The 56,304-nt window shown below is 72.0% G+C and carries 50 protein-coding genes, 1 pseudogene and 1 riboswitch (2 of these 52 running past the window's edge); of the genes and pseudogenes, 33 read left to right on the plus strand and 18 right to left on the minus strand.

Translation table 11 applies throughout. From position 1 onward, the window contains the following. The 3 genes from ACWDYJ_RS02670 to ACWDYJ_RS02680 all read left to right on the plus strand — a co-directional run. A protein-coding gene (locus tag ACWDYJ_RS02670) for a DNA gyrase/topoisomerase IV subunit B (protein WP_451563626.1) crosses the window boundary here: on the plus strand, positions 1-620 show its end. Its footprint begins 1,501 nt before the window's first position; only the last 620 of its 2,121 coding nucleotides appear in the window; its start codon lies beyond the left edge, outside the window; its stop codon occupies positions 618-620. Between the two features lie 197 nt (positions 621-817). Next, on the plus strand, positions 818-1,303 hold the full coding sequence (locus ACWDYJ_RS02675) for a DUF485 domain-containing protein (protein WP_451563627.1): 486 nt from the start codon (positions 818-820) through the stop codon (positions 1,301-1,303). After that, on the plus strand, positions 1,300-2,892 hold the full coding sequence (locus tag ACWDYJ_RS02680) for a solute symporter family protein (protein ID WP_451563628.1): 1,593 nt from the start codon (positions 1,300-1,302) through the stop codon (positions 2,890-2,892). The genes ACWDYJ_RS02675 and ACWDYJ_RS02680 overlap by 4 nt, the downstream gene beginning before the upstream one ends. Before the next feature lie 6 nt (positions 2,893-2,898). On the opposite strand, the gene ACWDYJ_RS02685 is transcribed toward ACWDYJ_RS02680, so the two are convergent. Both ACWDYJ_RS02685 and ACWDYJ_RS02690 read right to left on the minus strand, forming a co-directional pair. After that, complete coding sequence (locus ACWDYJ_RS02685; RefSeq protein ID WP_451563629.1) at positions 2,899-3,627, minus strand: DUF7342 family protein; 729 nt, start codon at positions 3,625-3,627, stop codon at positions 2,899-2,901. Further along, positions 3,624-5,240 carry an ATP-binding protein gene (locus ACWDYJ_RS02690; RefSeq protein ID WP_451563630.1) on the minus strand — a complete coding sequence of 539 codons (1,617 nt, stop codon included), beginning with the start codon at positions 5,238-5,240 and terminating at the stop codon, positions 3,624-3,626. The genes ACWDYJ_RS02685 and ACWDYJ_RS02690 overlap by 4 nt, the downstream gene beginning before the upstream one ends. A 419-nt stretch (positions 5,241-5,659) precedes the next feature. On the opposite strand from ACWDYJ_RS02690, the gene ACWDYJ_RS02695 reads away from it, so the two are divergent. After that, positions 5,660-5,836, plus strand: coding sequence for a hypothetical protein (locus ACWDYJ_RS02695; protein ID WP_451563631.1), 177 nt, complete (start codon positions 5,660-5,662; stop codon positions 5,834-5,836). Between the two features lie 55 nt (positions 5,837-5,891). Here the strand turns inward: ACWDYJ_RS02695 and ACWDYJ_RS02700 are convergent, their stop codons facing one another. After that, a complete protein-coding gene (locus tag ACWDYJ_RS02700) occupies positions 5,892-7,130 on the minus strand; it encodes a citrate synthase (RefSeq protein WP_451563632.1) in 1,239 nt (412 codons plus the stop codon). Between the two features lie 70 nt (positions 7,131-7,200). On the opposite strand from ACWDYJ_RS02700, the gene ACWDYJ_RS02705 reads away from it, so the two are divergent. Together ACWDYJ_RS02705 and ACWDYJ_RS02710 are read left to right on the plus strand one after the other, a co-directional pair. After that, complete coding sequence (locus tag ACWDYJ_RS02705; protein ID WP_451563633.1) at positions 7,201-8,358, plus strand: citrate synthase/methylcitrate synthase; 1,158 nt, start codon at positions 7,201-7,203, stop codon at positions 8,356-8,358. A gap of 73 nt (positions 8,359-8,431) precedes the next feature. Then, the gene (locus ACWDYJ_RS02710; RefSeq protein ID WP_451563634.1) at positions 8,432-9,532 is read left to right on the plus strand and encodes a CobW family GTP-binding protein; all 1,101 of its coding nucleotides are present in this window, start codon (positions 8,432-8,434) and stop codon (positions 9,530-9,532) included. On the opposite strand, the gene ACWDYJ_RS02715 is transcribed toward ACWDYJ_RS02710, so the two are convergent. Both ACWDYJ_RS02715 and ACWDYJ_RS02720 read right to left on the minus strand, forming a co-directional pair. Next, positions 9,529-11,625 carry a restriction endonuclease gene (locus ACWDYJ_RS02715; RefSeq protein ID WP_451563635.1) on the minus strand — a complete coding sequence of 699 codons (2,097 nt, stop codon included), beginning with the start codon at positions 11,623-11,625 and terminating at the stop codon, positions 9,529-9,531. The two genes, ACWDYJ_RS02710 and ACWDYJ_RS02715, sit on opposite strands and share 4 nt — an antisense overlap. Positions 11,626-11,740: 115 nt before the next feature. Then, a complete protein-coding gene (locus ACWDYJ_RS02720; RefSeq protein WP_451563636.1) occupies positions 11,741-14,194 on the minus strand; it encodes a DNA gyrase/topoisomerase IV subunit A in 2,454 nt (817 codons plus the stop codon). 212 nt (positions 14,195-14,406) lie between these two features. Here ACWDYJ_RS02720 and ACWDYJ_RS02725 point away from each other — a divergent pair, with 212 nt between their 5' ends. The 4 genes from ACWDYJ_RS02725 to ACWDYJ_RS02740 all read left to right on the plus strand — a co-directional run bounded on the left by ACWDYJ_RS02725 (position 14,407) and on the right by ACWDYJ_RS02740 (position 19,218). Continuing rightward, positions 14,407-15,759 (plus strand): M16 family metallopeptidase, encoded by a 1,353-nt coding sequence (locus ACWDYJ_RS02725; RefSeq protein ID WP_451563637.1) that lies wholly within the window; start codon positions 14,407-14,409, stop codon positions 15,757-15,759. 20 nt (positions 15,760-15,779) lie between these two features. Further along, on the plus strand, positions 15,780-17,147 hold the full coding sequence (locus tag ACWDYJ_RS02730) for a M16 family metallopeptidase (RefSeq protein ID WP_451563745.1): 1,368 nt from the start codon (positions 15,780-15,782) through the stop codon (positions 17,145-17,147). 215 nt (positions 17,148-17,362) lie between these two features. Continuing rightward, positions 17,363-17,522: riboswitch (cyclic di-AMP (ydaO/yuaA leader) on the plus strand. 12 nt (positions 17,523-17,534) lie between these two features. Continuing rightward, entirely contained in the window at positions 17,535-18,353 is an 819-nt protein-coding gene (locus ACWDYJ_RS02735; protein ID WP_451563638.1) for a M23 family metallopeptidase, read from the plus strand. 199 nt (positions 18,354-18,552) lie between these two features. Continuing rightward, positions 18,553-19,218 carry a GntR family transcriptional regulator gene (locus tag ACWDYJ_RS02740; protein WP_451563639.1) on the plus strand — a complete coding sequence of 222 codons (666 nt, stop codon included), beginning with the start codon at positions 18,553-18,555 and terminating at the stop codon, positions 19,216-19,218. Positions 19,219-19,460: 242 nt separating this feature from the next. Here ACWDYJ_RS02740 and ACWDYJ_RS02745 read toward each other — a convergent pair whose 3' ends face one another. Next, on the minus strand, positions 19,461-19,742 hold the full coding sequence (locus tag ACWDYJ_RS02745; RefSeq protein WP_451563640.1) for an HPr family phosphocarrier protein: 282 nt from the start codon (positions 19,740-19,742) through the stop codon (positions 19,461-19,463). A gap of 210 nt (positions 19,743-19,952) precedes the next feature. Here ACWDYJ_RS02745 and ACWDYJ_RS02750 point away from each other — a divergent pair, with 210 nt between their 5' ends. From ACWDYJ_RS02750 to ACWDYJ_RS02770, 5 genes are all read left to right on the plus strand, one after another. Continuing rightward, complete coding sequence (locus tag ACWDYJ_RS02750; protein ID WP_451563641.1) at positions 19,953-22,799, plus strand: bifunctional acetate--CoA ligase family protein/GNAT family N-acetyltransferase; 2,847 nt, start codon at positions 19,953-19,955, stop codon at positions 22,797-22,799. A gap of 47 nt (positions 22,800-22,846) precedes the next feature. After that, on the plus strand, positions 22,847-23,443 hold the full coding sequence (locus ACWDYJ_RS02755; RefSeq protein ID WP_451563642.1) for a DUF5998 family protein: 597 nt from the start codon (positions 22,847-22,849) through the stop codon (positions 23,441-23,443). Beyond that, positions 23,443-24,648: an alkaline phosphatase family protein gene (locus ACWDYJ_RS02760; protein WP_451563643.1), complete on the plus strand. Its 1,206-nt coding sequence runs from the start codon at positions 23,443-23,445 to the stop codon at positions 24,646-24,648. Before ACWDYJ_RS02755 ends, ACWDYJ_RS02760 begins: the two co-directional genes overlap by 1 nt. Before the next feature lie 52 nt (positions 24,649-24,700). Next, positions 24,701-25,351 (plus strand): thymidine kinase, encoded by a 651-nt coding sequence (locus tag ACWDYJ_RS02765; RefSeq protein WP_451563644.1) that lies wholly within the window; start codon positions 24,701-24,703, stop codon positions 25,349-25,351. Positions 25,352-25,760: 409 nt separating this feature from the next. Beyond that, complete coding sequence (locus ACWDYJ_RS02770; RefSeq protein ID WP_451563746.1) at positions 25,761-27,722, plus strand: flavin monoamine oxidase family protein; 1,962 nt, start codon at positions 25,761-25,763, stop codon at positions 27,720-27,722. Positions 27,723-27,742: 20 nt separating this feature from the next. On the opposite strand, the gene ACWDYJ_RS02775 is transcribed toward ACWDYJ_RS02770, so the two are convergent. Next, complete coding sequence (locus tag ACWDYJ_RS02775; protein WP_451563645.1) at positions 27,743-29,734, minus strand: CASTOR/POLLUX-related putative ion channel; 1,992 nt, start codon at positions 29,732-29,734, stop codon at positions 27,743-27,745. 152 nt (positions 29,735-29,886) lie between these two features. Then, positions 29,887-29,988 (minus strand): annotated as a pseudogene (locus tag ACWDYJ_RS02780) (phosphotyrosine protein phosphatase); the annotation flags it as partial. A 26-nt stretch (positions 29,989-30,014) separates the two neighbouring features. Between ACWDYJ_RS02780 and ACWDYJ_RS02785 the strand changes: the two are divergent. From ACWDYJ_RS02785 to ACWDYJ_RS02795, 3 genes are all read left to right on the plus strand, one after another. Further along, a complete protein-coding gene (locus ACWDYJ_RS02785) occupies positions 30,015-30,326 on the plus strand; it encodes a hypothetical protein (RefSeq protein WP_451563646.1) in 312 nt (103 codons plus the stop codon). A 91-nt stretch (positions 30,327-30,417) separates the two neighbouring features. After that, positions 30,418-30,735, plus strand: coding sequence for a hypothetical protein (locus tag ACWDYJ_RS02790; RefSeq protein ID WP_451563647.1), 318 nt, complete (start codon positions 30,418-30,420; stop codon positions 30,733-30,735). A gap of 104 nt (positions 30,736-30,839) precedes the next feature. Then, complete coding sequence (locus ACWDYJ_RS02795; protein ID WP_451563648.1) at positions 30,840-31,349, plus strand: hypothetical protein; 510 nt, start codon at positions 30,840-30,842, stop codon at positions 31,347-31,349. A 41-nt stretch (positions 31,350-31,390) separates the two neighbouring features. On the opposite strand, the gene ACWDYJ_RS02800 is transcribed toward ACWDYJ_RS02795, so the two are convergent. Together ACWDYJ_RS02800 and ACWDYJ_RS02805 are read right to left on the minus strand one after the other, a co-directional pair. Continuing rightward, positions 31,391-32,401 (minus strand): MBL fold metallo-hydrolase, encoded by a 1,011-nt coding sequence (locus ACWDYJ_RS02800; protein ID WP_451563649.1) that lies wholly within the window; start codon positions 32,399-32,401, stop codon positions 31,391-31,393. An 83-nt stretch (positions 32,402-32,484) separates the two neighbouring features. After that, on the minus strand, positions 32,485-33,390 hold the full coding sequence (locus ACWDYJ_RS02805) for a serine hydrolase (protein WP_451563747.1): 906 nt from the start codon (positions 33,388-33,390) through the stop codon (positions 32,485-32,487). 38 nt (positions 33,391-33,428) lie between these two features. Between ACWDYJ_RS02805 and ACWDYJ_RS02810 the strand changes: the two genes are divergently transcribed. Continuing rightward, entirely contained in the window at positions 33,429-34,391 is a 963-nt protein-coding gene (locus ACWDYJ_RS02810) for a LysR family transcriptional regulator (RefSeq protein ID WP_451563748.1), read from the plus strand. 15 nt (positions 34,392-34,406) lie between these two features. Here ACWDYJ_RS02810 and ACWDYJ_RS02815 read toward each other — a convergent pair whose 3' ends face one another. Further along, a complete protein-coding gene (locus tag ACWDYJ_RS02815; protein WP_451563650.1) occupies positions 34,407-35,045 on the minus strand; it encodes an HAD family hydrolase in 639 nt (212 codons plus the stop codon). Positions 35,046-35,049: 4 nt separating this feature from the next. Then, positions 35,050-35,808, minus strand: coding sequence for a DeoR/GlpR family DNA-binding transcription regulator (locus ACWDYJ_RS02820; protein ID WP_451563651.1), 759 nt, complete (start codon positions 35,806-35,808; stop codon positions 35,050-35,052). Between the two features lie 74 nt (positions 35,809-35,882). On the opposite strand from ACWDYJ_RS02820, the gene ACWDYJ_RS02825 reads away from it, so the two are divergent. Both ACWDYJ_RS02825 and bla read left to right on the plus strand, forming a co-directional pair. Next, on the plus strand, positions 35,883-37,070 hold the full coding sequence (locus ACWDYJ_RS02825) for an MFS transporter (RefSeq protein ID WP_451563652.1): 1,188 nt from the start codon (positions 35,883-35,885) through the stop codon (positions 37,068-37,070). A 66-nt stretch (positions 37,071-37,136) separates the two neighbouring features. Next, positions 37,137-38,120 (plus strand): class A beta-lactamase, encoded by a 984-nt coding sequence (gene bla, locus ACWDYJ_RS02830; protein WP_451563653.1) that lies wholly within the window; start codon positions 37,137-37,139, stop codon positions 38,118-38,120. 56 nt (positions 38,121-38,176) lie between these two features. On the opposite strand, the gene ACWDYJ_RS02835 is transcribed toward bla, so the two are convergent. Further along, on the minus strand, positions 38,177-38,965 hold the full coding sequence (locus ACWDYJ_RS02835; protein ID WP_451563654.1) for a VOC family protein: 789 nt from the start codon (positions 38,963-38,965) through the stop codon (positions 38,177-38,179). A gap of 177 nt (positions 38,966-39,142) precedes the next feature. Here ACWDYJ_RS02835 and ACWDYJ_RS02840 point away from each other — a divergent pair, with 177 nt between their 5' ends. Next, complete coding sequence (locus ACWDYJ_RS02840; RefSeq protein WP_451563655.1) at positions 39,143-39,979, plus strand: sulfurtransferase; 837 nt, start codon at positions 39,143-39,145, stop codon at positions 39,977-39,979. 69 nt (positions 39,980-40,048) lie between these two features. Here ACWDYJ_RS02840 and sepH read toward each other — a convergent pair whose 3' ends face one another. From sepH to ACWDYJ_RS02855, 3 genes are all read right to left on the minus strand, one after another. After that, entirely contained in the window at positions 40,049-41,107 is a 1,059-nt protein-coding gene (gene sepH / locus ACWDYJ_RS02845) for a septation protein SepH (protein ID WP_451563656.1), read from the minus strand. Between the two features lie 795 nt (positions 41,108-41,902). Beyond that, positions 41,903-43,234, minus strand: coding sequence for a D-arabinono-1,4-lactone oxidase (locus tag ACWDYJ_RS02850; RefSeq protein ID WP_451563657.1), 1,332 nt, complete (start codon positions 43,232-43,234; stop codon positions 41,903-41,905). Next, on the minus strand, positions 43,182-44,441 hold the full coding sequence (locus ACWDYJ_RS02855) for an MFS transporter (protein ID WP_451563658.1): 1,260 nt from the start codon (positions 44,439-44,441) through the stop codon (positions 43,182-43,184). The genes ACWDYJ_RS02850 and ACWDYJ_RS02855 overlap by 53 nt, the downstream gene beginning before the upstream one ends. A 169-nt stretch (positions 44,442-44,610) precedes the next feature. Between ACWDYJ_RS02855 and ACWDYJ_RS02860 the strand changes: the two genes are divergently transcribed. Continuing rightward, positions 44,611-45,759 (plus strand): ferrochelatase, encoded by a 1,149-nt coding sequence (locus ACWDYJ_RS02860; RefSeq protein WP_451563659.1) that lies wholly within the window; start codon positions 44,611-44,613, stop codon positions 45,757-45,759. A gap of 11 nt (positions 45,760-45,770) precedes the next feature. Continuing rightward, the gene (locus ACWDYJ_RS02865) at positions 45,771-46,589 is read left to right on the plus strand and encodes an inositol monophosphatase family protein (RefSeq protein ID WP_451563660.1); all 819 of its coding nucleotides are present in this window, start codon (positions 45,771-45,773) and stop codon (positions 46,587-46,589) included. 177 nt (positions 46,590-46,766) lie between these two features. On the opposite strand, the gene ACWDYJ_RS02870 is transcribed toward ACWDYJ_RS02865, so the two are convergent. After that, positions 46,767-46,934: a hypothetical protein gene (locus ACWDYJ_RS02870; RefSeq protein ID WP_451563661.1), complete on the minus strand. Its 168-nt coding sequence runs from the start codon at positions 46,932-46,934 to the stop codon at positions 46,767-46,769. A gap of 271 nt (positions 46,935-47,205) precedes the next feature. Between ACWDYJ_RS02870 and ACWDYJ_RS02875 the strand changes: the two genes are divergently transcribed. The 4 genes from ACWDYJ_RS02875 (at position 47,206) to ACWDYJ_RS02890 (ending at position 50,753) form a co-directional block, all read left to right on the plus strand. Beyond that, positions 47,206-47,859, plus strand: coding sequence for a response regulator transcription factor (locus ACWDYJ_RS02875; RefSeq protein ID WP_243631034.1), 654 nt, complete (start codon positions 47,206-47,208; stop codon positions 47,857-47,859). A gap of 5 nt (positions 47,860-47,864) precedes the next feature. Continuing rightward, positions 47,865-49,112 carry a sensor histidine kinase gene (locus ACWDYJ_RS02880; RefSeq protein ID WP_451563662.1) on the plus strand — a complete coding sequence of 416 codons (1,248 nt, stop codon included), beginning with the start codon at positions 47,865-47,867 and terminating at the stop codon, positions 49,110-49,112. Positions 49,113-49,495: 383 nt separating this feature from the next. Next, positions 49,496-49,792 carry a DUF4193 domain-containing protein gene (locus tag ACWDYJ_RS02885; RefSeq protein ID WP_249768165.1) on the plus strand — a complete coding sequence of 99 codons (297 nt, stop codon included), beginning with the start codon at positions 49,496-49,498 and terminating at the stop codon, positions 49,790-49,792. Between the two features lie 10 nt (positions 49,793-49,802). Continuing rightward, on the plus strand, positions 49,803-50,753 hold the full coding sequence (locus tag ACWDYJ_RS02890; RefSeq protein ID WP_451563663.1) for a hypothetical protein: 951 nt from the start codon (positions 49,803-49,805) through the stop codon (positions 50,751-50,753). Here ACWDYJ_RS02890 and ACWDYJ_RS02895 read toward each other — a convergent pair. Further along, positions 50,744-51,214, minus strand: a complete 471-nt coding sequence (locus tag ACWDYJ_RS02895; protein ID WP_451563664.1) for a DUF3093 domain-containing protein — start codon at positions 51,212-51,214, stop codon at positions 50,744-50,746. The two genes, ACWDYJ_RS02890 and ACWDYJ_RS02895, sit on opposite strands and share 10 nt — an antisense overlap. A 58-nt stretch (positions 51,215-51,272) precedes the next feature. Between ACWDYJ_RS02895 and ACWDYJ_RS02900 the strand changes: the two genes are divergently transcribed. The 5 genes from ACWDYJ_RS02900 to ACWDYJ_RS02920 all read left to right on the plus strand — a co-directional run. Further along, on the plus strand, positions 51,273-51,857 hold the full coding sequence (locus ACWDYJ_RS02900; RefSeq protein WP_451563665.1) for a PaaI family thioesterase: 585 nt from the start codon (positions 51,273-51,275) through the stop codon (positions 51,855-51,857). Then, positions 51,857-52,390, plus strand: a complete 534-nt coding sequence (gene dut / locus ACWDYJ_RS02905) for a dUTP diphosphatase (protein WP_451563666.1) — start codon at positions 51,857-51,859, stop codon at positions 52,388-52,390. Before ACWDYJ_RS02900 ends, dut begins: the two co-directional genes overlap by 1 nt. Before the next feature lies 1 nt (position 52,391). Continuing rightward, positions 52,392-53,174 carry a DUF3710 domain-containing protein gene (locus tag ACWDYJ_RS02910; protein WP_451563667.1) on the plus strand — a complete coding sequence of 261 codons (783 nt, stop codon included), beginning with the start codon at positions 52,392-52,394 and terminating at the stop codon, positions 53,172-53,174. 190 nt (positions 53,175-53,364) lie between these two features. Continuing rightward, positions 53,365-55,968 carry a DUF4118 domain-containing protein gene (locus tag ACWDYJ_RS02915; protein WP_451563668.1) on the plus strand — a complete coding sequence of 868 codons (2,604 nt, stop codon included), beginning with the start codon at positions 53,365-53,367 and terminating at the stop codon, positions 55,966-55,968. Further along, a protein-coding gene (locus ACWDYJ_RS02920; RefSeq protein WP_451563669.1) for a response regulator crosses the window boundary here: on the plus strand, positions 55,965-56,304 show its 5' portion. 347 nt of this gene lie beyond the right edge of the window; the window shows 340 of its 687 coding nt (coding positions 1-340); its start codon is at positions 55,965-55,967; its stop codon lies off the right edge, out of view. Before ACWDYJ_RS02915 ends, ACWDYJ_RS02920 begins: the two co-directional genes overlap by 4 nt.

Raw genomic sequence — 56,304 nt, forward strand, 5'->3', positions numbered from 1 at the left:
TCCAGGCGCTCCTGCCGATCCGCGGCAAGATCCTCAACGTCCAGAAGTCGTCGGTCTCGGACATGCTCAAGAACGCCGAGTGCGGGGCGATCATCCAGGTCATAGGAGCCGGATCGGGTCGTACCTTCGACCTCGACGCGGCCCGCTACGGGAAGATCGTCCTGCTCGTCGACGCCGATGTGGACGGCGCGCACATCCGCTGCCTGCTGCTGACGCTCTTCCAGCGGTACATGCGGCCGATGGTCGCGGCGGGCCGCGTCTTCGCCGCCGTGCCGCCGCTGCACCGGATCGAGCTCGTCCAGCCGAAGAAGGGCCAGGACAAGTACGTCTACACGTATTCGGACAACGAGCTGCGCCAGACCCTGCTGGAGTACCAGCGCAAGAACATCCGGTACAAGGACGCCATCCAGCGCTACAAGGGCCTCGGCGAGATGGATGCCGACCAGCTCGCGGAGACCACGATGGACCCGCGCTTCCGCACCCTGCGGCGGATCAACATCGGCGACCTGGACTCGGCAGAGCAGGTCTTCGACCTGCTCATGGGCAATGAGGTGGCCCCGCGCAAGGAGTTCATCACCAGCTCCGCCGCGACCTTGGACCGCTCGCGCATCGACGCCTGATCCGGGCGCCGGCTCCGGCGGACACCCCGGCGCCCGCCCGGCCGGTGCCCGAGGCACCGGCCGGGCGGCGGCACACCGTGGCTCTTCGCTCCATCACCTGAAGGAGTGAAGAGCGCCGGGACACCAGTCCGGAAACCGTCCATTCCGCACATCCTTGTGGGCACGCGGCCATTGCGGCAGCGGACAAGGAGAGTTCGGTGGACAAGCACGATGGTCGCGATGCCGGAACGATCCGGCTGGACGACCCCTGGTACGACGCCCTGGCCGTGGGCTGGGGCGAGGGCGAGGAGACGCTCCCGCCCCTTCAGGGCCCGGTGGCCCGGCCCGCGTCCGGCGCGTCCGACATCTACCTGGAAGTGCAGCGCAGCGCCGCCTTCCAGGAAGTCCGCAGCCGCTACCGAAGGTTCGTCGTCCCCGCGACCGCCGGTTTCCTCCTCTGGTACGTCGCCTACGTGATCGCGGCCACCGTGGTGCCCGGGCTGATGGCCCGGCCGGTGGCGGGCGCGGTCAACGTGGCGATGCTGGCGGGGCTCGGCCAGTTCCTCAGCACCTTCCTGCTGACCTGGGCGTACGCCCGGCACGCACGGCTGCGCCGCGACCGGGCCGCGCTGGACCTGCGCTGGACCGTCTTCGAGCAGGAGCGCGACCAGGAGCGGATCCGGACCCGAGGGGCGGACCGGTGACCACCGAGCACCAGACCCTCGCGCTGCTCCTGTTCAGCGTCTTCATCGCGGTCACCCTGGGCATCACCACCTGGGTCAGCCGCAACCGGCACGGCTCGGCGGAGGAGTTCTACGCCGGTGGGCGCTTGTTCTCCCCCATGGAGAACGGTTTCGCCATCGCCGGCGACTACATGTCCGCCGCCTCCTTCCTGGGCATCTCCGGGCTGATCGCCCTCTTCGGCTACGACGGCATGCTCTACTCGGTCGGCTTCCTCGTCGCCTGGCTGCTGGTGCTGTTCCTGGTCGCCGAACTGGTGCGCAACTGCGGCCGCTTCACCCTCGCCGACGTGGTCGCCGCCCGGATGAGCGAGCGGCCGGTGCGGATCGCGGCCGGCACCTCCTCGGTCGTCGTCTCGGTGCTGTACCTCGTCGCGCAGATGGTCGGGGCGGGCAGCCTGGTGGGTCTGCTGCTCGGCGACTCCGGTCCCGGCGCCCGGACCCTGGCCGTGGTCGGGGTCGGTGCGCTGATGGTGGTCTACGTGTCCTTCGGCGGGATGCGGGCCACCACCTGGATCCAGATCGTGAAGGCCGTGCTGCTGATGGGCGGGGCGATCACCCTGACCGTGCTCGTACTGACACGCTTCCACGGGAACGTCGAGCAACTCCTCGCGAGCGCCGCCGAGCGCAGCGGGCACGGCGACCGGTTCCTGGGCCCCGGCCTCAAGTACGGCGGTGACTGGACGTCCCGCTTCGACTTCATGAGTCTGGGCCTCGCGCTGGTCTTGGGCACGGCGGGGCTGCCGCACATCCTGTCGCGCTTCTACACCGTGCCGACGGCACGGGCCGCCCGCCGGTCGGTGGTGTGGGCGATCGCACTGATCGGCGCCTTCTACCTGATGACCATCGTGCTCGGCTTCGGGGCGGCCGCACTGGTGGGTCCGGACGAGGTGCGGGCCTCCAACGCCTCCGGGAACACGGCCGTTCCGCTACTGGCGGCCTTCCTCGGCGGAGGGGCCGGGTCGACCGGGGGCGCCGTCCTCTTCGCCTTCGTCGCCGCCATCGCCTTCGCGACCATCCTCGCGGTGGTCGCCGGGATCACCCTGGCCTCGTCGGCCTCCGTCGCACACGATCTCTACGCCTCTCTCAAGCGGCGGCGTGCCAGGCAGCGCAGCGAGGTGGCCGTGGCCAGGGTCGCGGCCGTCGGGATCGGCGCGGTGGCGATCGCGCTCGGGCTGCTCGCACAGAATCTGAACGTGGCCTTCCTGGTGGGGCTGGCCTTCGCGGTGGCGGCCTCGGCGAACCTGCCGGTGCTGCTGTACTCGCTGTTCTGGCGCGGCTTCACCACGCGCGGGGCCGTCTGGTCCGTGTACGGGGGGCTGGTCCCGGCGGTGCTGCTGGTCGTCCTGTCACCCGTGGTCTCCGGAAGCCCGGAAGCGCTCTTCCCCGGCGTCGACTTCCAGTACTTCCCACTCCAGAACCCGGGCATCGTCTCGATTCCGCTCGGCTTCCTGGCGGGCTGGCTCGGCACGGCCACCTCCGGTGAGGAGCCGGACGAGCGCAGGCACGCGGAGACGGAGGTCCGCTCCCTGACAGGGGCCGGGGCGGTGTGAGCCCGCTCAGGGCCCTTCCGACGGGCGCCAGGTGTAGCGGTGTTCCGGGCGGCCGGTCTCGCCGTAGCGCAGGGCCAGCGTGACGCGGCCGCTGCGGTCAAGGAGCTTCAGGTAGCGCTGGGCGGTCTGGCGGCTGATGCCCGCGCGGTCGGCGATCTGCTGGGTGGAAAGGGGTCCCCCGGCGGTGCGCAGGACCTGGCGGACCAGTTCCGCGGTGGTGGGGGAGTGCCCTTTGGGCATTTCGTTCGGGGACCCGGCCGCGGCGAGCGCTCCGAAGATCCGGTCCACCTCGGCCTGTTCGGCCTCGCCACCACCGGAGAGGGAGCGGCGAAGGGCGGCGTAGGCCTCCAGTTTCGAGCGCAGGCCGGTGAAGGTGAACGGCTTGACCAGGTACTGGAGGGCGCCGAGGCGCATGGCCGCCTGGACCGTGGCCAGGTCACGAGCGGCCGTGACCATGATCACGTCGGTGTGGTGGCCGAGCTGGCGCAGGCGGCGTACCAGGTCGAGGCCGTTCTCGTCCGGGAGGTAGTGGTCGAGGAGGACCAGGTCCACCGGGTGGGCGGTGAGGAACTCCAGTGCCGCGGCGGCCGTATGGGCCTGAGCGGTCACCTGGAAGCCGGGAACCTTCGCCACGTAGGCCGCGTTGATCCTGGCAACACGCACGTCGTCGTCGACGACCAATACGTGGACCAGGGTTCCGTGCTGGGGCGTCTTGTGGACCGGCGTCCCGTTCATCTCAGGGCCTCCGGAAGTACGACGGAGAACTCCGCCCCTCCGTCCGCTGCTTCGCCGGCCCGGGCGCTGCCGCCCTGCCGCTCCGCGAGGCGGCGTACGAGGGCCAGGCCGAGCCCGCGCTCGCGGTGGGCCTTGGGCTGCTTGGTCGACCAGCCCTCGGTGAAGATCTCCTCGCGGCGTCCGGCGGGGATCCCGGGGCCGCTGTCGCGCACCCGCAGGACGGCCGTGCGGCCCTGCGCGCGGATGTCGACCTCGACCAGGGGAGCGGCCGAACCCGCCGCCGCGTCCAGGGCGTTGTCCACGAGATTGCCCAGGATGGTGACGAGTCCGCCGGGGTCCACCAGGCGGTCGGGCAGGAGGCTGGTCGCGGCCAGCCGGAGGGGGACGCCCCGCTCGGCGGCGACGGTGGCCTTGCCGACCAGCAGGGCGGCCAGCAGGGGGTCGTGGACCTTCTCGGTGACCTGCTCGGCAGTGGTGCGGTGCACTCCGACGACCTCGGTCACGAACTCCACGGCTTCCTCGTGCAGTCCCAGTTCGAGCAGGCCGAGGAGGGTATGGAGGCGGTTGGCGTGCTCGTGGTCCTGCGCGCGCAGGGCGTCGATCAGGCCCTTGGTGGAGTCGAGCTCGCGGCCCAGGTGCTCCAGTTCGGTGCGGTCGCGCAGGGTGGCGACGGCGCCGCCGTCCGCGGTGGGCATCCGGTTGGCGACCAGGACCCGCGCGCCCTGGACGGTGAGGAGATCGCGCCCGGTGGCGCGGCCGGAGAGGACGTCGGTGGTGCGGCCCGCGCCCAGTACGTCGTCCAGCGGGCGTCCGGCGAGGGCGTGCGGGCTGTGCGGGGCGAGGCCCAGGAGGCGGGCGGCCTCGTCGTTGACCAGCCGGATCCGGCCGTCCTTGTCGAGGGCGATCACGCCTTCGCGGATGGAGTGCAGCATCGCCTCGCGCTCCGCGAGGAGGCCGGCGATATCGGAGAAGGCCAGGTCGCGGGTCTGGCGCTGGATCCTGCGCGAGAGCAGATAGGCGGCGAGCGCACCGGCCGCCAGGGCGCCGCCGGCGTAGGCCAGCAGACCGGGGATGGCGCCGAGCAGTCGGGCCTGGACGCTGTCGTAGGCGATGCCGACCGAGACCGCGCCGACGATCTCGCCGTCGGCGGCGATGAGCGGAACCTTGCCGCGGGCCGAGCGGCCCAGGGTGCCGTCGTCGATCTCCATCACGTCGCGGCCCGCCAGAGCGTCGCTCGGGTCGGTCGAGACCGGCAGCCCGATCCGGCCCGGGCTGGGGTGCGAGCGGCGGATCCCGTTCAGATCGAGCACGACCACGTACTCGGCCCCGGTCGCCCTGCGGATCCGCTCGGCCGCGGACTGCACCGGAGTGTCCGCCATCGGCACCGTCGCCAGGACGTCGGCGGCCAGGGAAGGGTCGGCGGCGGCGCTCTGGGCGATGGCCAGGGCGCGCCGCATGGCCTGGTCGTCCAGCTGGGCGCTGAGGGGGGCCAGGAAGAGGCCGGTGGCCAGCACGAGGACGCCGGCGGCGATGGCCAGCTGGGTGAGGAGGATCTGGGAGACGGCCCTTCTGGGCAGCCCGAGGCGCCGAGCGCTCATGAGGGGGAACCGCATGACCAGTAACCGTAGGTCGCCTCCGGCAAAAGCGGAATGTCCTCGGTGTCCGGACTTCGACGGTGCCGGGCGCCGTCCAGGCTGCCCCGGGGCGGGCTCCGGCCCGTTCACGGTGCCCCGGCGGCCGCTCCTGGCGGGCCAGGTTCCACGGTTCGCTGCGGGAGAAGTAGGCGTCGTAGGACTCCTGGACGTCCAGAAGGGACTCGGGCGGCACCTTGCCGTAGGCGATGCGCTCCAGGTGGCGGAAGTGCTCGAACCGTCCGACACCGGGCGCGATGACGATGGGATGTCGGCATTCTCACCAGGTGCGGCGGCGAGGGCGTGGTCGAGGCCGGGCGGGACGACGACCAGGTCGCTGCGCCCGGCGGTCACCACCTGGTCGCCCGAAGGAGCTGCGCGGTGCCAGGTAGACGCGCGGGGTGGACAGGGCGCCGCCGGTGAAGCTGCTGTCGGCGAGGAGCCGGCTGGTGCTGCCCCACCGCGATGCACCGCCGCCCTCCGCCGGGTTCACCGTGGCGGTCCCCCCGGTCGCCCGTACGCTCGGCGAACTGGCCGATCGCCTGGGCCGCGACGCCGAGGCGATCGCCGAGCGGTGACGTAGCCCGTGAGGCCGGGGCGGGCGGCCTGCGGGGTGAGGTGAGGGGGCATTGCCTAGGGGAGGGGCTGAGGTGGGCGGGGGCCCTGGTAATGACCGCTCGGGCGCATCCGCAGGGGCCGTTCCCGGTACTCCTCCAGTGCGTGTGCGATCCAGCCCGCGGTACGGGCCACCGCGAAGACGGTCTCGCCGGCCTCCGGTCCCATGCCGCAGGACACCGTGAGCACCGCCAGAGCCAGGTCCACATTGGCGTGCAGGCCGGGCCGCCGGGCGGCGGTGGTCGCGACCACCTCGCGGGCGGCCGCGAGCGCGGGACCGGCCTGGGGCAGCGTCTCCAGACGCGCGAACAGGGCCCGGGCCCGCGGGTCCTCGCCCGCGTACAGCCGGTGCCCGAGGCCAGGGACCCGCCGGCCCGCCCGCAGATGGTCCGCGACCACCGGCGCGGCGCCGCCCCGCTCCAGCGCCTCGGCCAGCATCCGGTGCGCGAGCCGCCCGGCCGCGCCGTGCAAGGGCCCTTCGAGCGCGCCCAGCCCGGCGGACACCGCCGCGTACGGATGGGCCCGCGCCGACGCGGCCACCCGTACGGCCAGGGTCGAGGCGGCCAGGTCGTGGTCGATGAGCAGCCCCAGCGCGAGGTCCAGGGTGTCCAGAGCCGCCGGATCCGGCTCGCGTACGGTCAGCCGGCTCCACAGCTGCCAGGCCGTCGGCCCCGTCCCGCGACCGTGCGGCCCCGCCATCGGCAGGGCGCCGACCAGCGTGGGGATCAGGCAGCGCGCGGAGCCCAGTACGGCCTCCGGGGACAGGTCGAAGCGCAGCGGGTCCGCGACCGCCGCGGCGGCCGTCGCCACGCGGAGCCGGTCGAGCGGCCCGCTGTGCTCGGGCAGCGAGGCGACCGCCCGCCGGGCCGCGGCCAGGGACTCGGGGGGAGCGGTGAACCGGGCGCCGCGCGTGAGGGTCCCGGTCCAGAGCCACTCGGCGACCTCCTCGTAGGCGTAGCGCGAGGCCAGTTCCACGGCGTCGACGCCCCGGAAGTAGTACCGGTCGGGCTCGATCAGCGTGAGCGAGGTCCGTACGGCGAGCTCCCCGGCGGGGGCCGTGGCCGCCTCGCGGCGGCTGCGCCGGCCCAGCGCCTCCACCTCGCGCGCGTCGAAGCTGCTGCCGCGCCCGACCGGGTCGCGCCGGCTGGTGAGCTGGCCGCGGCTGACGTACGCGTACACGGTCGCCGGCTTCACGCCGAGCACTTCCGCGGCTTCGCGGGTGCTCAGCCGGGGTGTGCCGACCGCCTCATCAGTCATGACGGCCACCCTATACATATTGATTCAATCAACATTGACAGCGATTGAATCCATGACGGATGGTCCTTCCATGAACAACAACCCCACCGTCGACGTACCCCGCGGTCTCGCGGGAGTCGTGGTCACCGAGACCGAGCTCGGTGACGTCAGAGGCCGCGAGGGCTTCTACCACTACCGCCAGTACTCGGCCGTTGACCTCGCCGAGAGCCGCGGCTTCGAGGACGTGTGGCACCTGATGTTCCGCGGCGTCCTGCCGGCCGATGCCGCCGAGCGGGCCGCCTTCGCCGCCGAGATCGCCCCGCTGCGCCGACTGCCCGCCGAGGTACGGGACGCCCTGCCGGCCCTCGCCCGGGCCACCGCGCTCTCCGGCCCGCTCGCCGGGCTGCGCACCGCGCTCTCGCTGCTCGGAGCCTTCGCCGGCTTCCGCCCCGTCTACGACCTCGCCCCCACCCGCCGGGCCGCCGACGCCCTGGCCGCCTGCGCCGCCGTACCGACCCTGCTCACCGCACTGCACCGGCTGGGGCAGGGCCTGGAGCCGGTCGAGCCGCGCGACGACCTCCCGTACGCCGCCAACTACCTCTACATGCTGACCGGACAGGAGCCCGACCCGGTCAGGGCCCGCGCGGTCGAGCGGTACTTGATCTCCACCATCGACCACGGTTTCAACGCCTCGACCTTCACCGCCCGCGTGATCGCCTCCACCGGCGCCGATGTCGCGGCCTGCCTGACCGGGGCGATCGGCGCGCTCTCGGGCCCCCTGCACGGCGGCGCCCCCAGCCGGGCCCTGGACACCCTCGACGCCATCGGCACGGCCGACCGGATCGGGCCGTGGATCCGGGAGCGGGTCCTGGCGGGGGACCGGATCATGGGCTTCGGTCACCCCGTGTACCGCACCGAGGACCCGCGCTCACGCATGCTGCGTGACATTGCCCGCCAGTTCGGCGGCCCCCTCGTGGAATTCGCCGTCGAGGTCGAGCGCCAGGTCGAGGAGATCCTCGCCGAGCTGAAGCCGGGCCGGGAACTGCACACCAACGTGGAGTTCTACGCGGGCGTGGTCATGGAGCTGTGCGGGCTGCCGCGCGAGATGTTCACCCCCACCTTCTGCGCTGCCCGCGTGGTCGGCTGGAGCGCGAACGTCCTGGAGCAGGCCGCCGATTCGAAGATCATCCGCCCCGCCGCCCGGTACACCGGCCCCGTCCCGCCCCGGCCGGTGCCCCCGCTCGCCTGACGGACAGCTGACGGCCCGCCTCACCGCCCGCCTCACCGCCCGCCTCATGGCCCGCCTGGCTACGATCGGCCGGGTGAACAGCAGGCAGCCCATCCCCGTCGTCGTCCTCGCCGGATTCCTCGGATCCGGCAAGACGACCGTGCTCAACCATCTCCTCGCCCACCGCGGAGGCACCCGCATCGGAGTCGTCGTCAACGACTTCGGATCCATCGAGATCGACGCGATGGCGGTGGCCGGCCAGGTCGGCGACTCGATGGTCTCGCTCGGCGGCGGCTGCATCTGCTGCGCGGTCGACGGCAGTGAGCTGGACGCGTACCTGGAGAAGCTCTCCGCCCCCGCCCACCGGATCGATGTGATCGTCATCGAGGCGAGCGGGCTGGCCGAGCCCCAGGAGATGATCCGGATGCTGATGGCCGGCGAGAATCCGGACGTCCGGTACGGGGGCATGGTGCAGGTCGTGGACGCCGCCGAGTTCGACGCGACGCGGGCCAGGCACCCGGAGACCGACCGGCACCTGGCCGTCGCGGACCTGGTCGTGCTGAACAAGACCGACCGGGTGGATCCCGCCGAGCGGGCCCGGATCCGGGCGCAGCTCACCGCGCTGTGCGCCCCGGGCACCCCGGTCGTCGGCGCCGACCACGGGCGGATCGACCCGGAACTGCTCTTCGACCGCCGCCCCTGGACCGAGACCCGCGGACAGCTCTCCTTCGAGGACCTCCTCGCGCAGGCCGACGGTCACGACCACTCCTCCCACGCTCACGCGGCGTACGAGAGCGTCGAGTTCGCCTCGGACCAGGCCCTGTCCCCGCGCCGGTTCATCGACTTCCTCGACCGCCGCCCGGCCGGGCTCTACCGGATCAAGGGCTTCGTCTGGTTCGGCGTACCCGGCCACGAGGAGCGCTACGAGATCCACGCGGTAGGCCGCTTCCTGCGCTTCGGCCCCGGCCCCTGGGGGCGGGGCGAGCCCCGCCGGACCCAGCTGGTCCTGATCGGCTCCGGCATCGACGGCCCCGCGCTGCTGCGCGACCTGGAGGCCTGCCGTGAAACGGCTCCTCGGAAGGCGCGCCCCGAGAGCATGTGGGGCGTCCTGCGGTACGTTCCCCAGCCCGCCCCCGAAGCCACGGCCGAAGCGGAACTCGACCCCGACCCCGACCCCGATCCCGATCCCGCCTAGGCGACCTCGATGCCGAACTCCCGCAGCAGGTCCTCCAGCCCGCCCCGGTAGCCCTTGCCGCCGATCACGAAGTCCCAGTCGCCGTTCTCCCGGCGCCGGAAGGAACCCAGCACCAGCGCGGTCTCACCGGCCCGGCCGTCGGAGACCTCCAGTTGCCCGGCCTCCGCGCCTGCCGCGTCGAGGAGCCGGATCCGGGCGTCGGTGAAGCCGGCCAGGTCGGCGTGCGGATTGACCTCCGGGTCGATCGCGGCCACCAGGACCAGCCGGTCGGCCTGCTGCGGCAGGCCGTCGAAGGTGACCTCCAGCGCGGCCTTGTCGGGCGCCGCGTGCGCGTGGGCGCGGACCGAGCCGTCCGGGGTGCGCGGATTGTTGAAGAAGACGAAGTGGTCCTCGCTCAGCACCCGGTTGCCGGCGCACACCAGCGCGCACACGTCGAGCGCGACGGAGCCCGACCAGTACATGCCGAGCACGTTGTGGTCGGCGGGCGACTCGGGTTCGGGCTCGGGCGTCCGCTGTGCCGGGACGGCGGCGGAGGCCGGGCCGCCGCCCAGCCGTCCCCGTAGCCCGTACTGGTGCAGCAGCGCGACGAGTTCGACCCCGGGAACCAATTCCAGCGGCTTGCCGTTGGCAAAGGTGTACGACCCGGGTCCGAAGGACGAGGTGGTGACCAGCACCCCCTTGTTCGCCCCCGCGTCCTGGACCGTGCCGTACAGGTCCCGTACCGCCGTCGGCGGCACGGTGTTGCGGTAGCGCTTGACCTGCACGACGATCCGCCCGCCCCGGATCGGCGCCGGGTCCAGCGCCTCGACGTCCACGCCGCCGTCGCCCGACCGCTGCGTGGTCACCGCCTCCATGCCCATCGCCCGGAACAGTTCCGCCACCAGGTTCTCGAACGCGATCGGATCCATCGCGAAGAGGTCGGGCTCGTCCTCGCCGCTTCCGTGCTCGCCGCCGTGGGTGACCACTCCGCCGACATCGCCGGGCGTGCGGCCGGGGCGTACGGCGGTCAGTTGGTCAGGCCGCGCCGACAGCTGCCCGCGGAGTCCGTCGATCAGGCAGTCCACCGCGCTGACCTGCTCCAGACGCAGGCCCTCGAAAGCGGACCGCTCCGCCGACACCGTGGCCAGCACGATCTGCGCCTGCCGCCCCGTCACCGGATCGTGGTCGTCCACGAAGCCGTTGACCACGACCGAGTCCAGCACACCGAACTCGTCCGCCGCGTACAGCTCCCGCACCACCAGCAGCACGCACTGCGCGAGCAGGTCCCGGTACAGCGACCGCCGCTGCGTGGCGGGGCGGGCCGTCTCCTTGTCCTGGTCCGTACTCGGCACGTACCGGACGGACTTGGCCTCCGGAACCACGGCGTACCCGGGAAGCTCCCAGTCCAGCACCAGCTGGCGGGCCCCCGGGTCGTAGGCGGCGGACACCTGCCTCGGCAGCCCCTGCGGCCAGGCCGCGGAGGAGTACAGCGCAGCCGAGAAGTACTCGACGGACGCCTCGGGATCGCCCGCGCGCAGGGCCGCGGCCAGTGCGGTCAGCCCGCTGTTGTGCGCACGGATCCCGGCGAGCTGCTCGGCCGCCCACCGGTCGTACTGCTGCCGGTACGCCGCCAGTTGCTGCTGGCGCTGTCCCTCCGCGGCGTGGGCGGCCTGCCAGGCCTGGGTGTAACGGGCGTGCGCCTCCCGCTCCGCCTGGGCCCGCCGGCCGGAGCCGAGCGTCCAGCCGCTGCTCTGCTGCTGGAACTGCTGGAGGTGCGGCATCGCAACGGGATGGGCCAGGGTCCCCGGATCGAACGGTTCCAGCTGCTCGGGCCGGATCAGCGTGGCCGTCCGGAACGCCGGCGCCCGACAGCCCGTGGCCAACAGGCCCTGCAGGGCGGCGACCTCGGCGTCGATCCGTTCGGTCCGCCGCCGGGCCTCGGCCTCGCGGCGCTGCTTGTAGGCGGCCTGCTGCTCCCGTTGGCCCCGGGCCACGTCCCGCTCGTACGCCCGCTGCCGGCGCTCGGCCTCCCGCTGCTGCACCAGCTGCCTCTGCTGCGCCAGACGCTGGGTCTGCGCCCAGTCCCCGATCAATCCACCCGGCCGACGACTCATCAGCTCTTACCCCCACCCCGCCACACACCCGCACCGACGGGGAAACACTAGGGGGTATCCGACCGGCATCCGGGGTGTACGGCCCAAGGACCGCACACCCCGCACGCCGTACGTCCTACAGAGCGGCCCCCGCCAGCGCCGCGACCGTCGCGGGCAGCGCGGTGCCCGAGCCGTCCCGCCGCGGATCCACGGGCGGCAGCTCGGCCGGAGCGCCGTTCGCCGCGGCCGCGCGGACGGGACTGCCGCCGGCCCAGGCCAGTACGAGCACGTCCTCGCCCTTGAGGAACCGCTGGCAGCGCACGCCGCCGGTGGCCCGGCCCTTGCGCGGGTACTGGTCGAAGGGGGTCAGCTTCCCGGAGATCACCGAGTCGTCCAGCGTCCCGTGCGAGCCCGCCACCGTGAACACCATGGCGTCCCGGGCCGGGTCGACGGCCGAGAAGTGGATCACCTTGGCGTTCTCGGCGAGCTTGACGCCCGCCATACCGCCCGCCGGGCGGCCCTGCGGGCGTACCTGGCCCGCCGGGTAGCGCAGCAGCTGGGCGTCGTCGGTGATGAAGACCAGGTCCTCCTCGCCCGTGCGCAGCTCGACCGCGCCGACGATCCGGTCACCCTCCTTGAGGGTGATGACCTCCAGCTCGTCCTTGTTGGCCGGGTAGTCCGGCACGACCCGCTTGACCACGCCCTGCTCGGTGCCGAGCGCCAGGCCCTGCGAGGACTCGTCCAGCGAGGTCAGGCAGATCACCTTCTCGTCCGGCTCCAGCGCGGAGATGAACTCGCTGACCGGAGCGCCGCCCGCGAGGGTCGGCGCCGCCGCCGTGTCCGGCAGCTGCGGCAGGTCGATCACGGACAGCCGCAGCAGGCGGCCCGTGGAGGTGACGACGCCGACCTCGGCCCGCGCGGTCGCCAGGACCCGCGAGACGATCAGGTCGTGCTTGGCGCGCTTGCCGTCGGCCTCGGGCAGCGGCGCACCGGTCACGGTGCGGGCCAGCAGGCCGGTCGAGGAGAGCAGGACGTGGCACGGGTCGTCCGCGACCTCCAGCGGTACGGCCGAGACCGTCGTGCCCGCCGACTCCAGCAGGACCGTACGCCGCTCCGTGCCGAACTTCTTCGCCACCACGGCCAGTTCCGCCGAGACCAGCTTGCGCAGCTCGTTGTCCGAATCCAGGATCCCGGTCAGCTCGTCGATCTCGCCGGTCAGCCGGTCGCGCTCGGTCTCCAGCTCGATCCGGTCGAAACGGGTCAGCCGGCGCAGCGGCGTGTCCAGGATGTACTGGGTCTGGATCTCGCTGAGCGAGAAGTACTCGATCAGCCGTTCCTTGGCCTGCGCCGAGTTGTCGCTGGACCGGATGAGGCGGATGACCTCGTCGATGTCGATCAGGGCCACCAGCAGGCCCTCGACCAGGTGCAGCCGGTCGCGCCGCTTGGTGCGGCGGAACTCGCTGCGGCGGCGCACGACCTCGAAGCGGTGGTCCAGGTAGACCTCCAGCAGCTCCTTGAGGCCCAGCGTCAGCGGCTGCCCGTCGACCAGCGCGACGTTGTTGATGCCGAAGGACTCCTCCATCGGCGTCAGCTTGTAGAGCTGCTCCAGCACGGCCTCCGGGTGGAAGCCGTTCTTGATCTCGATGACCAGGCGCAGCCCGTGCGAGCGGTCGGTGAGGTCCTTGACGTCGGCGATGCCCTGGAGCTTCTTCGAACCGACCAGGTCCTTGATCTTCGCGATGACCTTCTCGGGGCCCACCGCGAAGGGCAGTTCGGTGACGACCAGACCCTTGCGGCGGGGCGTCACGTCCTCCACCGCCACCGTCGCGCGGATCTTGAAGGTGCCTCGACCGTTCTCGTAGGCGTCCTTGATCCCGGAGAGGCCCACGATCCGCCCGCCGGTGGGCAGGTCGGGGCCCGGCACGAAGCGCATCAGCGCCTCCAGGTCCGCCTGCGGGTAGCGGATCAGGTGGCGGGCGGCCGCGATGACCTCGCCCAGGTTGTGCGGGGCCATGTTGGTGGCCATGCCGACCGCGATCCCGGAGGCGCCGTTGACCAGCAGGTTCGGGTAGGCCGCGGGCAGGGCGACCGGCTCGCGCTCCTGGCCGTCGTAGTTGGCGGTGAAGTCGACGGTGTCCTCGTCGATCGACTCCGTCATCAGCGACGTGGCGTCGGCCATCCGGCACTCTGTGTAACGCATGGCGGCCGGCGGGTCGTCGTTGCCGAGCGAACCGAAGTTGCCGTGGCCGTCGACCAGCGGCAGCCGCATCGAGAAGGGCTGCGCCATGCGCACGAGGGCGTCGTAGATCGACGCGTCACCGTGCGGGTGCAGCTTGCCCATGACCTCGCCGACGACGCGGGCGCACTTCACATAGCCGCGGTCGGGGCGCAGGCCCATCTCGTTCATCTGGTAGACGATGCGCCGGTGCACCGGCTTCAGGCCGTCGCGGGCGTCCGGCAGGGCGCGGGAGTAGATCACCGAGTACGCGTACTCGAGGAAGGAGCCCTGCATTTCGTCGACGACGTCGATGTCGAGGATCTTCTCCTCGAAATCCTCCGGCGGCGGGGTCTTCGTGCTGCGGCGGGCCATCGCTGCGCGGCTCCTTAACCAAGAATCGGGGTGTACTCGGGGTGTACGGGGTCTCTGACGGGGGTTGACGCGGACCATTGTGGCCCGAGGCGCCGACAACGCCGACTCCGACCCAGGTCCGGACCGGGAACTTCTACGGCGTCCGGCGCGCTTGCATACAGTGGCAGGTCTGACAGAAATCTCTGCATCGCGATCGAAGGGACCACATGCCCATGGGTCACACGGCCACAGCTCAGGCCGGCTCCGGCGGCCTGACAGCGACCGAGCACCGGCTGGCCAACGGCCTGCGCGTGGTGCTGTCCGAGGACCACCTCACCCCGGTCGCCGCCGTCTGCCTCTGGTACGACGTCGGCTCCCGCCATGAAGTCAAGGGGCGGACCGGCCTGGCTCACCTCTTCGAGCACCTGATGTTCCAGGGCTCGGCGAGCGTACCGGGCAACGGACACTTCGAGCTCGTCCAGGGAGCCGGCGGCTCCCTCAACGGCACGACCAGTTTCGAGCGCACCAACTACTTCGAGACGATGCCGGCCCACCAGCTGGAACTCGCCCTGTGGCTGGAGGCGGACCGCATGGGCTCGCTGCTGGCCGCCCTGGACGACGAGTCCATGGAGAACCAGCGCGACGTCGTCAAGAACGAGCGCCGACAGCGCTACGACAACGTCCCGTACGGCACCGCCTTCGAGAAGCTGACCGCCCTCGCCTACCCCGAGGGCCACCCGTACCACCACACCCCGATCGGCTCGATGGCCGACCTGGACGCCGCGTCCCTCGAGGACGCGCGCAACTTCTTCCGTACGTACTACGCGCCCAACAACGCCGTGCTGGCGGTCGTCGGCGACATCGACCCCGAGCAGGCGCTCGCCTGGGTCGAGAAGTACTTCGGCAGCATCCCGGCGCACGACGGCAAGCAGCCGCCGCGCGAGGGCTCGCTCCCCGAGGTCATGGGCGAGCAGCTCCGCGAGGAGATCGTCGAGGAGGTCCCGGCCCGTGCGCTGATGGCGGCCTACCGCCTCCCGCACGACGGCACCCGCGAGTGCGACGCCGCCGACGTGGCGCTGACCGTGCTCGGCGGTGGCGAGTCCTCCCGCCTGCACAACCGGCTGGTACGCCGCGACCAGACCGCCGTGGCCGCCGGATTCGGCATGCTGCGCCTGGCCGGAGCGCCCTCGCTCGGCTGGCTCGACGTCAAGACCTCCAGCGGTGTCGAGGTACCCGCCATCGAGGCCGCCGTGGACGAGGAGCTCGCGCGGTTCGCCGCCGAAGGCCCCACGGCCGAGGAGATGGAGCGCGCCCAGGCGCAGCTGGAGCGCGAATGGCTGGACCGGCTGAGCACGGTCGCCGGCCGCGCGGACGAACTGTGCCGCTTCGCGGTGCTGTTCGGCGACCCGCAGCTGGCGCTGAGCGCCGTCCAGCGTCTCCTCGACATCACCGCCGAGGAGGTGCAGGCCGTGGCCGCGGCCCGACTGCGCCCCGACAACCGCGCGGTGCTGGTCTACGAGCCGCTGGCCGACGGTGACGCCGACGAGACCGACGAGACCGACGAGAACGAGGGGGCGGAGCAGTGAGCGACACCGCAGCCGTCACGATGACCTTCCACCCGCGGCCGCAGGCCGGCGAGGCCAAGCCCTGGGCCTTCCCGGCCCCCGAGCGCGGCACGCTCGCCAACGGCCTGACCGTGCTGCGCTGCCACCGCCCCGGCCAGCAGGTGGTGGCGGTCGAGGTCAACCTCGCCGCCCCGCTGGACGCCGAGCCCCAGGGCCTCGACGGCGTGGCCACGATCATGGCCCGCGCGCTGTCGGAGGGCACCGACAAGCACTCCGCCGAGGAGTTCTCCGCCGAGCTGGAGCGCTGCGGCGCCACGCTCGACGCACACGCCGACCACCCGGGCCTGCGGGTCTCCCTGGAGGTCCCGGCCTCGCGCCTGCAGAAGGCGCTGGGCCTGCTCGCCGAGGCGCTGCGCGCTCCCGCCTTCGCCGACAGCGAGGTCGACCGGCTGGTGCGCAACCGGCTCGACGAGATCCCGCACGAGCTGGCCAACCCGCAGCGCCGCGCCGCCAAGGAGCTCTCCAAGGAACTCTTCCCGGCCACGCTGAGGATGTCGCGGCCGCGCCAGGGCACCGAGGAGACGGTCGCCCGGATCGACGCCGGGGCCGTACGCGCCTTCTACGAGGCCCACGTACGCCCCTCCACCGCCACCGCGGTGATCGTCGGCGACCTGACCGGCATCGACCTGGACGCGGTGCTGGCGGACAGCCTGGGCACCTGGACCGGCGGCACCGCCGAACCCCTCCCGGTCCCGCCGGTGACGGCCGACGACACGGCGCGCGTGATCATCGTGGACCGGCCCGGCGCGGTCCAGACGCAGCTGCTCATCGGCCGGATCGGGGCGGACCGCCACGACATCGTGTGGGCTCCCCAGGTGCTCGGCACGTACTGCCTCGGCGGCACCCTCACCTCCCGCCTGGACAAGGTGCTGCGCGAGGAGAAGGGGTACACGTACGGCGTGCGCGCCTTCGGCCAGGTGCTGCGCTCCACCGCCGACGGCAAGGGCGCCTCGATGCTCGCCATCAGCGGCTCGGTGGACACCCCCCACACCGGTCCGGCGCTGGACGACCTCTGGAAGGTGCTGCGCACCCTCGCCGAGGGCGGCCTGACCGACGCCGAACGGGACGTGGCGGTGCAGAACTTGGTGGGCGTGGCCCCGCTGAAGTTCGAGACGGCGGCCTCCGTGGCCGGCACTCTGGCCGACCAGGTCGAGCAGGAGCTGCCGGACGACTACCAGGCGCAGTTGTACGCGCGGCTGGCCGAAACGGGTACGGCGGAGGCGACTTCGGCGGTCGTGAACGCCTTCCCCGTGGACCGGCTGGTCACGATCCTGGTCGGCGACGCGGCGCAGATCGAGGAGCCCGTGCGGGCCCTCGGGATCGGCGCCGTGAGCGTCGTCGGCAACTGAGCGGCGGCTGACCGGGAACCGACCGGCAACTGGCTGTTTCTTGAGGGGCTCTGGCGGATGATCCGCCGGAGCCCCTTTTGCCCGTTTAGTGGTGTGGTTGCTTGTATGCGGTGTGGCGTACGCAACAAAAAGGCGCGTCTGTTTGGCGATTGGCTGATGATCCGCCTAGCGTCGGCCGTGCTGTTCGTCAGTGTGCCCGCCGCACCCGCGGCACCGGACAGCGATCGCCGAGTCCCCGTCAGGCGCGAGCCTGGGGAGCCGGGGACCCACATGCGTCCCTGGGGTGAATCGGACCGCCTCGCAAGAGGAGGCCCGTAGGAGACCTTCCTGCTCCGAACCCGTCAGCTAACCCGGTAGGCGAGAGGGAAGGAAAGGATCAACCCCTTCATGGCGTTTGGCAGTCGTGTTGCCGGTGACAAGCCCGTCAACAAGCACCGTGGTTCGAGCCGTCTGAGCCGCAAGACCGCCGGCTACGCCGGTATAGCCGCCCTCGCCACCACGGGCGTGGTCGGCACCCTGGCCGCCCCGGCATTCGCCGCGGACGCCGGCGCCCCCTCCATGGAGGACACCGGCCAGAACGCGATCGTCGTGGCCGACGGACTCCAGGGCGAGATCAAGGCACAGGCCGAGTCCCAGCAGCTCGCCGCCGACGCCGTCGCCGCCCAGGCGCAGGCCGAGGCCGACGCGAAGCAGCGGGCCGCGGAAGCCAAGCGGATGGCCGAGGCCAAGCAGAAGTCCGAGCGCGAGGCCCGTGAGGCCGCCGAGCGCGCGGCTCGCGAGGAGGCGCGCAAGCGCCTGAACACCTTCGTCTCCCCGATCGCGGGCTCCTACGTCAGCACCTCGTACGGCGCGGGCGGCGGCATGTGGTCCTCCGGCAGCCACACGGGCATCGACTTCCACGCCTCCCTCGGCACCTCGATCCGCGCCGTCGGCGCCGGTACGGTCGTCGAGGCCGGCTGGGGTGGCGCGTACGGCAACAACGTCGTCATCAAGCACAACGACGGTACGTACACCCAGTACGGGCACATGTCCTCCCTCAGCGTCTCCGCCGGCCAGCAGGTCGCCCCGGGCCAGCAGATCGGCCTGGCGGGCTCCACGGGCAACTCCAGCGGCGTGCACCTGCACTTCGAGGCCCGCACGGGCTCGCAGTACGGCTCGGACATCGACCCGATCGCGTACCTGCGCTCGCACGGCGTCAACGTCTGACGCACAGCGCACAGCACTTCCACGCTGAAGGCCCCGGCTTCCGAGTCGGGGTCTTCTTCGTTTTCCGGCCGCGCATGGCGCGTATGAAATGTTTCGGATTTCCCGCCGTCATCGGAAATTATCCTGTGTTGCAATAGAGTCGCAGCACGGACGATCCCGGCGATGGCGCCGGGAATCGAAATCAAGCGGAGGTCCGGTCTTGCGTATTCCTGCGCACGCGGTATGCACAGCGATCCGCGACGATATCGTCTCCGGGTTCTTCGGGCCGGGCGGCCGGCTGACCGAGGAGGTGCTCGCCCGTCGCTACGGCGTCTCGCGCGTCCCCGTCCGCGAGGCGCTGCGCACCCTGGAGTCCGAAGGGTTCGTCACCACGCGCCGCCATGCGGGCGCCTGCGTCGCCGAGCCGACCGAGCAGGAGGCCGCGGACCTGCTGGAGCTGCGGTTGCTGCTGGAGCCGCTGGCCGCCTCCCGGGCCGCCGGGCGGCGCAGCGAGGGCCACCTGAAAGTGCTGCGCGGGCTGGTCAGACTGGGTCAGGAGCGGGCGCGCAGGGGGAAGGGGGAGGACCTGCGGGACCTCGGAGGCTGGTTCCACGAGACGCTCGCCCAGGCGTCCGGCAGCCCGGGGCTGATCGCCCTGCTGACCCAGACCCGGCACAAGATCGCGTGGATGTACGAGGTGGAGGCGCCGGCCCGGCCCGTGGACTCCTGGACGGAGCACGGGGCGATCGTGGACGCGGTGGCGCGCGGGGACGCGGAACGGGCCAGGGCCCTGACCGTGACGCACGCGGAGCGGGCGGCGCGGGCGCACCGGCCGCGCGTGAGGACTTCGCAACCTGCCGTAAACATGGCGAGCGGTCCGCATTAACAAAAGCCCGCTATATAAAAGAGTGGCGCTGCGTCGTCAGTGGCCGAAAAGGGCGGATATGAAGGTGCCCGGAATTCGTGCGGCGCCTGCCGGCCTCTGTTCGCTGTTCGCTGTTCAACGTACGCGGGCATTTCCATTTCGCGCAATTCCGGACGGATCCCAGGCGTCGGGAAAACAGCGAAGCCGCGGTCCCGGGGGTGGCGGGGACCGCGGCTTCGCCGCGCGCAAGCGGACCCGAAGGGTCAGACGGTCTCCGGGAGCTCCTCGAGGCCCTCGGCGACCAGCTTCGCGAGGCGGTCCAGCGCGGTGTCCGCACCCTCGGCCTCGGAAGCGAGAACGATCTCCTCGCCGCCCTGGGCGCCCAGGCCCAGGACCGCCAGCATGGAGGCGGCGTTGACGGGGTCGCCGCCCGCCTTCGCGATGGTCACCGGGACGCCGGAAGCGGTCGTCGCGCGGACGAAGATCGAGGCGGGACGAGCGTGCAGGCCCTCGGCCCAGCCGACGTTGACGCGGCGCTCTGCCATGGTGATGCCCTTCAGGTTCTTACGGTTGTCTAGACCAGTCTCTCACGACACCCGGAATGCCGGGACCGATCTCAGACCCGAATCCACCGCCGCTCGACCCTCCCCAGCTTGCACTGGTTTGCCCCGGGGTGCCTCATCCGCCGCGCGCGCGGTGCGGGGCCCGTGAGCCCGGCCCGCCCGCCCGGTCGCCCCGCCCCTTAGGGTGGCCCCATGACCACCGCGTCGGACCCCTCGTACCCGGCCCACTGGGAAGCGGACGTCGTGCTGCGCGACGGCGGCACCGCCCGTATCCGCCCCATCACCACGGAGGACGCCGGGCGGCTGGTCAGCTTCTACGAGCAGGTCTCCGACGAGTCGAAGTACTACCGTTTCTTCGCGCCGTACCCGCGCCTCTCCGACCGTGACGTGCACCGCTTCACGCACCATGACTACGTCGACCGCGTCGGCCTCGCCGCGACCATCGGCGGCGAGTTCATCGGCACCGTCCGCTTCGACCGCATCGGCCCCGACGGCCGGCCCGCCTCCGGCCCGGCCGACGAGGCGGAGGTCGCCTTCCTCGTCCAGGACGCCCACCAGGGCCGCGGGGTCGCCTCCGCGCTCCTCGAACACATCGGCGCCGTGGCCCGGGAGCGGGGCATCCGCCGGTTCGCCGCCGAGGTGCTCCCCGCCAACACCAAGATGATCAAGGTGTTCACGGACGTCGGCTACCAGCAGAAGCGCAGCTTCGAGGACGGCTCCGTCCACCTCACCCTCGACCTCGAACCCACCGCCGAATCCCTCGCCGTGCAGCGCGCCCGCGAACAGCGCGCCGAGGCCCGATCCGTCCAGCGGCTGCTCGCCCCCGGCTCGGTCGCGGTGATCGGCGTCAGCCGCTCCGGCGCGGGCGTGGGCGCCGCCGCGCTGCGCAACCTGCGCGACGGCGGCTTCCACGGGCACCTCTACGCCGTCAACGAGGCCTCCTCCGCCGACCTGCTGGACGGCGTACGCGCCTACCGCGCCCTCGGCGACATCGGAGCCCCGGTCGACCTCGCCGTCGTCGCGGTCCCCGCCGACCGGGTCCCCGACGCGGTCGCCGCCTGCGGAGAACACGGGGTGCAGGGGCTGGTCGTCCTGTCGGCCGGATACGGCGAGAGCGGCCCGGCCGGACTGGAGCGCCAGCGCGAACTGGTGCGGCAGGTGCGCTCGTACGGGATGAGGCTGATCGGCCCCAACGCCTTCGGGGTGATCAACACCGCCCCGGAAGTGGAACTGAACGCCTCCCTGGCCCCGGCCCCCGCGACCGCCCGCGGTCGGATCGGCCTGTTCACCCAGTCCGGCGCCATCGGCATCGCCCTGCTGTCGGGGCTGCTGCGGCGCGGCGAGGGACTGTCGTCCTTCGTGTCGGCCGGGAACCGGGCGGACGTCTCCGGCAACGACATCCTCCAGTACTGGTACGACGACGAAGCCACCGATGTGGCCCTCATGTACCTCGAAACCCTCGGCAACCCGCGCAAGTTCACCCGGCTCGCCCGCCGGACGGCCGCCGTCAAGCCCGTGGTCGTCGCCCGAGGCGGCCGCCACACCCCCGCCGGGCACGTCGTCCCCGGGACCCGACTCCCCGACGCCGCCGTCTCCGAACTGCTGCGGCAGGCGGGAGTGATCCGGGTCGACACCGTCACCGAGCTGGTCGACGTCGGCCTGCTGCTCGCCGGGCAGCCGCTGCCGGCCGGGCCCAGGGTGGCGATCCTCGGCAACTCCGAGTCCCTCGGCGTACTCAGCTACGACGCCTGCCTGACGGAGGGGCTGCGCCCGCTGCCGCCGCTGGACCTGACGACCGCGGCCTCGCCGGAGGACTTCCGCGCGGCCCTGTCCGCGGCGCTCGCCTCGCCGGACAACGACGCGGTGATCGTGACGGCGATCCCCTCGGTGAGCGAGCAGGCCCTGGCCGACGACCTGGCCGACGCCCTGCGGGAGGCCGCGGCCGAGGTGCCGGGCAAGCCGGTGGCGGTGGTGCACGTGGAGCTCGGCGAGCTGGTGGAGGCCCTGTCCGCCGCACGGGCCACGGCGCCCGCGCCCGCGCCCCCGGCCGCTGTCGCTGTCGCTGGCGCGCCTGCCGCTCCGCCCGCTCCTGCCCGGCCTGCCCCGTCCGCTCCGCCTGTCCCTTCCGTCCCGGCCGTCCCCGTTCCGGCGCCCGCCCCCGGCGTCCCGGGCCGGATCCCCGCCTACCCCGCCGCCGAGCGCGCCGTGAAGGCCGTCGCCGAAGCCGTCCGGTACGGCCAGTGGCGCCGGGCCAACGCCGAGGTCGGACAGGTCCCCGAGTACGAGGACATCGACGAGTCCGGCGCCGCCGCCCAGCTCGCCGGGCTGCTCTCGGGCGTCGCCGACGAATCCGTCCTCAGCCTGGACGACCAGGACGCCCGCGAGCTCCTGGGCCGCTACGGGATCCGGGTGCTGCCCACCCTCCCCGCCCCCAGCCCCGACGCCGCCGCCCGCGCCGCCCGCGTCCTCGGGTACCCCGTCGCCCTCAAGACCACCGCCCCGCACCTGCGCCACCGCGCCGACCTGGGCGGCGTACGCCTCGACCTGACCGGCGAGGCCGAGCTGCGGCGCTCGTACGAGGAGCTCACCGAGGCCCTCGGCAAGCCGGCCGAGCTGCTCCCCGTGGTCCAGGCCATGGTGCCCCGCGGCGTGGACACGGTCGTCCGCTGCGTCATCGACCCCGCCGCCGGAACCGTCCTGTCCTTCGGCCTCGCCGGAGTCGCCTCCGAGCTGCTCGGCGACACCGCCCACCGCCTGGTCCCCGCGACCGACCGCGACGTCGCCGCCCTGGTCAGGTCCATCCGCACCGCGCCCCTCCTCTTCGGCTGGCGCGGCAGCGACCCCGTCGACACCCCGGCGCTGGAGGAGCTGCTGCTGCGCCTGTCCCGGCTGGTCGACGACCACCCCGAGGTGGTCGGCGTCTGCCTGGAGCCGGTGGTGGTCGCCACAGAGGGCCTCTCCGTGCTCAGCGCCACCGTCCGCATCGCCCACCCGCCGGCCCGCACCGACCTCGGCCCGCGCACACTGCCCAGCTACTGAGCGCAGAGCAGGTAGGGGCACCCCGTAAGGGCCTTAGGATGGACCTCATGGCGAAATCCGGTACGACGACCCAGGGGCTGCGCGCGGCGATCGAGCGCAGCGGCTACTACCCGGCCCTCGTGGCCGAGGCGGTTGAGGCCGCTGTGGGCGGCGAGCCGATCTCGTCGTACCTGGTCCACCAGGAGACCACCTTCGACTCCAACGAAGTGCGCCGGCACGTCACGGTGCTGGTCCTGACCGGCAACCGCTTCATCGTCAGCCACACCGACGAGCAGGCCGCCGACGCCGGGTCCCCGTCCCCGTACGCGACCACCTCCACCGAGTCGGTCAAGCTCAGCACCATCTCCTCCGTGGTGCTCAGCCGCGTCGTGGCCAACCCCGAGTCGTACACGCCCGGCACCCTTCCCCGCGAGGTCGTGCTCACCATCGGCTGGGGCGCGGTCTCGCGCATCGACCTGGAGCCCGCCGCCTGCGGCGACCCGAACTGTGACTCCGACCACGGCTACACCGGCAACTCCACCGCCGACGACCTCAGCCTGCGGGTCAGCGAGGCGGGCGACGGGCCGGAGACGGTGCGCCAGACCCTGGCCTTCGCGCAGGCACTCTCCGAGGCGACCGCCGCGACCTCCGGCCCCGCCCGCTGATGACGTACTCCGCGCCGCCGAACTGGCAGGACGAACCGGAACTCCTCGATCTCGCCGGCGCCCCGGTCCCGCACTACGGCAGCGGATCGCTCTCGGACCTGCTGCCGACCCTGGCCGCCGGCCAGGGCGTCCCCGGCCTCACCGCCGGGATCGCCGAGCTGACACCCGCCGACCGGAACTGCGTGTTCCTGATCGACGGCATGGGCTGGGAGCAGATCAAGGCCCACCCGGACGAGGCGCCGTACCTCACCTCCCTCCTCGCGACCTCGCGCGGCGGCACCGGGCGCCCCCTCACCGCGGGCTTCCCGGCGACCACCGCCACCTCGCTGGCCTCCGTCGGCACCGGCCTGCCGCCCTCCCGGCACGGCCTGCCCGGGTACGCCGTACGCAACCCGGCCTCCGGCGAGCTGATGAACCAGCTCCGCTGGAACCCGTGGACCCCGCCGAAGCCCTGGCAGCCGTACCCGACCGTCTTCCAGCTCGCGGACGCGGCCGGAGTGCACACCGCACAGGTGTCCTCGCCCGCCTTCCAGACCACCCCGCTCACCAAGATCGCGCTCAGCGGCGGCACCTTCCACGGCCGGATGACCGGCGAGGAGCGGATGGACCTCGCGGCGATCCAGCTCGCGGCCGGTGAGCGCTCGCTCGTGTACACGTACTACAGCGAACTCGACGGCGCCGGCCACCGCCACGGCGTGGACTCCGACGCCTGGCGCGGCCAGCTGATGCACGTCGACCGGCTCGTGCAGCGACTCGCCGAGCAACTGCCGCCGCGCACCGCGCTGTACGTGACCGCCGACCACGGCATGGTCGACGTCCCCTTCGACGAGGACTCCCGGATCGACTTCGACGACGACTGGGAACTGGGCGCCGGCGTAGCGCTGCTGGGCGGCGAGGGCCGCGCCCGGCACGTCTACGCGGTGCCGGGCGCGCAGGCCGACGTACTGACCGTGTGGCGCGAGGTGCTGGGCGACCGCTTCTGGGTCGCGAGCCGCGAAGAGGCCCTGGACCTCGGCTGGTTCGGCCCGCCGGGGGAGTGCGACGAGCGGGTGCGCGGCCGGATCGGCGACGTGATCGCCGCGGCCCAGGCCGACGTCGCGATCACCGCGTCCCGCAACGAGCCCAACGAATCGTCGCTCGCCGGCATGCACGGCTCGATGACCGCGGCCGAGCAGCTGGTCCCGCTGCTCGAAGTCCGCACCTGACCGGACCCCGCCCCACACCTCCCACCCACGACCTGAAAGGTCCGTCCTTCCCATGCCCGAGCTGGTGTTCTTCTCCGGAACGATGGACTGCGGAAAGAGCACTTTGGCGCTCCAGATTGCCCATAACCGCGACGCGCGGGGGCTTCAGGGCGTGATCTTCACGCGGGACGACCGGGCGGGCGAGGGCAAGCTGTCGTCCCGGCTGGGTCTGGTGACGGAGGCGATCGAGGCGCCGGAGGGCATGGACTTGTACGCGTACCTGGTCTCCCAGCTCTCGAAGGGCGGCAAGGCGGACTACGTGATCGTGGACGAGGCCCAGTTCCTGGCCCCGGAGCAGATCGACCAGCTTGCGCGCATCGTGGACGACCTGGACATGGACGTCTTCGCGTTCGGTATCACCACGGACTTCCGCACGAAGCTGTTCCCGGGCTCGCAGCGGCTGATCGAGCTGGCGGACCGGCTTGAGCAGCTCCAGGTCGAGGCCCTGTGCTGGTGCGGCGCCCGCGCCACCCACAACGCCCGGACGATAGACGGCGAGATGGTGGTCGAGGGCGCCCAAGTCGTCGTGGGCGATGTGAACCGCCCGGCGGGGGAGATCGGCTACGAGGTCCTCTGCCGCCGCCACCACCGCAAGCGGATGACGAGCGCCGCGGCCCACGCGGGCGCCCTCTCCCCGGACGTCCTCCCCGTCAACCACGCCTGACGGTCCCACGCGACCCTCCTCGGGCCGTGACGGTGTGCGACCTCCTCGTCCCGGCGACGCTCTCACCGCTGCTCGGCGAGTCATGGCGTACGCCGCCGCGCGCGCGGACGCTCGGCCGCGAGGTGGGCGGGACCTCCTGAGGTACGTGCGCGCACAGCCGCCTGGCGCCGAGCCGGCCGGCTTCGTTGGCGTCGGCGCCGTAGGTGACCTGCGAGACACCGAGCGGACCGCGACCCGGACCCTGACCGCCCCCGCGCAGCGTCCACCCGGTCGGACGCAAGGCCGCCCGTGCGAAACCCAGTTCGTCAGCACGGGACGGCGCGCGACGCACGTCCGGGTGGTACATGCCCGCGCGGGCGGGTTCTGGCCGTTCGGGGCCCGGGCGGGCGGCAAGAGTTGGGCCATGATCATGGATCGCGATGCCAACTCCGGAACCCCTGAAGTTCCCGGAACCCCCGGAGAGCCCGCACCGGCGCCCTCCCGCCGGCCCTCCCGCCGTACCGTCATCGCCGGCGCGGTCGCCGTCGCCGGAGCAGGCGGCCTGACGATCGCCGCCACCTCCGCCGAGACCTCGCAGGCCGTCCCCGGCGCCGCGGTCGCCGACTGGGGCTCCTGCCTGACGATCGCCCGGGCCATCCTCGTACGGGACGACGAGGATCAGCCGCTCGTACCGCGCTACGCCGACATCCTCCTGAAGAACGGCCTGCCCCGCTCGCGCCGCCCCGGCAAGAAGGTGCTGATCGTCGGCGCCGGGCCGGCCGGCCTCACCGCCGCCCACCTCCTGCGCGAGGCCGGCCACCAGGTCACCGTCATCGAGGCCAACGCCAACCGGGTGGGCGGCCGGATCAAGACCTTCCGCACCGGCGGCCACGAGAACGCCGCGCCGCCCTTCGCCGACCCGAAGCAGTACGCCGAGGCGGGCGCGATGCGCATCCCCGACAGCCACCCGCTGGTCACCGGACTGATGGACAGCCTCGGCCTCAAGCGCCGGCGCTTCCACCTGGTCGACGTGGACGGGGCCGGCCGCCCCGCCTACCGGACGTGGATCTACGTCAACGGCATCCGCGTCCGCCGCGCCGACTACGCGCGCGCCCCGCAGGCGCTCAATCGTTCCTTCGGAGTGCCGCAGGCGTACGAGTCCGTCCCCGCCTCGCAGATCGTCCGCGACGCCTTCGCCCCCGTACGCAAGGAGATCGAGGGCAAGAAGGACAAGGAACTCGTCGAGGGCTGGGCACGCGTCATCCAGCGCTACGGCCACATGTCGATGTATCGCTTCCTGACGGAGGAGGCCGCGCTCGACGAGCGGACCATCGACCTGATCGGAACCGTCGAGAACCTCACCTCCCGCCTGCACCTCGCCTTCGTGCACAGCTTCATCGGCGCCTCCCTGATCAGCCCCGACACCGCCTTCTACGAACTGCCCGACGGCACCGCCACCCTGGCCGACGCGCTGTACGCCCGCGTCAAGGACCTCGTACGGCTCGACCGCCGTGCCACCCGCATCACCCACGGTGAGGGCAAGGTCACCGTCGAGACCGTCTCCGAGGGCCGCGGCGGCAGCCCCGTGCGGCGCGAGACCTTCACCGCCGACACCGCGATCATCACCGTCCCCTTCTCCGGACTGCGCCACATCCCCATCACCCCGGCGCTCTCCTACGGCAAGCGGCGCGCGGTCACCGAGCTGCACTACGACGCCGCCACCAAGGTGCTGCTCGAATTCAGCCGCCGCTGGTGGGAGTTCGACGAGGCCGACTGGAAGCGCGAGCTCGAGGCCGTGCAGCCCGGCCTGTACCGCAAGTACCAGACCGGGCGGACCCCGGCGAACGGAACCCTGCTGGGCGCCCACTCCTCCGTACCCGAGGGCCGCATCTCCGCGGGGCAGCGCTCCCACTACGCCGCCTGCCGCGTGGTCACCCGCGACCAGCCCGAGGCGGCCGGCGTCATCGGCGGCGGCTCGGCCACCGACAACCCCAACCGCTTCATGTTCCAGCCCTCCTACCCCGTCCGAGGCAGCGCCGGCGGCGTCATCCTCGCCTCCTACAGCTGGTCGGACGACGCCCTGAAGTGGGACTCCCTGGACGACGAGGAGCGCTACCCGCGCGCCCTCGCCGGAGTCCAGGAAGTGTTCGGGCAGCGCATCGAGGTGTTCTACACCGGCGTCGGCCGCACCCAGTCCTGGATGCGCGACCCGTACGCCTACGGTGAGGCGTCCGTACTGCTGCCCGGCCAGCACACCGAGCTCTTCCCCCACGTCCGAAAGGCCGAGGGCAACCTGCACTTCGCCGGATGCCACACCTCCATCAAGCCCGCGTGGATCGAGGGAGCCCTGGAATCCGCGGTGCGGACCGCCCTGGAAGTGCACACGGCGTAGCGGCCGCCCAGGCGGCGCCGTCAGCTCTCGGCGAGCACGATCAGCCAGTCCTCCTCGGAGAACCGGAGCCGCTGCCGCTTGTCGGGGTTGATCCGCACCCCGTAGTCGGGGCCCGTGGCGCTCCGCGCGCGCAGCCGGTAGCCGACCGCGCATTCCCGGCGCCGCCGCGCCGACTCGACGGCGGTGGCGAACGAGACCTCATGACCGGCCCGGACGTAGTCCGCGGCCGGCTTGAGGTGGAACTCGTGGCCCTCCGCCTTGAACAACTCCTCGAAGACCGCGGCGAGATACGGGCTCTCCGAGATCTGCGTCATCAGAAGGCTGATCAGCCTGCCGCTCACGATGAAGTCGGCGCCGTCCCGGGCGGGCGCGAGGAGTCGGTTGCCGTCGTCGGACATCTCGGTGGTGAGCGCGAGTTGCCGCTGCGCGGCGTCCCCGATGGCCCGCAGGTGCAGCAGGGTGACCAGGGTCCTGTCGTCCGCGCGCGCCTCCGGATCCGTCACCGGAGCGAGGGCGACAACGGGCGCGTCCGAGGTCGAGGTCGAGGCCGAGGTCGAGGCCGAGATCGAGGCCCCGGGCTCCGTCTCACCGATCACGATCACGCTGTCGTACGAGGGCACGTCCAGCTTGGCCAGGGTGAGCGGGTCGGTGATGTCCCCGTCGTGGAAGGACACGTCGAGGCGGGACACGTCGAGGCGGGACCGCGCGGTCGTGACGGCGCGGGCGCCGCGCGTGGCCGCGTACTCGCCGAGTGCCACGACGTCGAGAGTGGTTCCCGGCCTCACGTACTGGTCGAGCTGCTCGATGACGAGCGGGGCGCGGCGGTTCCAGCCGAGCAGGAGCAGGCGTTCGGCCTGGGCGGTCCGGGGCGCGGCCGTCACGATCGCGTCCTCCTCGACATGGGAGGCCACGTCCGCCCGCACGGTCGTCTCGTCGTCCTGGGAGATGACGATGATCCGGTCGGCCGGGCCGATCGTCGCCCCCGGATCCGGATTGAGGGTGACGCTCCCGTCGGCGTGCAGCAGGCCGACCGCCGAGGACGTGGGGAACCACAGCAGCACCTCGCCGAACGTACGCCCCACGAGGCCCTCGGCGGCGGCCGGGTAGAACTCGTCGCCCTCGAAGTCCAGCAACTCCGAGTAGACGAGCGAGAGGCCGGGCTGCCGGGCCGTCTGAACGAGGAGCCGGGCGACGATGTCGTCGACGCACAGGACGTGTCCCGTGGGCCTGGCCGCCAACCTGGCGGTCAAGTGGTTGCGGGAGTCACGGACGGCGGCGACCACCACCGCTTCCCCCTCTCCGGACCTGGGGACGGCCGCGTCGAGGGCGAGCAGCGTCTTCACGACATGAGCGTCACCGGTGTCCCCGGTGGGAGGCAGCACCAGCACCGCCTTCGCCGTTCGCGGACTCACCCGGCACAGCTCGGTGGGGTCGGTGGTGCTCCCGTTGCGGCAGATGATCCGCGTCCTGCCACGGTCGCTGACGCGGGTGGAGATCTCGTCCTCCATCCCCACCTTGTCCTGCGGGGCGAGCACGGCGATGGCGGAGCGGCGCTGGTTCGCGTTGGCGGCCACCAGCTCCCCGATCACGGGGAAGACCTGGTCCGACCACCCCAGTACGACGGTATGCCCGGTCTCCAGCACGGTGGAGTGACCGAGGCGCAGCGACATGATGCGCCGATTGATGCCCGTGGTGATCAGACTGACCAGGGTCGACACGAAGAGCAGCGCCACCAGCGCGAGCGACACGGAGGCGAGCACGTAGAGCGGGGAGCCGACCGCACCCCCGATCTTCAGCGTCTGACCGACGCTGACCCACACGGCGGTGAGCCGGCCGGAGAGCGTGGCCGGAGCGGCCCGGTCGGACCAGACGAGTACCATGCTCGCCGGAACGACGACGGCGAGGCAGGCCAGGGCGAGCCAGCCGATGAGAGCGGTCGTTCCCCCCGAGACCAGATGGTCGAACCGGTACCGGAGGCGGAACCGGAGTGACGTCGTGTCCTGCTGCGCCACACAAGCTCCCGTACATGAGTCGACTCGCCGATCGGAGCGGGCTGCCCGCCGCGCCAGGAGCCACCCTAGGCAGATCTCCGCCCCCGCCCCCCTCGAACCCACCGACCTCACTCAGAGGTATGAACGCACCATGGACGCCGGCCCGGTCGGGCTCAGGCCCGCTTCTTGGCGTCGATCTCTGCGATCAAGCCCTCGATGAGACCCTTGATCCCGTCGCGGTCGGGGCGGACGGCCTCGACGCCCTGGCCTACCGGGTAATTCCAACAGAAGAATGAGGGACATGACGCGTTCGCAGTGGGGCTGTGTGGCCGCCCCTGTGGCCGGGCTGGCCACAGGGGCGCTCGGGTCGGTTCTACTGGCGGCCGCCTGGCGGGCATGCGACGTCGGAGTGAACGGCGCGGCGAACGGGCTCGCGTTGATCTTCTATGGAGTCCTGTTCACGCTCGCGGCAGCAGCATGGTGGGGGTTGCTCATCGGGTATGTCGGAGGGTGGAACCTCCCGGTCGCTCTACTCGGTGGCGCGGTCGGCGCCGCGGGGATCGTGTGGGTGTTCGTGGCACTGCTTCAGGTGCCCAACGGATATCGGTGCTGAGCAGTCGCCTCACAGCCTGAAGAAGGACGTTCCAGGGTGCGGTGGGCGAAGGTGGGGGCCCCGCGTCATCGACTTCGGCATCGCGCGGGCGATGGACAGCCTCGCCGGGGACAGCCTGCACACCCGTACCGGCATGCTGATCGGCTCTGCCGGCTTCATGTCGCCGGAACAGGTCCGCCTCGAACTCACCCCCGCCAGCGATGTCTTCTGCCTGGGCGCCGTCCTCGTCTACGCCGCCACCGGGCGCCTCCTCTTCGGCGCCACGGAAACCGGCCTGAACGCCCACCTCTTCCGGGTCGCCGAGGAGGAGGCGGACCTGACCGGCGTACCGGAGTCGCTGGTCGGTCTCGTACGCGCGTGTCTGGACAAGGACCCGGCCAAGGCGGCCCACTCCCCAGCAGGTGGCTGACCGTACGGCGACGGACCAGGCCGCGGAATGGCTGCCGGGCGCGGTCTTGGCGCAACTCGGGCGCCACGCCGCCCAGTTGTTGGACTACGCCCCTGAATCCCCCCATGGTCGCCGCGGTCGTCATCGGATCCACCCAGGTTTCCGCCCGCCTGCCGCACCGTGTCGCGCCCCGCGTCCTGATCACGGTGGGCCTGGTCGTCGCGGCCGGCGGGCTGCTGCTCCTGAGCGGCCTCGCCGTCGACGGCGGGTACGCGACGCAGGTCCTGCCCGGCGCGCTCCTCACCGGCTTCGGTCTCGGCCTCGCCTTCGTGCCGGCCTTCGCCACCGCGACCGCCGGCATCGCCCCGCAGCGTTCCGGCGCGGCCTCCGCGACGGTCATCGCCGCCCAGCACCTGGGCGGCGCGATCGGCGGGGTGTTGCTCAGCGGCGTCCTCGCGGCCCGCCTGGACCGTGCGTCGGTGTCGGCCGGTTCGCTCACCGCGGACCTGCTGGGCAGCTACACCGCCGCCCTCTGGTGGGCGGCGGGCAGCATGCCGCTCGCGGGCCTGCTCGCCGGCCTGGTGATCAGCCCCGCGAGCAGCAGCGAAGCGCCGCCGGTGCGCACAGCGGCGTGAGCGGGGCGCGCCTCGGCCCGGCCGCCTCGGCCGTACCGCGGTCAGTGCCTCGGGCGCATGTCGCCTCCGTACGTGGTGCGGTAGTCCGGGATGACGATCCGGCTCGCGGGAGACTCCCGGCGGACCTGGGCGACGAATGCGTCCAAGTCCATCGACGGGTCGCGGCGCGGGGGACGGCTCAGCGGTTCCTCGAAGTTGTCCCAGTGGACGGGCACGACGACGGCGGGATCGTCCAGTGCCCGCAGCAGCCGGGGCACGTAGTGGTGAGTGGAGGCGCTGGACGGCACGGCGACCATCGCGAGATCGGGGCGGAGCCCCTTCACAGCCCGCTCGGAGAAGTCGCTGGCGCCCATCAGGAACGCTGACGGGCCACCGTTCCCGGCGGTCACCTGGAAGGCGAGCGTGTCGCCCTCCGGCAGGTGGGAGATGGTCTTCGGAACGGCTGCGGGCGGCGCGTTCAACGTGCCCGGGGCGAAGTAGGAGTGCCGTTTGTTGCGGCTGTGGAGGCCGGCCACGACCTCGACGGTGAGCCCGCCGAAGTCCAGCACTTCGCCGCCCCTCACCACCGAGATCTGGGCCGGGTCGACACCGAACGCGACGAGCAGATGGAATGTGGTCTCGGTGCCGACGACGCGGGCGCCGGTGGACTTGGCGATGTGCGGGACATCGGCGAGGTGGTCCCAGTGGGAGTGGCTGACCAGGACCATCTCGGGGCGGCCGATGTGTTCTCGTACCACCGCGGGATCGGAGCCGAGTTCCGTGTCCGGGTTGAACGCGCCGTCGAACAGACCGGTCTTGAAACGGGTGAGGTAGGGGTCGAAGAGCACGGTCCGGCCGTCGACGTCGATGCGCCAGCCGGAGGTGCCCAGCCAGCGGAAGGACGCCGAACCGGCCGCCGGGCCCCTGCGGGCGGCCGGGTCGGCGGCGGTGGCTGCGGTGGCGGCGCTGGCCGCCGAGGGCAGGAGTGGGACGGCCGCGCCGAGCGCGGCGCCCCGCAGCACCGTACGTCGGCCGAATCCCTGGACGGGCTGAGTGTCTGTGTCGTCGCTCATGGCCTCAGGGAATCAGGGCCCGACGCCCTCCGTCCAAGATCAAAATCTTGGCGTCCCCATACGTAAACGCATATAGGGCCAGGTCACACGCCTGGGCGGCGCAGGAAGTCGACGGCCATCCTGCCCGCCGCGCCGATCGCGGCGTCCACCGTGGGCCGCGAGGCGGCCAGCCCCCGCGTACGGGCGAAGACGGAGACCGCGAAGCAACTGCCGTCGGGATACTGGATGACGCCGGCTTCCATGTGCAGTCCCGGCAGGGTGCCGGTCTTCGCCGCGACCGTTACCTCGTCGGGAAATCCCGACACCAGCCGGTGCCGGAAGATCTGACGGCGCATCCAGTCGCGCACCTGGGCACAGGCCTCCGGCGGGCCCGCTTCGTCACGCCAGACGAGACGCAGCAGCCGGGTGATCTCGCGGGGCGTGCTGGCGTTGGTTCGCAAGGGATCCAGCACGCTCAGCCGTCTCTTGCGGTCATCCGGCAGGGCCGGGTAGCGGATGGCGAATTCCGCTTCGTCGCGTGCTCCCACCTCGGCGAGCATCGACTCGAGTACGTCACGAGGACCGCCCACGATACGGGTCCTGTCGAGCCCGAGTTCCCCGGCGAGAAGCCGTACCGTGTCGAGTCCGACGCGCGCCAGCAGCAGATCAGCCGCCGAGTTGTCGCTGACCGACATCGCGAAGAAGGCCAGGTCGCGCAGCGACAGTTCGACGTCGTCCATACAGCCGGCCGTGCCCCATCCGCCGAGCCGGTCGGCCGCCGTCACCCGTATCCGCTCGCGCGGGTCGAGCTGGCCGGCGGTGACCTGCCGGGCAAACTCCAGCACCAGCAGCACCTTGAAGACCGAGGCGATCACGACCGGTTCGTCCGCGCCGATGGCCACCTCCTCGGCCACCTCCTCGGCGTCCGGCTCCCTGCCGAAGGGGATCGCGTGCAGCAGGCCCTCGGCTCCCACCCCCGCGAACACCTCGGAAATCCGTTCCTCGACCACCGGTTCGCCCCTCACGTAAGGTCCTGAGTGTGGATCTCCTGCGCCACCTGCGCATTTTCGTCACCGTCGCCGACGAGCTGCACTTCAGCCGGGCCGCCGACCAGCTTGGCATGGCCCAGCCGCCGCTCAGCCAGGCGGTACGCAGGCTGGAGAAGGATCTCGGCGCCGAACTGTTCGACCGCTCACAGCGCCAGGTCCGACTGACCGCCGCCGGGATGGTCCTGTTGGACGAGGCGCGCGAACTCCTCGCCCGTGAGCACCGGTTGCGGACGCTGGCCCGCCGCGCCGGGGACGGGGCCCTGGGCACCCTGCGCGCGGGCGTACCCCCGGACACCACGGTCGCCGTGCTCTCCACGCTCCTCGCCGCCTGCGCGGAGCACTCCCCGGGCCTGTCCGTCGACCTGCGGGAGATCACCACCGAGGAACAACTGCGGCTGCTCACCTCCGGTGGACTCGACGTCGGCCTCGTCCACCAGCCCGTCGACGCCACCGAACTGCGCCTCGGCCCGGAGGTCTGCGTGGAACTCGGAGTCGTCCTGCCCCGCACCTCACCGCTGACCCGGCTCCCCGAGGTCGCGCTCGGCGAACTGGCCGGCCAGGATCTGGTGCTGTTCCCGCGTGCCCATGCCCCAGGCTGGTACGACCGGATCCTCGACACCTGCCGCACCGAGGGCTTCGTGCCCGGCCGCCTCCGGCACGCCTCCCACCCCGAGTTCCTGCTGGCGCTGGTCACCGCGGGCCACGGAATCGCCTTCGACCAGGGGCCGGTGGCCCGCAAGGAACCCCGCGTCACCTGGCGGCCCCTCGCAGGCCGCCCCCTCATCCAGCGGATCACCGGCGCCTGGTCCGCCGGCCGATCCGCCCATCCGGCCGCCCCTCACTTCGCGGCGCTCGCGGCGGACGTGCTCGCCCGCGACCGTACGGGCACCTCGCGCCGCGACGCCGGCCCGCCCCCGCCGGCCGGCCCGCCGCCCCGACCGTGGTCGGTGGTGTACGACTAGGGGGTGTCCGGCGGATCAGGCCTGGGCCGCCGGTGGCGAGGTGGCGTTCTCCCATACAGCGAGGGCCTCCCTCAGCCGGGCGGGGCTGGTGAAGACGTGTCCGCGCATGCCGGTCTCCTCGGCGGCCTCGACGTTGTCCCGGCGGTCGTCGACGAAGAGGATGTGGTCCGGTTCGACGCGCAGGGCGTTCCGACACCACCGGTAGGCGTCCGCTTCCGGTTTGGCGTGGCCGATGCGGCAGGAGAAGGCGCGTATCCGGAAGTGCCGGAGCCAGCGGTGGTGCGCTTCGTAGTGGGCGGCCAGTTCCTCGGGAATGTTGGACAGCAGCGCGACGCGCCGCCCGGATGCCGCGAGCTCTTCGACCAGGGCGACCATGGTGTCGTCGACGGCGCTCCAGCTCGCGATGTCGGCCTCGACGAGGTCCCCGATCCGTCGGCGGTCGAAGCGGGTGCCGAGGGCCCGGGCCACCTGCCGCCAGTAGCCGGGGCCTGTCACCTCTCCGCGGTCGTAGGGCGGGCGCAGTGCCCAGTACGCCTCCCAGAAGGCTGGGGAGGACACAGACACACCGGCCGTCCGGGCCAGCCGGTTCTTGCCCTCGGTGGACTGGTGGCGGGCGAGGACGCCGAACAGGTCGAAGAGCACGGTGCCGGTCATGAGGTCACACCTTCCGCAGTGTCACGCCCGCCGCGGCCAGTGCGTGGGTCTCGTCGTCGGGAGCGGCCTCGTCGGTGACGACGGCGTGCAGGGCGGAGGCGGGGGCGACGAAGGCGAGGGCGGTGCGCGAGAGCTTGGAGCCGTCCGCGACGGCGATGACGCGGCGGGCGGATGCGATCGCGGCCCGTTTGACGGCTGCGTCGTCCAGGTCGTACGCGGTCAGGCCGTTGGCCGCGTTCAGACCGCAGCAGCCGACGACCGCGGTGTCGAAGCGCAGGGCGGCCAGCGATGCCTCGGTCAGGGGGCCGGTCAGTGCGAGCTCGCCCGGGCGGGGTCGGCCGCCGGGCACCAGCAGCGTCAGTTGCGGCGATCCGCTCAGCGCGTTCACCGCGTGCAGGGACAGCGGCATCATGGTCAGTCGGCGGTGCGCCAGGGCGCGGGCCACCTCCAGGCAGGTGGTGCCGCTGTCCAGAACGACGGACTCCCCGTCGGCGATCAGCCCGGCGACCTCGGCGGCGATGCGCCGCTTGGCCTCCGTCCCGTCCCGCACCCGCAGTGCGAAGGGCGGTTCCTCGCCGCGCAGCAGCAGGCTTCTCGCACCTCCGCGGTAACGCTCCAGGATTCCCTGCTCGGCCAGAACCTCCAGGTCGCGGCGGATGGTCATCTCCGACGCGCCGGTGAGTTCGGCCAGCTCCGCGACGCCGAGGCGGCCTGCCCCGCGTACCGCATCAGTGATCTGTCTCAGTCGATCTGTGCTCGCCATACCCAGATAGAACATCGGATGTGTTTGAAACACAACCTTTTAAACACGATTGATGTTCGCTAGGTTGGGTCGGCATGAAGAGACCACTGCGGATCGCCCGAGGGGCCACCTTCGCCTACTTCGCTCTGAACGGCTTCATCCTGGGGATGTGGGTCGTCCACATCCCCACCGTCGAGCACCAGGTGGGAATCAGCCATGCCGTACTCGGCTGGCTCCTGCTGCTGCTCGGCGCGGGAGCCTTCGCGGGCATGCGACTCGCCGGCCCGCTCACCGACCGCCTGGGCGCCCGCACCGTCATACCGGTCAGCGCCGCGTCGTGCAGTGCGGCGTTGGCCCTGCCGGGCCTGGCCACGAACGTCTGGACGCTGGCGGCGGCACTCATGGTGCTCGGCTTCGGCAACGGCTGCCTCGACGTCAGCATGAACGCCCATGCCGTCCAGGTCGAGCGGGGTTACGGGCGGCCCGTGATGTCCGCCTTCCATGCCGCCTTCTCCCTCGGCGGCGTCCTCGCCGCCCTGGTGGGAGCCCGCACGCTCAGCTGGGACCGGAGCCCGGCGGCAACCCTGGGCGCGGTGGCGCTCTTCGGCGTCGCCGTGGCGGCCCTGGCCACCGGCGCGCTGCTGCGCCCCGAGCCCGCCTCCGCCGCGGAAGCCCCCACTCCGGGAACGCGGCCGGTGCGCCGTACTCCACGGCGCATCCGGATGCTGGCCCTGCTCGCGCTGATGCTCATGCTCTGCGAAGGCGTGGCCAACGACTGGAGCGTGCTGCACCTACGGGACACCCTGGACGCGCCCGCCGCCACCGCCGCCCTCGCCTACGGCGCCTTCTCCACCGCCATGACCGTGGGACGGCTGCTCGCCGACCGGGTGGCCGCGCGCTTCGGCCCGGTGGCCGTCCTGCGTTGGGGGGCGTCGGCGGCCGCACTCGGCCTGACCGGCTCGGCGATCTCCCCCTGGGTGCCGCCGGCCCTGGTCGGCTGGGCCGTGTTCGGGGTGGGCCTTTCGGGCTGCGTTCCCCAACTCTTCAGCGCCGCCGGCCACACCGACCGGAGTGCCGCCGGAGCCAACGTCTCGCGCGTCGCCGGCCTCGGCTATCTCGGCATGCTCGCCGGACCCGCCGTCATCGGACCGCTGACCCACTTCGTCCCGCTCAACGTCACGTTCTTCCTGCCCGTGGCGTTCTGCTTGATCGCCGCCCGCGCCGCCGGCGTTCTGCGCTCGCCGTACACCACGGCCGGCCGCTCGAAGGCCCCGATCGCATGACCGGCACGCGCCGCGAGAGCCTGGACCTCGGCGCGCCGCGACCCCATCACGAGCAAGGAGACAGAAATGCGCCGCTCCCACCCCCCACGGCTCCGGACGAAGGTCGCGTTGTCCGCACTGACGATCGTGACCGTGTTCGCCGGAGCCGCGTGCGGCGCCGAACCCTCGGCGCCGAGCGAGCGGACGGCGCGCACGGGCAGTGCGCAGGCCGGTGCCTCCAGCGTTCGGGCGGGCCGGGGTGAGGCCCATGTCCGCACAGAACTCCGTCGGTTGGAGGCCTCCTACCAGGGGCGCATCGGCGCGTACGCCCTCGATACGGGCACGGGCAAGACCATCGGCTACCGGGAACACGAGGCCTTCCCCAGCAACTCGACGTTCAAGGCCGTCCTCTGCGGCGCGATCCTCGACAAGGCACGCGCGACCGACCCGGGCCTGATGGACCGCACACTGCGCTGGACGAAGAAGGACGTGGTCGCCCACTCCCCGATCACCGGACGCGACGAGAACATCAAGAACGGGATGACCCCGGCGGAGCTGTGCCGGGCGACCATCACCACCAGCGACAACACGGCCGCGAACATGCTCCTCCAGCAGATCGACGGACCGCCGGGGATGACGCGGTACTACCGCTCGCTCGGTGACCCGGCCGGGCGCCTGGACCGCTACGAGCCCGAACTCAACGACTGGAGGCCGGGCGAACAACGTGACACCATCACCCCCGCCCTGATGGCCGGCAACCTCCGCGAACTCACCCTCGGGACGGCACTCGTCCCCCGGGACAGGCAGCGATTGATCGGCTGGCTGCGCGCCAACACCACCGGCGACGAACGCATCCGCGCCGGACTCCCCGACAACTGGACGATCGGCGACAAGACGGGAAGCGGCGCCGGTTCCTACGCGGCCGCTCACGACATCGCGATCGTCCAGCCCCCGTCCGGTGAACCGCTGATCATCGCCGTCTACACCCACCGCGACACCATCGATGCCGAGATCGACAACAGCGTCGTCGCCACCACCGCGTCCCTGCTGGCACACGGCTTGCGCGGTTGAACGGCATGACTGCCGTTACGGGATCACCGTGCGCGCGGCGCTCGGCCGGTAGGCGGTCAGGCCGGCCGCGACCGTACGAGGGCGAAGACCGCGCCCTCCGGGTCCGCGACCGTGGACAGCCGGCCGATGAGGCCTTCGCGCGGCGGCGTGACGATGCGTCCGCCCAGCTCGCTCACCCGGACGGCAGCCGCGTCGGTGTCCTCGACCTCGAAGTACGTCATCCAGTGCGGGCCGCGGTCGTGCGGCAGGGACCGGCCGACTCCGTGGATGGCGGCCACCGGTTCGCCGTCCAGGCACAGGGTCAGGTAGTCGAAGTCCGCCGAGGCGGCGGAGTGCCTTTCGGTCTCGTGGCCGAAGACGTGCTCGTAGAACTTGCCCACCGTCGAGGTGTCCTGCGTGACCAGTTCGTTCCAGACCCGGGTGCCGGGCACTCCGTACAGCCGGGCGCCCACGTGTGCCTCGGCCTGCCAGATGCCGAAGATCGCCCCCAGTGGGTCCGAGCAGATCGCCATCCGGCCCGCGTTCTCCGCGTCCAGCGGACCGACCGCGACCGTGCCGCCGCAGGCGCGGATCGACTCGGCGGTCGAATCGGCGTCGTCCGTGGCGAGGTACGTGGTCCACGCCACCTGCAGATGGCGGTCCGGCGGCAGCTGGCCGATGCCGGCCACCTCCTGGCCGTCGAGGAAGGCCCGGACGTACGGGCCGAGCTGCCCGGGGCCCCGCTCGTACTCCCAGCCGAAGAGGTCGCAGTAGAAGGCCTCGGTGCCTTCGAGGCTGTGGGCCATCAGGCCGACCCAGCACGGCGTGCCGGGCGGCCGCCGAGAAGTCCGTGCTGCCTCGGTCATGTCAGCCGTCTCCTCCGTCGTGTCCCTGTTTCCCCGCTGATGCTTCCACTCCGGAGCGCGCGGCGCGCCCGACCGGGCCGCGTTGTTCGGGGGCGGGACACAGATGACCGAATCACTGTGCCCCGCCGATGTCCGGGTTGTTACGGGGATGCGGGAGGCGGGGAGGAGGATGGGCCCATGACTGCGATTCTCTCGGCTTCCGAACTGATGAGTGAGCTGGCCGGTTCCCGGCCCCCGGTACTCCTTGACGTCCGCTGGCAGCTGGGCGGCCCGGACCAGCGTCCGGCGTACGAGGCCGGCCATCTGCCGGGTGCCGTGTATGTCGACCTCGACCGAGAACTGGCAGGTCCGCCCGGGTCCGGCGGGCGCCATCCGCTGCCGGAGCCCGACGCCTTCGGCGCCGTGATGCGGAGGGCGGGAGTCCGGGCGGGCGAGCCCGTGGTGGCGTACGACGGGGGTCAGGGGTGGGCCGCCGCCCGCGCCTGGTGGCTGCTGCGCTGGACGGGTCACACGCACGTGCGGGTGCTCGACGGCGGCCTGGCCGCATGGACGGCGGCGGGGGGCGCGGTCACCGCTGACGTATCTGCTCCGGTTGAGGGCGATTTCAAGCCAAACCCGGGGGCGCTCGGCCTGCTGGACGCGGACGCGGCAGCCGCGCTGGCCCGCTCCGGGATCCTGCTGGACGCCCGGGCCGGGGAGCGCTACCGCGGCGAGGTCGAGCCGATCGACCGGGTCGGCGGGCACATCCCGGGCGCGGTGTCGGCCCCGACCACGGAAAACGTGGGCCCCGACGGCCGGTTCCTTCCGGTGGACGTGCTGCGCGCCCGGTTCGCGGGGCTCGGCGTCCACGACGGGACCTCGGTGGGGGTGTACTGCGGATCGGGTGTCTCCGGGGCCCACCAGGTCCTCGCCCTGGAGGTGGCGGGCATCGCGTCCGACCTCTACGCGGGCAGCTGGTCGGAGTGGTCCTTCGACCCGAGCCGCCCGGTGGTCACGGGCCCGGACCCCGAGTAGCGGCGCCGGCTGCGGCGCCCGATGGACGCCGCAGCCCAGCGGGGCCGCGTCTCTTACTCCCTGCTCCTCTTACTCCTGCTTCTTGCGGCGGGTGCCGAAGACGATCTCGTCCCAGCTCGGCACCGCCGCACGGCGCCCGGGGCGGACCCCGTCGGCCTCGGCCTGGCGGTCCGTCGTACCCGTCAGGCGGTCGCGGTGGCCCGCCACCGTACGGGGCATCAGCACATCGGCGTACGCGGAGCCCGCGCCCGCCGAGGCGGCCGGCGCCGGCGGTTCGGCCGCCTCCGGCTCCTCGGCCGTGGGCTCGGACCGGTCCGGTACCACCATGTCGCCGCGGAAGCTCGGGACCGCTTCCAGAAGGCTCGTCAGGGTGTCCCGCTCCTCCTCCGGATCCGGAGCGGGGGCCGTGTGGTTGGTCGTCCGCTCCAGCTGGCGGTCCAGGGCGCGGTCCAGCGGCCGGTCCCGCGGCAGCCGGGCGATGCGCGGCACGAAGGGGAAGCTCGGTTCCGGTGTCGACGGCAGATCGTCCGACTCGCCGATCAGGGAACGGGCTTCGTCGTCCACGGCCACGACCAGCCGGCGCGGAGGGTCGTACGTCCAGCTCGCAGAGTGCGGTTCGGCCGCCACGCAGTAGACGAGCAGGATCTCCCAGGTGCCGTCGTCGCGGCGCCAGGAGTCCCACTGGACGGAGTCCTTGTCGGCCCCGCGCAGCGTGAGGCGCTCCTGCACGGCCTCGCCGAGCTGGGGCCCGGTGTTCTCGCCGGGACGGCGCACGGGCGTCTTGCGGGCACGCTCGGCCATGAAGGCGCGCTCGGCCAGCACGGGGCCCTCGAAGCGGCGGACCCGGTCGACCGGGATGCCCGCGAGCTGAGCGACCTCCTCCGCGGAGGCACCGGCCCGTATGCGGGCCTGGATGTCGCGGGGGCGGAGGTGGCTCTCGACCTCGATCTCGATCTGGTTCAGGCGCGCGCGGTCATTGCGTACGGCAGCCCGTAGACGCTCGTCGATCGGAAGCGTGTACTCCGTGCTGTCCGCAGCCTTGAGCACCAGTCGTGTTCCGTCATTGGAGACGGCCACGACACGCAGTTCGGGCATGGGGACCTCCCGGGTGGTGCCTGCCGACGTCACGTGCGTCGCTGCTTCCGCTAGTCGAGTGTGGCCTGCCCGGGTGCAGCCTGCCACAACCTTGCCGAGTTAAACCGGCGTGTCGGGCATGCGCCCTTGATCGACGTTATGGCACGGTTACCTGTTGGGCACGGACAGTGACCGAACGATTACTGTCCGCAGCAGGATCCGTGCAATACCGCGGCATCGCCGGTCTCGAGTGCCGTTTTTCCATCGTCCGGCCCCCTCTCCCGAGTCCGGACATCCGGAAGGAAGGACGGTCCCAGGGCTCGCCACAGTACTCCATTCGGGCCACCGGGGTGGACCGCCGCGCCGCCGAACTTGTCCCTGGCGGCGGGAGTTGGGCTGCCCTGAATCGGGCTCATATCCGGACGACCTGCGCGCGCGCCCGATTTCGGGTGTCCTGCTTCACAGAATCCCCCGATCCGGAACCATCCGTTTCGCTCAGCGGTCTGTAACCGCTGGAAGAGGAGAAGCGCAAGGGGTCGGACACGTGGGGGATTGGCGATGGTTCAGAAGGCGGTAGGGGAAGCCGGACCGGAGAGTCCGGAGGGGAAGGGGCCCCGATCTGAGCATGACCCAGATCGCGGGCACTTCCCTCGCCACCGCCGGCGGGCTCGGTACGTACGAGGCGATCGCGGGAACCTCGGTCGGCAGCAGGGCGGTGACAGGCCGCTCTCGGCCGGGACCCGCGAGTCCGCCGACCACCGGCCGGACGCGCCGATGCCCGGGGCGGGCACCGGCACCTGGCATCGGCACTAGCGAGCGGCCCTCGTGACCCCGGCGGGTCCCGCGGCCTTACGCCCCGAGCACGCGCCGCAGATAGTCGTTGCCGAACATCCGGTCCGGATCCAGCCGGTCCCTGAGCGCGGTGAACTCGCCGAAGCGCGGATAGACCCCCGCGAGGTACTGCGCGTCCCGCGTGTGCACCTTGCCCCAGTGGGGCCGGCCGCCGTGCGCGGTGAAGATGCGCTCGGCCGCCGTGAAGTACGCCTGGTACGGGGTGCCGCGGTACATGTGCACCGCGATGTACGCGCTCTCGCGACCCGACGCCGTCGACAACGCGATGTCGTCCGCCGGAGCCGTCCGCACCTCCACCGGGAAGCTGATCCGCAGGCGCGAGCCGTCGACCATCGCCTTGAGCTCCCGCAGCGCCTCGATCACGCGCTCGCGCGGGAGCGCGTACTCCATCTCCACGAAGCGGACCCGGCGCGGACTGGTGAACACCTTGTACGGGATGTCCGTGTAGGTGCGCGCCGACAGGGCGCGGCTGGCGATCCGGGCGATGGAGGGGATGGTCGCGGGGGCCGCGCGGCCCAGTGAGTTGACCACCTGGAAGACGCCGTTGGACAGCAGCTCGTCCTCTATCCAGGCGCTCACCGGGCCGGGCGGGGCGGCCGGGCCGTGGCTGCGGTTGTTGCGCTTGGTGGTGCAGTTGCCGGTGTGCGGGAACCAGTAGAACTCGAAGTGCTCGTTCTCCGCGACGTGCTGGTCGAACTCGGCCGTCACCTGGTCGAAGCTCATCGGCTCCTCACGGGCGGTCAGGAAGAAGACCGGTTCCACGGCGAGGGTGAGCGAGGTGACGATGCCGAGCGCCCCGATGCCGAGGCGGGCCGCCGCGAAGACGTCCGGATGCTCCTTCTCGGAACACGTCAGCAGCCGGCCGTCGGCGGTGACCAGGTCCAGGCCGCGGATCTGGGCGGCGATGGAGGCGGAGTCGCGGCCGGTGCCGTGGGTGCCCGTGGCGGTGGCGCCGGAGACCGTCTGCTCCATGATGTCGCCCATGTTGGTGAGCGACAGGCCCGCCCTCGCCAGGGCCCGGTTGAGGTCTTTCAGGACCGTGCCCGCCGCCACGGTGACCGTGCCCGCTGCCCGGTCGATCGACCGGATCCCGGCCAGCGCCTGCGGCCGTACGAGTACGCCGTCGGTCACCGCGGCCGCGGTGAAGGAGTGGCCGGTGCCGACCGCCTTCACCGGCAGCCCGTCCTCGGCGGCCCGGCGGACCACCTCCTGGAGCTCCCCGACCGAGGCCGGGGTCACCACACGGGCGGGTGTGGCGGTGACATTGCCCGCCCAGTTACGCCATGCGGCCCGTGTCGGCCTGAACTGCCCTGCTGTCGCCGTCCCCATCGGTGGCTGGCTCCTCCCCTTGCGCCGGCCTCGTCAGCCGGCGGTAACCCGCGAACGCCACCGCCGCCGCGGCCGCTCCCGACGCGATGGAGACGACGAACCCGCGCTGCGCGCCGGCCGCGTCGATGACCAGGCCGGTCACCGAGGAGCCGACCGCGACGCCGACCGCGAGGCCGGTGCTGATCCAGGTCATGCCCTCGGTCAGCTTCGCGCGGGGTACGTGCGCCTCGATCAGGGCCATCGTGGTGATCATCGTGGGAGCGATGGCGAGGCCCGAGACGAAGAGCGCCACGGCCAGAAACGGGAGGTTCCCGGCCAGTAGGAGGGGGATCATACTCACGGCCATCGCACAGATGCCCAGCACCCACCTGCGTTCGGCCTTGCTCTCGAGGTGCAGGAGGCCGAACACGATGCCGGCCAGGCAGGATCCGGCCGCCCAGATCGCCAGGACGAAGCTGGCGGAGGACTTGTGGCCCTGCTCCTCGGCGAAGGCCAGGGTGGCCACGTCGATGGAGCCGAAAATGGCGCCCGTCGCCACGAAGGTGGCCGTCAGCACCTGGAGGCCGGGGGAGCGCAGGGCGGAGCTGCGGTCCGTGTGTTCGCCGCGCGGGTGCGCCTTCGGTTCGGTGGAGCGCTGGGCGGTGAGGAGCCAGACACCGACCAGGAGGCAGACGGCCGCGATCAGCGGTCCGGCCTCCGGGAACCAGATGGTCGAGAGCCCGATGGCGATGATCGGGCCGAAGATGAAGCAGACCTCGTCGACCACGGACTCGAAGGAGTACGCGGTGTGCAGCTCGCGCGGGGAGTCCTGGTAGATCGTGGTCCAGCGGGCGCGGACCATCGAGCCGACGCTCGGCACGCACCCCGCGATCGCGGCGAACACGAAGAGCGTCCAGTCCGGGAGGCCGTTCGCGGCGGCCAGCAGCAGCCCGGCGATCGAGCCGACGGCTATCAGGGTCGCGGGGCGCAGGACGCGCCGCTGGCCGTACTGGTCCACCAGTCGCGAGACCTGGGGGCCGATCACCGCTGCGGCGAGGGCCAGGGTGCCGGTGAGGGCGCTGGCCATCGCATAACGGCCGGTGATCTCGGAGATCATGGTGAGGATGCCGACGCCCACCATGGAGATCGGCAGGCGGCCGATGAGGCCGGCGGCGCTGAACCCCTTGGTGCCGGGGGCCGCGAAGATCGCGCGGTAGGGACTGGGCAAGGGATCTCCGTAAGGGACATCGGTGGCTCGTACAGGTTACGACCGCCGACAAGGCACCCGCACGGGGAAATTCCGGACGTTGAACTTAGGGTCACCTTACCTGCGACGGGGGCGGGGCTCCCGCCGGGCCGGTTCTCGCGCGCGGGCGCCGGGTGGCAGGATTCGACGCATGTCAGACCAGCACTTCCCGCCGGCCGGCGGGACCGCCGCTCCGTACGACGCCCTCCTGCTGCTCTCCTTCGGGGGCCCCGAGGGACCCGACGACGTAGTGCCGTTCCTGGAGAACGTCACGCGCGGGCGCGGCATCCCACGGGAGCGGCTGAAGGAGGTCGGGCAGCACTACTTCGGCTTCGGCGGGGTCAGCCCGATCAACGCGCAGAACCGCGAGCTGCTGGACGCGCTGCGCAAGGACTTCGCCGAGCACGGGCTGGACCTGCCGGTGTACTGGGGCAACCGGAACTGGGCGCCGTACCTGACCGACGTGCTGCGGGAGATGGCCGCGGACGGCCGCCGCCGGATCGCGGTGCTCGCGACCAGCGCGTACGCGTCGTACTCGGGCTGCCGGCAGTACCGCGAGAACCTCGCCGACGCGCTGGCCGTGCTCGCCGAGGAGGGCGTGGCCGAACTGCCCCGGGTGGACAAGCTGCGCCACTACTTCAACCACCCCGGCTTCGTGCAGCCCATGATCGACGGCGTGCTCGCCTCGCTGGAGTCGCTGCCGGCCGCGGTCCGCGGCGGCGCGCACCTGGTCTTCACCACGCACTCCATCCCGACCGCGGCCGCCGACACCTCCGGCCCGGTCGAGGAGCACGGCGAGGGCGGGGCGTACGTCAAACAGCACCGTGACGTGGCACAGGTGATCGCGCACGCGGTGCGCGCCGAGACGGGCACGGAGCTGCCCTGGGAGCTGGTCTACCAGTCCCGCAGCGGCGCCCCGCACATCCCGTGGCTGGAGCCGGACATCTGCGACCACCTGGAGGCGCTGCACAGGGCGGGCGCCCCGGCGGCGGTGATGGTGCCGATCGGCTTCGTCTCGGACCACATGGAGGTCCTCTACGACCTCGACACGGAGGCGACGGCCAGGGCCGCGGAACTGGGCCTGCCGATCGCCCGGTCGGCGACGGTCGGAGCCGACCCCCGCTTCGCGGCGGCCGTACGCGACCTCGTGCTGGAGCGGGCCGCCACCGAGCGCGGCGAGGCCGTGGAGCGGTGCGCGCTGGGGCTGCTCGGAGCAAGCCATGACCTGTGCGCCGTGGGCTGCTGCCCGGCGCGGGCGCCCCGGCCGGCGGCCGCGGGCGCGGACAGTCCGTACGCGTAGAGAGCGGGACCGTGACCCCTGAAGACGTGATCACCCAGGAGCTGAAGGCCGAACTGCTGGAGGTGGGCCTGGAGGCCGCCCGGCAGGCCGGGGAACTGCTGCGCGACGGACGGCCGGCGGAACTGGCGGTGGCGTCCACGAAGAGCAGCCCGATCGACGTCGTGACCGAGATGGACATCGCGGCCGAGAAGCTGATCACCGGCATCCTCGCGGAGCGGCGGCCCGAGGACGGGCTGCTCGGCGAGGAGGGCGCCGACAGCGTGGGCACGAGCGGGGTGCGGTGGGTCGTCGACCCGCTGGACGGCACCGTGAACTACCTCTACGGCCTCCCGAGCTGGGGCGTGTCCATCGCGGCCGAGTACCGGGGCGAGAGCGTGGTCGGCGTCGTGGCGGCGCCGATGCGCGCAGAGACGTACCACGCGGTGCTCGGCGGCGGCGCGTGGCTGGGCACGGCCAGGCTGGCCTGCCGGGCGGCCGCGCCGCTGGACCAGGCGCTGATCGGGACCGGCTTCGGGTACGTCCAGACCCGGCGGGTGCGCCAGGCCGATGTCGTCCGGCGGATCATCCCGCTGGTGCGGGACATCCGGCGGGGCGGTTCGGCGGCGCTGGACCTGTGCGACGTGGCCGCCGGGCGCCTGGACGGGTACTACGAGCGCGGGCTGAACCCGTGGGACCTGGCGGCGGGCGACCTGATCGCCCGGGAGGCCGGGGCGCTGACCGGAGGGCGGCCGGGGGAGCGGGCCTCGGGCGAACTCACCGTGGCGGCGAGCCCGGCCGTGTTCGCCTCGCTCCAGCCGCTGCTGGAGGAAGCCGGAGCCTGGCACGACTGACGAGGCCGTGCGCCCCGGGCGCGCGCGGACGGACCCCGGCCGCCTGGAGTGGCGGCCGGGGTCCGGGGTACTGCGGGGGTGTGGGTACCGCTGACGGATCTTCAGTGCTGGTGAGGGTTCAGGTACTGCCGAGGGTTTCGGTACTGCTGGGGGTGTACTGCCGGGGCTCGGTGCCGGTCAGGCCGCGTTGACCGGCACGCCGTGTTCCGCGGCGAGGCGCTGGAGGTCTTCCAACTCGGCCTGCTCCACATCCGCGAGGTAGTCGTCGCCCGTCTCGCGGGCCTTGCTGAGGTCCGACTGCGTGGTCCTGATGCGCTGCAGGAGACCCGCGGTGAATGCGTCCATGGTGGGTGCGCCCCCTCTTCGTGGGTCGGCGGCGGGTGAGCACGTGGCAGTCCGCCGTCAGGGAGTGGTCGGGGTGTTCTGTCGTCCTCCCCGGCACCCCGGGCCCAGAAACCTCACGAGGCGAGGGAATCCTCAGTTGCCCTGCACGTACCCGTCCCGTCGGGGGCCCGCGTCACCCACAGCGGTGCCTTACAGCCGGTTTACGGCCGAAACCGGCAGGATGGACGCGCAATACACGTGTGCCCTTCTGGGCTCGAAGGAAGGAAACGACGTGCGCGTACTCGTCGTCGAGGACGAGCAACTGCTCGCCGATGCGGTGGCCACCGGCCTGCGCCGAGAGGCCATGGCCGTGGACGTCGTGTACGACGGCGCCGCCGCCCTGGAGCGCGTCGGGGTGAACGACTACGACGTGGTCGTGCTCGACCGGGACCTTCCGCTGGTGCACGGTGACGACGTCTGCCGGAAGATCGTCGAGCTGGGGATGCCCACGCGGGTGCTCATGCTGACCGCCTCCGGCGATGTGAGCGACCGGGTGGAGGGCCTGGAGCTCGGGGCCGACGACTACCTGCCCAAGCCCTTCGCCTTCAGCGAGCTGACCGCGCGCGTACGGGCCCTGGGCCGGCGTACGACCGTCGCGCTGCCGCCCGTGCTGGAGCGGGCGGGGATCAAGCTGGACCCGAACCGGCGCGAGGTGTTCCGCGAGGGCAAGGAGGTGCAGCTGGCTCCGAAGGAGTTCGCGGTACTGGAGGTGCTCATGCGCAGCGAGGGGACCGTGGTGTCCGCCGAGCAGCTGCTGGAGAAGGCCTGGGACGAGAACACCGACCCGTTCACCAATGTGGTCCGGGTGACCGTCATGACGCTGCGCCGCAAGCTCGGGGAGCCGCCCGTCATCGTGACCGTGCCCGGCTCCGGATACCGGATCTGACGCGGATGGCAGCCACCCCGCCACCACCACCGGCGCCACCGAAACCGACCTGGGACCCCGGCCAGCCCGAGGGTCCTTTCCCTTGGCTGCGGCCGACCATCCGGATACGGCTCACGCTGCTGTACGGCGGAATGTTCCTGATCGCGGGCATCCTGCTGCTGTCGATCATCTACCTGCTGGCCGCGCAGGCGCTGCGGGAGGGCAACGCGCTCCCGTTCAAGATCGTCGGCGGGCAGGAGGTGAAGGTGTCCAGCACCACCTGCCCCGGCGTCGTCGGTATCGACCAGTCGTTCGACCACTTCAACGCCGCGATCAGCCAGTGCATCCTCGAACAGCGCAGGCATGCCCTGGACGACCTGCTGAGCCGCTCGCTGATGGCTCTGCTGGGGCTGAGCATCATCGCCTTCGCCTTCGGCTACGCGATGGCAGGGCGGGTGCTCTCGCCGCTCGGCAAGATCACCCGGACCGCCCGCCGGGTGGTCGGCTCCGACCTGACCCGGCGGATCGAGCTGGACGGACCCGACGACGAGCTCAAGGAGCTCGCCGACACCTTCGACGAGATGCTCGACCGGCTGGAGCGGGCCTTCACGGCGCAGCAGCGCTTCGTGGCCAACGCCTCGCACGAGCTGAGGACCCCGCTCGCCATCAACCGGACGCTGCTGGAGGTGCACCTCTCGGATCCCGGTGCGCCGGTGGAGCTCCAGCAGCTCGGCAAGACGCTGCTGGCCACCAACGAACGCAGCGAGCAGCTGGTGGAGGGCCTGCTGCTGCTGGCCCGCAGCGACAACCAGATCGTCGAGCGCAAACCCGTGGACCTGGCGGAGGTCGCCTCGCGCGCCATCGACCAGGTGCGCGGTGAGGCTGCCGCGAAGGGCGTGAAGATCCGGGGCGAGCGCGCGCCGGCCGTGGTCCAGGGCAATGGCGTGCTGCTGGAGCGGATCGCCCTCAACCTGGTGCAGAACGCCGTCCGGTACAACGTGCCGGAGGGTGGCTGGGTGGAGGTCACGACCGAGCAGGAGCACGGCCAGGCGGTGCTCCTCGTATCGAACACGGGTCCTGTGGTTCCCGCGTACGAGGTGGACAACCTCTTCGAGCCCTTCAGGCGGCTGCGTACGGAGCGCACGGGCAGTGACAAGGGTGTGGGGCTCGGCCTCTCGATCGCGCGCTCTGTGGCGCGCGCACACGGCGGGCGCATCCTCGCGACCCCGCGCGAGGGCGGCGGCCTCGTGATGCGTGTCACGCTGCCCCTTTGATCCACCCGGGCGTCGTTCGCTGTGAGCGGAAGGGCTGGCGGGAGTGTGGGATGGTAGTTGTGTGATCGATCACATTGTCGAGTGTCGGGTCATGTGCGTTCAGTGACCCCAGGGCAGCCGGAAAGCCCGGGAAGTCCGGGTTTCCGGCACCCTCAATGGCGGGAAATACACGGGGTGGCGTTTGTGCAAGACGGCCCCCGGACCGTGTACGGTCCCGGTCGTCATCCCAGCCACAAGCTCCTTCGGGCGTGCGGCTGGGTGTCGATTGAGTAACAGACCTTGATGTGAGGCAAAATCTCCGCCTCAGGTCGGGCACAAGTCCGGCCTCTCGCGCGTTACGTGCGCTGAGACACCGCTAAATCCCAGAGGGGGAGAGCGAAAAAATGGCAACGGACTACGACACCCCACGCAAGACCGACGACGACGTCGACAACGACAGCATTGAGGAGCTGAAGGCCCGGCGCAGCGAGAAGTCGTCCTCGAGCGTCGACGTCGACGACTTCGACGGCGCCGAGAGCCTCGAACTGCCCGGTGCGGACCTTTCCAACGAGGAACTGGCCGTCCGGGTGCTGCCCAAGCAGGCCGATGAGTTCACCTGCATGAGCTGCTTCCTGGTCCACCACCGCAGCCAGCTGGCACGAGAGAAGAACGGCCAGCCGATCTGCCGCGACTGCGACTGAGGCCTCGGCCATGACAGGCTCGACGCCGTTTCGGAAGCGACGCTTCCGAAAGGCCGGCGGTCCGGCGGAGACGCAGGCGGCAGCCACGGGCCCGGAAACGGGCCCCGGGGCCTCCGGCGGCTCGGCCCTCGACACGACCGCCGCGTCCTCCGACACCGCCCCCGTGGCGGTGCCGTCGGCCACGTCGGCCGACGTGGACGTCCGGGGTAAACCCGGGAAGCGTCGGATGCAAGCCGTCAAGAACGGTGTGCGCCAGGGCGGCGCAAGCGCGAAGGCCGCCGCCCTGTACATCACCGACCGAATCATCGAGAACGCACCGCGCGTTCCGGTTCGGGACCTCGCGACACTGCGCGCGCAGTTCCCGGACCTCGGTCCCGATCAGCTTGCCGACAAGCTGATCGCCGGGGCCGCCAATGCCACGTCGACCGTCGGCGCGGGCATCGGCGCGGCGGCGATGCTGCCGGTTCCGCCCGCGATGCCGGCGGAGCTGGCCGCGGAGATCACCGCCGTCGCGGCGATCGAGCTGAAGCTCGTAGCCGAACTCCACGAGGTCTACGGACTGCGGGCGCCCGGCGCCCTGAGGGAGCGCAGCCTCGCCTACCTGTCGTCGTGGACGCAGGAGCGCGGGGTCGACCTGACCAAGCCCACGACGCTGAACGCGGCGCTGGGCGGTCAGATGAAGCGCGAACTGCGCCAGCAGATCATGAAGCGGATGTTCCGCAATCTGCCGAACCTGATGCCCTTCCTGGTCGGCGCCGCCGTGGGAGCGGTCATGAACCGCCGGGACACCAGGAAACTCGCCGAGAAGGTCCGTACGGACCTGCGGCGCCGCGCCGTGCCGTGGGATGCCCTGCCCGCGCTGCCGCCCCTGGAGCAGCCTTCCCAACCCCTTGACGGGGGCACCAGGGACGCGCTGGAGGGTCCGGGCTCGTCTCGATCAGGGCCGAAGCCTCAGGACTGAGGCCGAGCGTTCTTCGCCGCGCGGATCGCCGCGACCAGTGCCCGCGGTTCGCGCGTGGAGACGTAGACGTACGGGGTCGGGTCGTCCGGGTCGGTGATCTCGACGCGCACGGCCGTCGGCACGTAGCTGCGCATCAGCATGAAGGCACGGGTATCGGCCTTGTACGTGCGCCAGGCACGGGCCTCCTCCGCCTCCAGGATCTCGGGCTCGCCCAGCGCCGCCACCGGGATCCGAGCGTCGCCGACCGCCAGCGAACCGTTCACCACGCGCACGCGCGCGGAACCGTACGAACTCACCAGCATGCCCGTCAGCGCGGTGCCCCCGACCAGCCCGGCCAGCAGCGGCAGCGATCCCAGCGGCAGCAGCATCAGCGCGCAGGCGAGACCGGCCAGTACGGAGATGCCCCACCAGGAGCGGGGAGCGGACAGGCGTTCGTCGTGGTGCGCGGGGGAGAGCTGCATACCGGCAAGCCTGCCACGAGGCGACCCGCGGGTAGCCGCGCGGGTAAGGTCAGCGGCTGTGAGTGGACGAAACACAGCGTTGACACCCCCGGCCGATGCCGCCGCACCGGTCCGGCATCCCGACGCCCCGGCTCCCGGCGAACTCCTCGGCGCGCACTACGAACACTGTTTCGGCTGTGGCGAGGGTCAGTCGCACGGTCTCCACCTCCAGGCCCGCGCGGGCGAGGGCGTACGCGTCACCGCCGAGTTCACCGTCAAACCCGCTCATCAGGGTGCACCCGGCCTCGCCCACGGCGGCGTCCTGGCCACCGCGCTGGACGAGACGATCGGCTCGCTGAACTGGCTGCTGCGCGTCATCGCGGTCACCGGGCGGCTGGAGACCGACTTCGTACGGCCCGTGCCGGTGGGCACCGTCCTGCACCTGGAGGCCGAGGTCACCGCCGTCGCCGGGCGGAAGATCTACTCCACGGCGGTCGGCCGGATCGGTGGCCCCCGGGGCCCGGTCGCGCTGCGCGCCGACGCCCTGTTCATAGAAGTGAAGGTCGACCACTTCATCGACAACGGTCGTCCCGAGGAGATCCGGGCGGCGATGGCCGATCCGGACCAGGTCAGGCGTGCACGCGCCTTCGAGGTGAACCCGTGATGTCACATAACAATGTCCCGGTTGACGTACTGATCCGCCGAGTCGACCCCGAGGTGCCCCTGCCCGCCTACGGCCACCCCGGCGACGCCGGCTGCGATCTGGTGACCACCGTGGCCGCTGAACTGGAGCCCGGCGAGCGGGCCGTACTTCCCACCGGCGTCTCCATCGCGCTGCCCGACGGGTACGCCGCCTTCGTGCACCCGCGCTCGGGCCTGGCCGCGCGCTGCGGGCTCGCGCTCGTGAATGCCCCGGGGACGGTGGATGCCGGGTACCGTGGGGAGATCAAGGTGATCGTGGTCAATCTCGACCCGCGCGAGAGCGTCAGGTTCGAGCGTTTCGACCGCATTGCCCAGCTGGTTGTCCAGCGGGTCGAGAAGGTGCGCTTCCACGAGGTGGCGGAGCTTCCCGGCTCGGCCCGGGCCGAGGGAGGCTTCGGCTCCACCGGCGGTCATGCGGCCGTGGCCGGATCCGGCGCTGGTCAGCAGGGTGGGAATGGCTACGCTTCGGTCGTAACCGACCGGGAAGGACAGTGACGTGTTCGGACGTCGCAAGAAGAACGACTCCGTCAAGGACGGCGGCGCGGCCGAGCAGGTCGACGGCGTGCGCGCCGATGAGCCGGCCGACGCCGACGAGCTCGACTCGGTCAAGCCGCGCAGGCTGAACCTGCCGCCGGCCCCGCGGCCCGACGGCCCGTGGGACGTCTCCGAAGTGCTCGGCAACCCGGCCGACGGCCGGGTCGACCTGGGCGGCATCCTCGTACCCGGTGTCGAGGGCATGGAGCTGCGCGTCGAGGTCGCGGGTGACGCGATCGTGGCCGCGACCGTGGTCCTCGGGGACAGCGCCGTACAGCTGCAGGCCTTCGCCGCGCCCAAGAAGGAGGGCATCTGGGGCGAGGTCCGTGACGAGATCGCCTCGGGCATCACCCAGCAGGGCGGCATCATCGACGAGGTCCAGGGCCCGCTGGGCTGGGAGCTGCGCGCGCAGGTGCCCGTACCGCTGCCCGACGGCCAGACCGGCGCCCAGCTGGTGCGCTTCGTCGGCGTCGACGGCCCGCGCTGGTTCCTGCGCGGGGTCATCTCCGGCCAGGGCGCGGTGCGTCCCGAGTCGGCCGGCGTGCTGGAGCAGATCTTCCGGGACACGGTCGTCGTGCGCGGTGACGGGCCGATGGCCCCGCGTGACCCGATCGTCCTGAAGCTGCCGAACGACGCCCAGATGGTGCCGGACGGTGTGCAGACGGCCGAGGAGGCGGAGGGCTCGCGCTTCTCCGGCGGAATGGGCCAGCTGCAGCGCGGCCCGGAGACCACCGAGGTCCGCTGAACCACGGCTGGCTTCGCTTCACGTACTGATGTTTTCGGCCGGTGGGCCCCGCTCCTTCGGGGCGGGGCCCACCGGCCTTTCCACGGGGGCCCGGGGCGGCGGGCGCCGGCCGCGTCAGGGATGCGTCAGGGATCGGCCCCCTGCCGTCCATCGGTGCGTGAACAGCGGGAACGTCCCCGAGAATGAGCGCATGGGACGCGGCAGGCTAAGGATCCATCTCGGCGCGGCACCCGGAGTGGGCAAGACGTACGCCATGCTCTCGGAAGGCCACCGCCGGGTGGAACGGGGCGGCGACTGTGTCGTCGGCTTCGTCGAACACCACGGGCGGCCGCGCACCGAGGTCATGCTGCACGGCCTGGAACAGGTGCCGCGCAAGGAGCTGACCTACCGGGGCGCCGCCTTCACGGAGATGGACGTGGACGCGCTCCTCGCCCGCCGCCCCGCCGTGGCGCTGGTGGACGAACTCGCGCACACCAACGTGCCCGGCTCGCGCAACGCGAAGCGCTGGCAGGACGTCGAGGAACTGCTGCGAGCCGGCATCGACGTCGTGTCCACCGTCAACATCCAGCACCTGGAGTCGCTCGGGGACGTGGTCGAGTCGATCACCGGGGTGCGGCAGCGGGAGACCGTGCCGGACGAGGTGGTCCGGCGGGCCGACCAGATCGAGCTCGTTGACATGTCACCGCACGCGCTGCGACGTCGCATGGCACACGGCAACATATACAAGGCCGACAAGGTCGACGCGGCCCTGTCCCACTACTTCCGTCCCGGCAACCTCACCGCGCTGCGCGAGCTGGCGCTGCTGTGGGTGGCCGACCGGGCCGACGAGTACCTCCAGCAGTACCGGGGCGAGCACGACATCCGCTCGACCTGGCAGGCGCGCGAGCGGATCGTCGTAGGCCTCACCGGCGGGCCGGAGGGGCGCACGCTGATCCGCCGCGCCTCGCGGATGGCGGCCAAGGGCTCCGGCAGCGAGATCCTGGCCGTCTACATAGCCCGGAGCGACGGGCTGACCTCCGCCTCGCCGAAGGAGCTCGCGGGCCAGCGGACCCTGGTCGAGGACCTCGGCGGAACGTTTCACCATGTCATCGGCGACAACATCCCCGAAGCGCTCCTCGCCTTCGCCCGCGGGGTCAACGCCACCCAGATCGTGCTCGGCTCCAGTCGCCGCAAGGCCTGGCAGTACGTCCTGGGGCCGGGCGTCGGGGCGAGCGTGGCCCGCGACTCGGGGCCCGACCTCGACGTCCACATCGTCACGCACGAGGAGGTCGCCAAGGGACGCGGCCTGCCGGTGGTCCGCACCGCGGCCGGGCTCGGGCGGCCCCGGACCGTCGCCGGCTGGGTCGTGGGAACGCTCTTCCCGCTGCTGCTGTGCCTGCTGCTCACGCACATCGACGTGGAACCCGGGCTCGCCGTCGACATGCTGCTCTTCCTGGCGCTGACGGTCGCGGCCGCGCTGCTGGGCGGGCTGTGGCCGGCCCTCGCCTCCGCCGCCGTCGGTTCACTGCTGCTGAACTGGTTCTTCACCCCTCCCGTACGCACCTGGACCATCGCCGATCCCAGGAACATCGTCGCCATCGCCGTCTTCCTGGGCGTGGCGGTCTCGGTGGCCTCCGTGGTGGACCTGGCCGCCCGGCGCACCCAGCAGGCAGCGCGGCTGCGCGCCGAGTCCGAGATCCTCTCCTTCCTGGCCGGCAGCGTGCTGCGCGGGGAGACCGCGCTGGACGCGCTGCTGGAACGGGTGCGCGAGACCTTCGCCATGGAATCGGTGGCCCTGCTGGAGCGCGAGAGCGACGTCGAGCCCTGGGAGCAGGCCGGCAGCGTCGGCCCGAGCCCGGTCGCGCGGCCCGAGGACGCGGATGTGGACATGCCCATCGGCGACCACATGGCGCTCGCCCTGTCCGGGCGGGTACTGCCCGCCGAGGACCGCCGGGTGCTCGGGGCCTTCGCCGCCCAGGCCGCCGTGGTGCTGGACCGCCAGCGGCTGGTGGGGGAGGCCGAGGAGGCCCGGCGGCTGGCCGAGGGCAACCGGATCCGGACCGCGCTGCTGGCCGCCGTCAGCCATGACCTGCGTACGCCGCTGGCCTCCATCAAGGCGTCCGTCAGCTCCTTGCGCTCCGACGACGTGGAGTGGTCCGAGGAGGACCGGGCGGAGCTGCTCGAAGGGATCGAGGACGGCGCGGACCGGCTCGACCACCTCGTGGGCAACCTGCTGGACATGTCCCGGCTCCAGACCGGCACCGTGACCCCGCTGATCCGGCAGATCGACCTCGACGAGGTGGTCCCGATGGCGCTGGGCGGCGTACCGGAGGACAGCGTGCTGCTGGACGTGCCGGAGACGCTGCCGATGGTCGCCGTGGACCCGGGGCTGCTGGAGCGGACCGTGGCCAACGTGGTGGAGAACGCTGTGAAGTACAGCCCGCCCGGGGAGCCGGTGCTGGTTGCGGCCAGCTTCCTCGGCGACCGGGTCGAGGTGCGGGTCGTGGACCGCGGGCGCGGGGTGCCGGACGAGGCCAAGGACCGGATCTTCGCGCCCTTCCAGCGGTACGGGGACGCCCCGCGCGGGGCGGGGGTGGGCCTGGGGCTCGCGGTGGCCCGGGGCTTCGCCGAGGCCATGGACGGCACGCTGACGGCCGAGGACACCCCTGGGGGCGGGCTGACCATGGTGCTCACGCTGCGTGCGGTGACACGCGATCGTGCACTTTCACATGTGACGGTGGACCCCACCACCGCACATCACACCGAAGACCGCGCAGAAGACCACGCCGGACGACAGAAAGCAGGACCCCAATGACCCGGGTGCTCGTGGTGGACGACGAGCCGCAGATCGTCCGAGCCCTCGTGATCAACCTCAAGGCGCGCAAGTACGAGGTCGACGCGGCCGCCGACGGCGCGGGCGCCCTGGAGCTCGCCGCGGCCCGCCACCCCGACGTGGTCGTCCTCGACCTCGGCCTGCCCGACATGGACGGGGTGGAGGTGATCAAGGGCCTGCGCGGCTGGACCCGGGTGCCGATCCTGGTGCTCTCCGCCCGCCACAGCTCCGACGAGAAGGTCGAGGCCCTGGACGCGGGCGCCGACGACTACGTCACCAAGCCCTTCGGCATGGATGAACTCCTGGCCCGGCTCCGCG

Source organism: Streptomyces sp. NPDC003042, from assembly GCF_053591315.1.

Bases quoted from the DNA above. Each gene is read 5' to 3' on its own strand.
- ACWDYJ_RS02870 (WP_451563661.1), bottom strand. From the start codon at position 46,934: ATGGACGCATTCACCGCGGGTCTCCTGCAGCGCATCAGGACCACGCAG.
- ACWDYJ_RS02785 (WP_451563646.1), top strand. From the start codon at position 30,015: ATGACGCGTTCGCAGTGGGGCTGTGTGGCCGCCCCTGTGGCCGGGCTG.
- ACWDYJ_RS02890 (WP_451563663.1), top strand. From the start codon at position 49,803: ATGACAGGCTCGACGCCGTTTCGGAAGCGACGCTTCCGAAAGGCCGGC.
- ACWDYJ_RS02715 (WP_451563635.1), bottom strand. From the start codon at position 11,625: ATGAGTCGTCGGCCGGGTGGATTGATCGGGGACTGGGCGCAGACCCAG.
- ACWDYJ_RS02840 (WP_451563655.1), top strand. From the start codon at position 39,143: ATGACTGCGATTCTCTCGGCTTCCGAACTGATGAGTGAGCTGGCCGGT.
- ACWDYJ_RS02815 (WP_451563650.1), bottom strand. From the start codon at position 35,045: ATGACCGGCACCGTGCTCTTCGACCTGTTCGGCGTCCTCGCCCGCCAC.
- ACWDYJ_RS02685 (WP_451563629.1), bottom strand. From the start codon at position 3,627: ATGAACGGGACGCCGGTCCACAAGACGCCCCAGCACGGAACCCTGGTC.
- ACWDYJ_RS02895 (WP_451563664.1), bottom strand. From the start codon at position 51,214: ATGCAGCTCTCCCCCGCGCACCACGACGAACGCCTGTCCGCTCCCCGC.
- ACWDYJ_RS02800 (WP_451563649.1), bottom strand. From the start codon at position 32,401: ATGAGCGACGACACAGACACTCAGCCCGTCCAGGGATTCGGCCGACGT.
- dut (WP_451563666.1), top strand. From the start codon at position 51,857: ATGTCACATAACAATGTCCCGGTTGACGTACTGATCCGCCGAGTCGAC.
- ACWDYJ_RS02700 (WP_451563632.1), bottom strand. From the start codon at position 7,130: ATGACTGATGAGGCGGTCGGCACACCCCGGCTGAGCACCCGCGAAGCC.
- ACWDYJ_RS02745 (WP_451563640.1), bottom strand. From the start codon at position 19,742: ATGGCAGAGCGCCGCGTCAACGTCGGCTGGGCCGAGGGCCTGCACGCT.
- ACWDYJ_RS02755 (WP_451563642.1), top strand. From the start codon at position 22,847: ATGGCGAAATCCGGTACGACGACCCAGGGGCTGCGCGCGGCGATCGAG.
- ACWDYJ_RS02765 (WP_451563644.1), top strand. From the start codon at position 24,701: ATGCCCGAGCTGGTGTTCTTCTCCGGAACGATGGACTGCGGAAAGAGC.
- ACWDYJ_RS02915 (WP_451563668.1), top strand. From the start codon at position 53,365: ATGGGACGCGGCAGGCTAAGGATCCATCTCGGCGCGGCACCCGGAGTG.
- ACWDYJ_RS02760 (WP_451563643.1), top strand. From the start codon at position 23,443: ATGACGTACTCCGCGCCGCCGAACTGGCAGGACGAACCGGAACTCCTC.
- ACWDYJ_RS02860 (WP_451563659.1), top strand. From the start codon at position 44,611: ATGTCAGACCAGCACTTCCCGCCGGCCGGCGGGACCGCCGCTCCGTAC.
- ACWDYJ_RS02735 (WP_451563638.1), top strand. From the start codon at position 17,535: ATGGCGTTTGGCAGTCGTGTTGCCGGTGACAAGCCCGTCAACAAGCAC.
- ACWDYJ_RS02835 (WP_451563654.1), bottom strand. From the start codon at position 38,965: ATGACCGAGGCAGCACGGACTTCTCGGCGGCCGCCCGGCACGCCGTGC.
- ACWDYJ_RS02750 (WP_451563641.1), top strand. From the start codon at position 19,953: ATGACCACCGCGTCGGACCCCTCGTACCCGGCCCACTGGGAAGCGGAC.
- ACWDYJ_RS02790 (WP_451563647.1), top strand. From the start codon at position 30,418: ATGGACAGCCTCGCCGGGGACAGCCTGCACACCCGTACCGGCATGCTG.
- ACWDYJ_RS02705 (WP_451563633.1), top strand. From the start codon at position 7,201: ATGAACAACAACCCCACCGTCGACGTACCCCGCGGTCTCGCGGGAGTC.
- ACWDYJ_RS02690 (WP_451563630.1), bottom strand. From the start codon at position 5,240: ATGCGGTTCCCCCTCATGAGCGCTCGGCGCCTCGGGCTGCCCAGAAGG.
- ACWDYJ_RS02885 (WP_249768165.1), top strand. From the start codon at position 49,496: ATGGCAACGGACTACGACACCCCACGCAAGACCGACGACGACGTCGAC.
- ACWDYJ_RS02850 (WP_451563657.1), bottom strand. From the start codon at position 43,234: ATGGGGACGGCGACAGCAGGGCAGTTCAGGCCGACACGGGCCGCATGG.
- ACWDYJ_RS02725 (WP_451563637.1), top strand. From the start codon at position 14,407: ATGGGTCACACGGCCACAGCTCAGGCCGGCTCCGGCGGCCTGACAGCG.
- ACWDYJ_RS02825 (WP_451563652.1), top strand. From the start codon at position 35,883: ATGAAGAGACCACTGCGGATCGCCCGAGGGGCCACCTTCGCCTACTTC.
- bla (WP_451563653.1), top strand. From the start codon at position 37,137: ATGCGCCGCTCCCACCCCCCACGGCTCCGGACGAAGGTCGCGTTGTCC.
- ACWDYJ_RS02770 (WP_451563746.1), top strand. From the start codon at position 25,761: ATGGATCGCGATGCCAACTCCGGAACCCCTGAAGTTCCCGGAACCCCC.
- ACWDYJ_RS02720 (WP_451563636.1), bottom strand. From the start codon at position 14,194: ATGGCCCGCCGCAGCACGAAGACCCCGCCGCCGGAGGATTTCGAGGAG.
- ACWDYJ_RS02820 (WP_451563651.1), bottom strand. From the start codon at position 35,808: ATGGCGAGCACAGATCGACTGAGACAGATCACTGATGCGGTACGCGGG.
- ACWDYJ_RS02795 (WP_451563648.1), top strand. From the start codon at position 30,840: ATGGTCGCCGCGGTCGTCATCGGATCCACCCAGGTTTCCGCCCGCCTG.
- ACWDYJ_RS02730 (WP_451563745.1), top strand. From the start codon at position 15,780: ATGACCTTCCACCCGCGGCCGCAGGCCGGCGAGGCCAAGCCCTGGGCC.
- ACWDYJ_RS02880 (WP_451563662.1), top strand. From the start codon at position 47,865: ATGGCAGCCACCCCGCCACCACCACCGGCGCCACCGAAACCGACCTGG.